Raw genomic sequence first — 45,678 nt, 5'->3', positions numbered from 1 at the left:
GGCAGCCGCTGCCGCTGAAGTACGACGGCTATGGCTCCTGCCCGCTGACGGTTGAGAAAGGCAAGGTGATCCTTGCCGAGTTCGGGTACGCGGGCAAGTTACTGCCGACCTTTCCCCTTGACCCGACGACCCCGCGCCGCTCGGCGTGGTGGCTGAAGGCGACACTGCTACCGTGGTTCTACTGGAACGGCATGCTCAAGGGCCGCGAGTGGCTGACACGTGTGACCAAGGTCGACTGAGAACTCCCTATGTTGCTGGCAAGTCTGTTTGGTGTAGTGATGGGGTTGGTGCTCGGCTTGACTGGCGCTGGCGGCGGTATCCTTGCGGTCCCGGCCCTGGTGTTGGGGTTGGGCTGGAGCATGACCCAGGCCGCTCCGGTGGCGTTGTTTGCGGTGGGCAGTGCGGCGGCGGTCGGTGCCATCGACGGATTGCGCCACGGCCTGGTGCGTTATCGCGCGGCGTTGCTGATCGCCGCGCTGGGCGCGGTGTTTTCGCCGCTGGGCATCTACTTTGCCCACCGGTTGCCGGAAAAAATCCTGATGATCCTGTTCAGCCTGCTGATGGTCGTGGTGGCCGGGCGGATGTTGCGCCGTGAGCGCAAGGACGAGGGTCCCAGCGATCATGGTCAGGCCAACTGGGGCCAGAAGAACTGCATGCTCGATCAACAGACCGGGCGCTTTTCCTGGACCGCCAAATGCACCGCGACCCTCGCCGCGCTCGGGGCAGTGACCGGCGTGGTCTCGGGATTGCTGGGGGTGGGCGGCGGCTTTCTGATTGTCCCGGCCTTCAAGCAACTGACCGACGTGCAGATGCGCGGAATCATCGCGACCTCGCTGATGGTGATCAGCCTGATTTCGGCCATCGGCGTGATCGGCGCGTTCAATGCCGGGGTGCGCATCGACGGTTTGGGCATTGCCTTCATCGTCTCCAGCATCGTCGGCATGATCATCGGCCGCAAGCTCTGCGCACGGGTGCCGGCGCGGGCGTTGCAGCTTGGGTTCGCCAGTGTCTGTCTGGTCGTCGCCGTTTACATGCTGGTGCGTGCCTGAGTCTTGCAGCGCTCGATGGAGATGGGGTTGTCAGCTGGAAATCATCGGCGGCAGGGTGCCCAGCAATGAAACCGCCGCCACTGCGCCAAGCCCCAGCATCCACTCCAGCATTACGCTGGCGCGCAATGCTTGCACACGCAGCTCACAATCATTGATGCGCAGCCGATGGAACAACGCCAGGCCCAGCATCGCCATCACCAGCGCGGCCTTGATCAACAGGATCAAGGCGAACCCGCTGAACAGCGGCGTCGGCCAGAACGCCCCGGTGAGCACCCGCACATTGATCAGCCCGGTGATCAGCAGCCCGGCGACCAGGCCGTAACCGACGCCGCTGAAGCGCTGCAGCATCACGCGGATCGAATGCCCATCGGGTTGACGCAAGATCATCACCAGCAGCATCAAGCCGCCGAGCCAGGCACCCACGCAGATCAAGTGAATGAGTTGATTGAGGATCAGCAACCGCCCTGCGGCGCCATCGAGCATGGCGCCGTGGCCGACCGGGGCCAGGGTGGCCAGCAGCAGGCCGCTGAGGATCAGGCGCAGCGCAAGGCTGGCGCGCAGTGGGGTCAGCAACAACGCCAGCAACAGCAGGTTGATCAGCAAATGCCAGCGCCAGACCTGGCCGAAAAAGGTATTGCCCAGAACCAGGTGCAGGGTCGACGGATCGAAGGCCGCGTCCCAGGCGCCGGCCATGCTCGCGGTAATCAGCAACAACCAGCAGACCCCGCTGGCCAGTGCCACCACGGCCAGCCAACGGGAGGTTCGTGTCAGCCGATGATCCAGTGCGGTTTCGCCATTTGCCAGCAAGGGCCTGAACACCCAGCCCCCGAACAGCATCAGCACCACGATGAAATGCAGGAAGCGGCACAGCACCAGCGCACTCGCCATGAATTACTGGCCGACCTTGAAGGCGTAGGCACCTTCGCTTTTATGGGTGTCGACGGACACGGCGTGCCATTCGACTTTGTAGGCGCCAGCAGTCAACGGCGCGGCCGGGGTGACGATCAGGGTCTTTTTATCGCTGCCTTCGGTGGTCAGCGCTTTGACCGCCACCGGTGCGCCATCCCGCGTCAACGTGACTTTGGTGAAACTGGCCTCGATACCTTCGGAGAACTCCAGGCGCAATTGCGCCGGCGCGGCCACGGTGCTGTCGGCGGCCGGTGTCTGGCTTTTCAGGTGGGCGTGGGCCAACACCGAAGAAGCGGCGAGCAGCGAGCCGAGCAGGGCCGTGATGGTCAGGGTTTTCTTGAGCAGCATCGTGGAGGGACCTCAGGCAGTTTCCAAGTGCGCAGAGTTTAGCTTCACGACAGCGGCTGTACGAAGTTTCGTTTTCCCCTGTCGCCGCATTCCAGAGCGGATGCTAGTCTTGCTCAACGTTGTTGTCGGGGATCCGCATGGGCAATCACAAGATCGAGATTCGTCGCAGTAACGTCGAAAAAATCCTGCTGGGGGCGGAAAAAGTCTTCGCTGAAAAGGGCTTTGGCAGCACCGCCATGGCCGACATCGCCGCTGAAGTGCAACTGCCGCGCTCCAACCTGCACTATTACTTCAGCACCAAGACCGAGCTGTACAGCGCCGTGCTCTTCGACTTGCTGGAAGTCTGGAAGCAGGACGCGCTGTGCTTCGAGATGTTCGATGACCCGCGCGTGGTACTCAGCAGCTACATCCGCGCCAAGATGAACCACTCCCGCAGCCGGCCGTATGGCTCGAAAGTCTGGGCCAACGAAATCATCCATGGCGCGCCGACCCTCGGCGAAGCGCTGGATGCGAGCCTGTACGACTGGGCCAAGATGAAGGAAGCGAAAATCCGCCAGTGGGTGGACGACAAACGCATCCTGCCGGTGGAGCCGTCGAGCCTGCTGTACATGATCTGGGCGTCGACCCAGCACTACGCCGACTTCGATCACCAGGTGAATATTCTCAATGATCATCAGCCGTTGTCGGACATGCAGTTCGAGAAAGCGGTGCAGACGGTGACCAGTGTGATTTTGCGGGGGATCGGGTTGGAGCCCTGAGGTTGGGTGGGGTGGCTGCTGGCCTCTTCGCGGGCAAGCCCGCTCCCACAGGTATCTCTGGTGTACACAACATTTGCGTACGACATAAACCACTGTGGGAGCGGGCTTGCCCGCGATGGCGTCAGTTCAGACACTGACGTGATACGGATTCCTCGGATCATGATTCCAGTCCAGGAACGGCTTGCCGGTCTCCACCGGCACCATCTCGATGCAGTCCTGCACCGGGCAGGTGATCTGGCACAGGTTGCAGCCCACGCACTCCTCATCGATTACTTGATACTTGTGAGTGCCATCCGCTTGCTTGAGGCTGGCCACGGCCTGGTGCGAGGTGTCCTCACACGCGATATGGCAACGACCACAACCGATGCAGGCCTCCTGATCAATCTTCGCGATCACCTGGTAGTTGATGTCCAGGTACTTCCAGTCCGTGGTGTTGCCCACCGCGCGCCCGGAAAATTCCGAAACGCTGGCGTAGCCCTGACTGTCCATCCAGCGTGACAAACCGTCCTTCATGTCTTCGACAATCCGGAAGCCATGCAGCATCGCCGCCGTGCACACCTGCACCGCGCCGCTGCCCAGGGCGATGAATTCCGCGGCGTCGCGCCAGTTGCCGATGCCGCCGATGCCGCTGATCGGCAGGCCCTGGGTCTGCGGGTCGCGGGCGATTTCGGCGACCATGTTCAAGGCAATCGGCTTGACCGCCGAGCCGCAGTAACCGCCGTGGGTGCTTTGGCTGCCAACCATGGGGTTGGCGACCATGCGTTCGAGGTTGACGCTGGTGATCGAGTTGATGGTGTTGATCAACGACACCGCATCGGCACCGCCCCGGTGGGCGGCGCGGGCGGCGACGCGGATGTCGGTGATGTTCGGCGTGAGCTTGACGATCACCGGCAACGAGCAATACGTCTTGCACCAGCGGGTGACCTGTTCCACGTATTCCGGCACCTGGCCGACCGCTGCGCCCATGCCCCGTTCCGGCATGCCGTGGGGGCAGCCGAAGTTCAGTTCGATGCCGTCGGCGCCGGTGGCTTCCACCAGCGGCAGGATGTTTTTCCAGGATTCTTCGACGCAGGGCACCATCAAGGACACGATCAGCGCACGGTCCGGCCAGTCCTTTTTGACCTGGGTGATTTCCCGCAGGTTGATCTCCAGCGAGCGGTCGGTGATCAGTTCGATGTTGTTGAAACCGAGTACCTCCCGGTTAGCCCCGAAGTGTGCCGAGTAGCGCGACGACACGTTCACCGCCGCCGGGTCTTCTCCCAGGGTTTTCCAGACCACGCCGCCCCAGCCTGCCTCGAAGGCGCGGACCACGTTGTAGGCCTTGTCGGTCGGCGGCGCGGAGGCCAGCCAGAATGGATTGGGTGCTTTGATGCCGGCGAAGACAATCGACAGATCGGCCATTTACGCAGCCTCCACGTTGAGCATCAGTTGAGCATTGATTGCCTCGGCGGCGCGCTTGCCGTGCTGCACGGCTTGCACGGTGAGGTCTTGATCGAGGCTGGTGCAGTCGCCGCCGGCATACACGCCGGGGATGCTGGTGCGCAGGTTTTCATCGACTTCGATGCGCTCACCCTGACGCTTGAGTTCGCGCGCGAGCGGATCGGCGAGGGCGTCATTGTCAAAGGCCTGGCCGATGGCCTTGAAGATCGCATCGGCGGCCAGTTCGAAGGTTTCACCGGTGGTTTGCAGGCGGCCTTCCACCAGACGGGTGCGGGCGAAACGCATGCCGCACACGCGGCCTTGGTCATCGAGCAGCACTTCTTCGGGTTGTGCCCAGGTCATCAGTCGCACCTGATTGGCCTTGGCTATCTCCTGTTCGTGATGGGTGGCGCCTATGTCCTCGATGCCACGGCGGTACACCAGATTCACATCGTGGGCGCCGAGGCGGGCCATTTGCACCGCCATGTCGATGGCGGTGTTGCCCGCGCCGAGGACGATGCAATGATCGGCCAGGGGCAGTTGCGTCAGGTCATCGGCCTGGCGCAGTTCGCGGATGTAGTCGGTGGCGGCGAGCAGGCCGGGCGCGTCTTCGTGGGCCAGGCCCAGCTGTTTGCTGGCGTTGAGCCCGAGGCCGAGGAACACCGCATCGAACTGTTGGTGCAGTTCGCCGAGGGTCAGGTTCTCCCCGAGTTTGTGCCCATGGCGGATTTCGATGCCGCCGATTTCCAGCAGGAACTCGAGCTCTTTTTGTGCGTAGTCATCCACCAGTTTGTATTTGGCGATCCCGTATTCGTTGAGGCCGCCAGCCTTTGCCCGCGCCTCGAAGATCACCACGTCATGCCCGTGCATGGCACTGCGGTGGGCGCAGGACAAACCGGCTGGACCGGCGCCAACCACGGCGATGCGCTTGCCGGTGGCCGCTTCACGCTGGAACGGGTGAGCGCTGAAGTGGGCGTTGTCCACGGCGTAGCGTTGCAACAGGCCGATCATGACCGGCGCACATTCGTGAGCGTTGTTGCGCACGCAGGCTTGCTGGCAAAGAATTTCCGTCGGGCACACCCGGGCGCAACTGCCGCCGAGGATGTTGGCCGAGAGGATTTTCTGCGCGGCGCCTTGCACGTTGTCCTGCGCAATGTTGCGGATGAACGAAGGAATGTCGATCTCGCTCGGACAGGCATTCACGCAGGGCGCGTCGTAGCAATACAGGCAGCGCGAGGCTTCCAGTTGCGCCTGGCGCTCGTTGAGCGGCGGTGCCAGATCGGTGAAATGGCCGGCGAGGGCGGCCGCATTCTCGATGGGATGCGGGAGGTGGTCCAGGGTCTTGATCACGATTTTGGCCTCACGGTGATGGAGGTGCTGCCTCTGAATGGGCATTGTTTTTTGTGTTGTCTGTGCGGGCCTCATCGCGGGCAAGCCCGCTCCCACAGGTTTTGTGGACACCCGAGATCTTTGTGGGAGCGGGCTTGCCCGCGATAGGCCGAAGGCCGCTCTCAGCGCTTCACGGCTACCGGCTGATTCAACTCGGCCCGCTTGCTCAGCAAATCAAACACCGCCGGGTACGCCGGCCGTTCGATATACCGCCCGGCCCCGCGTTCGGCCCGCAGGTCGCCGTCGGCCCAGACCACGCGGCCCTGGCTGATGGTGTGGCTGGGCACGCCGCTCACGGTCTTGCCTTCGAAGATGTTGAAGTCCACCTGCTGATGGTGGGTCTTGGCGGAAATGGTCCGTGTGCCTTGCGGGTCCCACAGCACCAGGTCGGCATCGGCACCCACGCGTATCGCGCCTTTGCGCGGGTAGAGGTTGAAGATCTTCGCCGTGTTGGTGGACGTCAGCGCGACGAATTGCTGCATCGAAAAGCGTCCGCTGTTCACGCCTTCATCCCACAACACTGCCATGCGGTCTTCGATGCCGGCGGTGCCGTTGGGGATTTTGCTGAAGTCATCCTTACCGGCGGCTTTTTGCTCGGCGCAGAAACAGCAGTGGTCGGTGGCGGTGGTGTGCAGGTTGCCCGATTGCAGGCCATGCCAGAGCGCCTCTTGATGGCCGCGAGGACGGAACGGCGGGCTCATCACATAACCGGCGGCGGTTTGCCAGTCCGGATGGCGGTAGACGCTGTCGTCCAGCAGCAGGTGCCCGGCCAGTACTTCGCCGTAGACCGGCTGGCCCTTGCCCCGAGCGTAGGTGATTTCGTCCAGCGCTTCCTTGGTCGAGACGTGGACCAGATACAGCGGCGTGCCGAGGGTTTCGGCGATGCGGATCGCCCGGCTCGCGGCCTCGCCCTCAACCTGCGAAGGACGCGACAGCGGATGCGCTTCCGGCCCGGTGATGCCTTGGGCCATCAGCTTGCGTTGCAGGTGATACACCAGTTCACCGTTTTCCGCGTGAACGGTCGGCACCGCGCCCAGTTCCAGGCAGCGTTCGAAACTCGCCACCAGGGTGTCATCGGCGGCCATGATCGCGTTTTTGTAGGCCATGAAATGCTTGAAGCTGTTGACGCCGTGCTGGCTGACCAGCTCGGCCATTTCCTCGCGGACCTGGTCGCTCCACCAAGTGATGGCTACGTGAAAACCGTAGTCCGACGCCGACTTCTCGGCCCAGCCGCGCCACTGATGGAAGGCTTCGAGCAAGGATTGCTGCGGATTGGGAATCACGAAGTCGATGATCGAGGTGGTGCCCCCGGCCAGTCCCGCCGCCGTGCCGCTGTAGAAGTCTTCGCTGGCCACGGTGCCCATGAAGGGCAGTTGCATGTGGGTGTGCGGGTCGATGCCGCCGGGCATCAGGTATTGGCCGCTGCCGTCGAGCACTTCGGCGCCTGCAGGAACATCGAGTTTTTCACCGATGGCCTTGATCACGCCGTCTGCGCAATACACATCGGCGCGATAACTTTCATCATGGGTAACAACGGTGGCGCCACGGATCAACAGAGACATTCCGAGTTCCTCGCAGGCAATGACCGGCTTGTGCCGGCTCTAGATGTTCTATATGAAAACAGTCAAGGCAGGTTTATTCCTGTCAACGCTGTCAGGATTAAACGCTAGCTGCAGTTATACGAATCGGCAAGAATATTTTTTATAAGCTTATTCGTTTATTAACTAATTGATATTTAACGATTAAATATAAGAATCACCAAAATGGTGAGGCCGTTCACCATTTTGACGCACTTGACAGGATCAAAAAATAGTCAAGATTTCCTATGTGAAATCAGCTGTTTGAGTATGGTCTATGGTTGATGCGCAGCCATTGAAAAAAGATCGACGCACCAGTTTGAGTCCTGACTGTTTCGACAACTTGCCAGGCATTCGGCCTGAGTGGCCTGACAAATAGACGAGTCAGCGAATAAAACTGATAAACATCAGTTGGTTGCAATGTGTTTATGGAACTGCCCGATGCGTAATCGGGGTACCCGGCACGTTTATTGATGCCGCCAGCCCCCGATGAGCAAAAAATAATTCAAAGAACAGTGGAGCGGCCATGCAACAGATCAGATCGCAAGTGACCGAGCGCGACGGCTTGTTCGAGTTGGAAGCCGGCAGCGATGTCCTCGACAGTCCCCGTTACAACCACGACATTGCACCGACCAAGGTGCGCGAACGCACCTGGAACAAATGGCACATCACCGCGCTGTGGGTGGGCATGGCGATCTGCGTGCCGACCTACACCCTCGGTGGCGTGCTGACCGCGTACTTCGGCCTGACCGTCGGTGAAGCGCTGCTGGCGATTCTGTTTGCCAACATCATCGTGCTGATTCCCCTGACGCTTAACGCCTTTCCCGGCACCAAGTACGGCATTCCCTTTCCGGTGTTGCTGCGCTCGTCCTTCGGCGTGCTCGGCTCCAACATTCCGTGCCTGATCCGCGCCCTGGTGGCGTGTGGCTGGTTCGGAATCCAGACCATGTTCGGCGGGCTGGCGATACATCTGTTTCTCGGCTCGGTGTTCGAGGGCTGGAAGTCTTTGGGCGGCACCGGCGAGGTCATCGGCTTCATGGTGTTCTGGGCGCTGAATCTGTGGGTGGTGATTCGCGGCGCCGAGTCGATCAAATGGCTGGAAACCCTGTCGGCGCCGCTGTTGGTGCTGGTGGGCGTAGGTCTGCTGGTCTGGGCCATGCCCAACGTGTCGATGAGCGAATTGCTGGCAATTCCGGCCAAGCGTCCCGAAGGCGCCGGCGTGGCCAGCTACTTCGCGGCGGGGCTGACGGCGATGGTCGGCTTCTGGGCCACGCTGTCACTGAACATTCCGGACTTCAGTCGCTACGCAAAAAGCCAGAAGGACCAGATTGTCGGGCAGATCATCGGCCTGCCGCTGACCATGTTCCTGTTCGCGTCCCTCGGCGTTGTGATGACCGCGGCGTCGGTGAAACTGGTGGGGGTGACGGTGTCCGATCCGGTGACCTTGATCGGCCATATCCAGAGCCCGGTTTGGGTTGCACTGGCGATGGCGCTGATCATCATCGCCACGCTGTCGACCAATACCGCAGCCAACATCGTGTCACCGACCAATGACTTCCAGAACATCGCGCCCAAGGCGATCAACCGCACCAAGGCAGTATTGCTCACCGGGTTTGTCGGGTTGGCATTGATGGCCCATGAGCTGCTGAAAAAACTTGGTCTGATTGTCTCGGACGTCAGTCTCGAAACCGTCTATTCCAACTGGTTGCTTGGCTATTCCAGCCTGCTGGGGCCGATCGCCGGGATCATGGTGGTGGACTATTTCCTGATCAAGAAACAGCAACTGGACCTTGCCGGCCTTTACCGCGATGACGTGTACCCGGCGTGGAACTGGAGCGGGTTCATCGCGTTTGGCGTGCCGGTGGTGCTGACGTTGTTGTCCCTGGGCAGCGATGCGTTCAGCTGGTTCTACAGCTATGGCTGGTTTACCGGCTCGATCCTGGGAGGGGTGATTTATTACGGGTTGAGTGTGATGCGGCCCAGCCCGTCTGTCGCGAAATCTGCGGTGTAAGTGAGGGCCTCATCGCGGGCAAGCCCGCTCCCACAGGGACTGAAGTCGTACACTAATACGGTGTACACCCGATCAACTGTGGGAGCGGGCTTGCCCGCGATGGCGGCCTCAAGTTCACCAACGAATTGCCTGAAGAAACACACAAGAACAGCCAGAGGAGATCATCATGAACGCGGCCGTAGACGTTCTGCAGTCCAGCCATCAGCACATCAACCGCGACCGCCTGTGGCAATCGCTCATGGAACTGGCCAGGCTCGGCGCCACGGTCAAGGGCGGTGTGTGTCGCCTGGCCCTGACCGATCTTGACCGCCAGGCCCGGGACATCTTCGTCAAGTGGTGTATCGATGCCGGCTGCACCGTCAGCATCGACGCTGTCGGCAATATTTTCGCCCGCCGTCCCGGGCGCAATCCGGACCTGCCACCGGTGATGACCGGCAGCCACATCGACACCCAGCCCACCGGCGGCAAGTTTGATGGCTGCTTCGGCGTGCTGGCGGGCGTCGAGGTGCTGCGCACCCTCAATGACCTCAACATCGAGACTGAAGCGCCGCTGGAAGTGGTGGTCTGGACCAACGAGGAAGGCTCGCGTTTTGCTCCTTGCATGATGGGTTCCGGCGTGTTCGCGGAAAAATTCACCCTCGAGGAAACCCTGGCCAAGGTCGATGCCGAGGGCGTGACGGTCGGTCAAGCACTCAATGCCATTGGCTATGCCGGCCCACGCAAAGTCAGCGGCCACAAAGTCGGCGCCTACTTTGAAGCCCACATCGAGCAAGGCCCGATCCTGGAAGACGAACGCAAGACCATAGGCGTGGTCATGGGCGCCCTCGGGCAGAAATGGTTTGACCTCAAGCTGCGCGGCGTCGAAGCCCACGCCGGCCCGACCCCGATGCACTTGCGCAAGGACGCCTTGGTCGGCGCCGCAGTGATCGTCGGTGCGCTCAACCGCGCCGCTCTCAGCCATCAACCCCATGCCTGCGGCACCGTCGGTTGTCTGCAAGCCTATCCCGGCTCGCGCAACGTCATTCCCGGCGAAGTGCGCATGACCCTGGACTTCCGGCACCTGGAACCGGCGCGCCTGGATTCGATGATCGCCGAAGTGCGCGAAGTCATCGAAACCACCTGCGACGAACACGGCCTGACCTACGAGCTCACGCCAACGGCAGACTTCCCGCCGCTGTACTTCGACAAAGGCTGCGTCGAAGCCGTGCGCGGTGCCGCCCAAGGCCTGGGCCTGTCACACATGGACATCGTCAGCGGCGCAGGCCACGACGCGATCTTCCTGGCCGAACTCGGCCCGGCCGGGATGATCTTCGTGCCCTGTGAAGGCGGCATCAGCCACAACGAAATCGAAAACGCCGCGCCGGATGACCTGGCGGCCGGCTGTGCGGTGCTGTTGCGGGCGATGCTGGCGGCTTCGGCGGCGGTGGCGAAGGGCGAGCTGGCGGCCTGAACCGAGTGACGTGCGCTGAAATTTTCAGCGCACGTCACAACGCGCAATCCTCAATCGTCATCCTGTTGAATCCCTCAATCAGTGGAGCAATACGATGTCGTCCAACACCCAAGCGGTCAACCTGCTGCAAGCGATCCCACAGGTTTTCGAAAGCCTGACCCAGGTCCATGTCGTGCTCGATCAGCATGATCTCGATCCTTCCCTCAAGCACTTGATCCACCTTCGCGCCTCGCAGATCAACCAGTGCGGTTTCTGCGTGAAGATGCACAGCCGTGAGGCCCGGGAAGCCAATGAAACCAATGAACGCCTGGATCGCCTGATCGTCTGGCGTCATGTCAGTGATTTCAGCCCTTCGGAGCGCGCCGCGCTGGCGTGGACCGAAGCCTTGACGGTACTGGATGCAAAAACCGATTACGCCAGCCTTCGCATTGAACTGAGGGCGCATTTCAATGACGAACAGATCGGCGCCTTGACGGCCGAGATCGGGATGATCAACCTGTGGAACCGCTTGCAGGTGTCGAGGCACTGATTGATGAACTGCACTGAAAACACCGCTACTGTGTTCGAGCAGCGCCGGCCCTTTTTGCTTGGTCTGGCCTATCGCATTCTCGGTTCGCGCGCCGAAGCCGAGGATGCGGTGCAAGAGTTGTTCATCAAGTGGCTGGAGGCCGACCGGGCCTCCATCGCCACGCCGGCTGCCTGGCTGACCACAGCCTGCACCCGGCACTGCATCGATGTGCTGCGCTCGGCGCACACATCCCGGGTCGACTACATCGGCACCTGGCTGCCGGAGCCGATTCACACCACCCACCAGGACTCACCCGAACACAGGCTTGAACTGGCCTCGTCATTGTCCACCGCGTTCATGTTGCTGTTGGAGCGCCTGACACCCAAGGAGCGCGCGGCGTACCTGCTCCACGAAATCTTCGACATGGATTACCCGCAGGTCGCCGATGCGGTCGGGGTGCAGGAAGCCGCTTGCCGCAAGCTGGTGTCTCGGGCCAAGGCGAGTCTTGGCGGCGGACACGCCCGTTACCAGCCCGAACCCCTGCGTCAAACCCAATTGCTGGGTGCGTTTCACGGCGCTATCGCCAGCGGTTCGACCGCTTCCCTGAGCGCCATGCTCAGCGAAGACGTTGAACTCTGCGCCGACAGCGGCGGCAAGGCTGCGGCCATCCGCGAAACCCTGTCGGGTATCACGCGTGTACTGGAGTTCATCGGTCAGTCGCTGCACACCTATTGGCAGGCGTGCGAATGGTTGCCCACTGAAATCAATGGTGCACAAGGCGTCATCATCAAGGCCGACGGCAACATCACGGCGGCGATGACCTTTGGCTTTGATGAGGCGGGGCGGGTGAATCGGGTTTTCATCATGCGTAATCCGGACAAATTGGCGGGGCTTGATGGAGATCCCAGTGGGAGCGGGCTTGCTCGCGAAAGCGGTAGACCAGTCAACATGTATGTCACCTGACACACCGCTTTCGCGAGCAAGCCCGCTCCCACAAGTTTCATTGCACTAACCAAAATTCCGGCGGTCGTATTCTTCACAGGGTCACAATACATGTGGAGACGTAATGAGCCATGACGTCCTGACCACGGAAACCGATCGCCGGCAATTGCGGCAAATCATCGCCGGCCTGTCCGACGGAGTGATTCTGCTGGACCCCAACCAGAGCATCCTGTGGGCCAATGATGCCGCGCTGGCCATGCACGGCGCAGCGCACATCAGCGATCTGGGCAGCAACGCCAAAGCCTATGTCAAACGCTTCGTCCTTCGTTATCGCAACAATCACCTCGTGCCGGCCGACAGCTACCCGATCAATCGGGTGGCCCGTGGCGAGACGTTCAGCGATGTGCTGGTGGAGGTGACATCGGCGGGGAGCGAAGCGTGCACCTGGGTCCATCGCGTGCGCAGCCTGGTATTGGCTGACAGCCGTGGCAAGCCGCAATCGCTGGTGTTGATCATGGACGATGTCACTGACCGGGCCAGCACCGGGCAACTGACCGCCCGTGAGCGCGATGTGCTGGGCCTGATCTGCGAAGGCCTGGCCGACAAGGACATCGCCGCGCGCCTGAAACTGGCGCCGAACACAGTGCGCAACCATGTGGCTACGGTGTATTCCAAGCTCGATGTGCACAGTCGCAGCGGGGCGATTGTCTGGGCTCGGGAGCGGGGACTGTTCTCTGGTGAATCCCGGTCGAAGGGGCAGGGTTAAGGTACAAACGCACGATCGGTCACCACATTGATCGAAGTTCTGCGTTACGAACTGCAAAGCAACTCCCTGTAACCCCCGCATCCGGTGATGTAAGAACTGTCAGCTTTTACGGGTGTTGGCCACGGATTGAGCTATAAATGATTCGCGGATATTTATTTTTTTGACAGGTGCATGGATTTTGCACGCCGGTTTTGTTGTCACAAAAAATGTGTCTATCACTTATCGCGGGTCAACCTATGAAAACTCTTGGGAAACGCGTTATCTCACCTTTGTCGCTGGCATTGTGCGTGGCGATCCTCGGCGGCTGTGCCAGTCCGCCACCCCCTCCAGCGGTCACGCCACCCCCTCCTGAACGCACCTGCCAGGCCATGGATAAGACCGATGTCCTGGGCGATGTGCGGGCTGAAGACGGGCAGGTGACCCGAGTCACCACTACGACTCGTTGCGTCACGCAGTAAATCGGGGTTCACTTTGTGGGAGCGAGCAAGCTCGCTCCCACAGGGGGTTGTGGAACTCAGGCCATCAGGACAGGAAACCGCCATCCACATTCAGCGAAACGCCGGTGGTATAGCTGGAAGCATCGCTGGCCAGGTACAACACTGCGCCGGCCATTTCGCTCGGGTCGGCTACGCGCTTGAGCGGGATCTGTTGCAGCGCGGTGTTCAGGATGGCTTCGTTTTTCACCAGTGCCGAGGCGAACTTGGTGTCGGTCAGGCCTGGCAGCAAGGCATTGCAGCGAATCCCGAACTGCGCGCATTCCTTGGCGAAGACCTTGGTCATGTTGATCACCGCCGCCTTGGTCACCGAGTAGATGCCCTGGAAGATGCCCGGCGAAACACCGTTGATCGAGGCCACGTTGATGATGCTGCCGCCGCCGTTTTCACGCATCAGCTTGCCGGCTTCGACCGACATGAAGAAGTAGCCGCGGATGTTCACGTCGACGGTTTTCTGGAAGGCGCTGAGGTCGGTGTCCAGTACGTTGCAGAACTGCGGGTTGGTCGCGGCGTTGTTGACCAGGATGTCCAGGCGTCCGAACTGTTCCTTGATGCCGGCGAAGACCTGGCTGATCTGTTCCATTTCGCCGATGTGGCAGGCAACGGCGGTGGCCTTGCCGCCAGCGGCGATGATGGCGTCGGCGACGTGCTGGCAGCCTTCGAGCTTGCGGCTCGACACGATCACGTGGGCGCCTTGCTGGGCCAGCAGTTTGGCGATGGCTTCACCGATGCCACGGCTGGCGCCGGAGACGAAAGCGATCTTGCCGTCGAGGTCGAACAACTGAGTCTTGGACATGGGATTCCCTTGTTATGAAGCCTTGTGATGACGCTGATCAGAGGCTGGATTTCGAAATGACCTGCAGGCTCATCTGCTCCAGCAGCTTGTTCATGTGAATGAACTGCGCGAAGCGTTTGTCCTGGGTCTGGCCATGGTAGAAGCGGTAGTAGATCTGCTGCACGATGCCGGCCAGGCGGAACAGGCCGTAGGTGTAGTAGAAGTCGAAATTTTCGATGCGAATGCCCGAGCGTTCGGCGTAGTAGTCGACGAACTCGCGGCGGGTCAGCATGCCCGGCGCGTGGCTCGGCTGGCGGCGCATCATCTGCACCGGCGCCGGATCATCGGCTTCGATCCAGTAGGCGAGGGTGTTGCCCAGGTCCATCAGCGGGTCGCCGAGGGTGGTCAGTTCCCAATCGAGCACGCCGATGATCTGCATCGGGTTGTTCGGGTCAAGGATCACGTTGTCGAAGCGGTAGTCGTTGTGCACGATGCTGGAGGTCGGATGGTCGGCCGGCATCTTGTCGTTGAGCCAGGCCTTGACCACGTCCCATTGCGGCGCATCGGGGGTCAGGGCCTTTTCGTAGCGATCGCTCCAGCCTTTGATTTGCCGCGCGACGTAGCCTTCGGGCTTGCCCAGGTCACCCAGGCCGTAGGCGTTGTAGTCGACGCGGTGCAGTTCCACGAACTTGTCGATGAAGCTCTTGCACAGGGCTTCGGTTTTCGCCGAATCCAGGCCCAGTTCCGGTGGCAGGTCCGAGCGCAGGATGATGCCGTTGACCCGTTCCATGACATAGAACTCGGCACCGATCACCGATTCGTCGGTGCAGTGCACGTAGGCTTTCGGGCAGTACGGGAAACCGTCGCGCAGCTGATTGAGGATGCGGAATTCACGGCCCATGTCGTGGGCCGACTTGGCCTTGTGGCCGAAGGGCGGGCGACGCAGGACGAATTCCTGTTCCGGGTATTCCAGCAAGTAAGTGAGGTTTGAAGCGCCGCCCGGAAACTGGCTGATCTTCGGCAAGCCGCTGAGCCCCGGAATATGGGCCTTGAGGTACGGATCGATCAGGCTGGCATCGAGCTCTTCGCCGGTGCGGATACGGGTGGACTGGTCGTTAAGCGCCATGCTTATCCCTTCTGCTTATTCTGGAGGCCTTAAACTATTGGCTAATCTAATGGTGAGACGTGAGTGCCACAAGCGTGGCACGGTCTTATAGGTTAGCGTGTTGCAGGATAATCAGCGTTCCTGATGTGCGAGAACACGCCCGGCGGACTATGGTTCAGGGGGCAGGATGCTGCCAGGAAGGAGGTTTGAAATGGGTTGTCCGCAAGTCTGTGCCACCGCTACCCTGCAATGCAGTTTTGGCGCGGCACCGGCCGTGCTCAACGTGCTGCCGGTCAATCGCACACTGACCGCCGGCCTGCCGGCGGCGAACATCATGGATCACATCCCGCTGGTCAACATCATGCCCTTCGGTGTGTGCACGAGCCTGGCCAACCCGACGGTCGCGGCCGCCACCGCCGCGGCGCTGGGTGTGCTGACACCGATGCCCTGCATCCCGGCCACCGCCACGCCGTGGATACCGGGCGGGGCGCCTACGGTGCTGCTGGGCGGCATGCCGGCCATCGATGCCAACAGCACCTTGATGTGCAACTGGGCCGGGGTGATCAAGATTGTGATGCCCGGGCAGATGCAGATGCTCATTCCCTGACTCACACGATCGAACTGTGGGAGCGGGCTTGCTCGCGAAAGCGGGGTGTCAGGCAACATCGATATTGAATGTGCCGGCCTCTTCGTCGGAACGCCGCCCGGAGCAAGCCCGCTCCCACAGGGGATCTTCTGTGAATTCAGAATTTGTGAACTTGCCCGCGATCCCTCAGGCCTCGGCAGGATCACTCCAGCGCCTGAACCACCAGCGGACCCTCGAGATCGGCTTGCCCCCTGCGTCCAGCGGTCGCCCATCGGCGGCGAAACCCTGTTCCGGTTCCAGCAACTGACCATTGAGATATCTCGCCTCGACGGCGGTTTTACCGTTGTGGTGAAAGCGCTGATACCGCCCCTCGCGCACGCCATCGCGGTAGAACTCGGCCTCGGCCAGTTGCCCGTCGGGAAAGTAATTGAACGCCTCGCCATGCAGCAGCCCTCGGTGGTAAGTCGCCTTGCGTTGCAGCCAGCCTTGCGGCGCATGGAAACTGGCGATCCCCTGCAGCTTGTCACGGACAAACGGCAGATGCGCCGAGACCTTGCCATTGGGGTGATACAGCAGGGTAGTGCCTTGCAATTCGCCCTGGCTGTAGTGCAAATCGGCTTGTGCGCGCCCGTCATCCTTGATGTGCAACGCACCGTCGAGCTGACCATCGAGCAAGCGACCTTTGAGCTGTTTATCGTTCTGCTGCAAGTCCAGCGGTGTGATGGCCATGGGTTCTCCTTGTCAGTTGACCTGCACCAGGCCGCCCTTGATGGTCAGCATGCCGCCGCCATCCACGGTCTGCGAAGCGGCTCCCTTGTTGGTCAGGCTGATCCCGGCATCGTTGGTCATTGTCGTGCCGGCCTTGTTCTCCAGCGAGGTGCCGGCCTGGTTGCTCAAGGAAGTGCCGGCCTTCTGACTGATCGAGGTGTTGGCCTCGGCGGCAAGGTCTGCGCCGCTCTTGATCGCAAAGCTGCCACCGCTTTGCAGGGTCAGGGTGCCGGTCACCTTGATGGTCAGGTTGCCGTCCACGGTCAGGCTGTAGTTGCCGGTGACCGTGTGGTCGTAGTTTCCGCCCGTGCTGTGAGTCTGGTCGGCGCCGACTTTCACCGTGCGGCTGTCCTTCACGTCAAGGCTGTCGCTGCCGGTCTGGATGGTCACGCTGCGTTTGCCTTTCTCCAGGGTCACGGTCTCGTCGCCTTCCTTCACCGTGCGCGTGCGCGCGTTCTGCACCGTCAGGGTCTCGTCGTGGCCAACGGTGGCAGTGGTGTCATTGAGTACGTTGATCTTCAGATCCTTCTGCGCTTGCAGAAACACCTCTTCGGCGTCCTTCTTGTCCTCAAAGCGCAACTCGTTGAAACCGCCGCCGCCCTTGGACGACTGGGTCTTGATCCCGGACTGGGTCTGATTGGCCGGCAGCGCGTAGGGCAGGGCGTTGTCACCGTTGTAGACGCAACCGGTCACCAGCGGCCGATCGGGATCGCCGTCGATAAAGGTCACGATCACTTCCTGGCCGATGCGCGGGACGAACTGCATGCCGAAACCCTTGCCGCTCCAGGGCAGCACCACCCGTACCCAGCACGAACTGGTTTCGTCGTTCTGGCCGTCGCGGTCCCAGGGGAATTGCAATTTGATGCGGCCGTATTCGTCGGTCCAGATTTCTTCGCCCGACTTGCCGACCACAATCGCCGTTTGCGTGTGCATGCGCGGCTTGGGCGTGATTCGGGCCGGGCGGTAAGGCGTGGCTTTGGGAATCGCTTCGAAGCGGTTGCGGTAGTTATCGTGGTTGACTTCGTGAGTCACCGTCGTCACCACCCAATCGATATTCAGGCTCGCATCATCATGACCGGCGAGGGTGAACCAGTGTCCCGGCACCAGCCAGCGGCAGTCGCTTTCGCCGATAAAACGCTTCTCCTGACTGCGCAAGCCATCGGCGCGCTGCTTGGTCAGCGTATCGCCGCGGGCCTTGGCGTTGTAGCTGCCCGGATGCTCGTACATCGACCGGGGCCCGGCGACTGCTTCGGCCTGGCTGTAGAGCGAAGTGGTCGGCGTGGTGAACTCGTAATCCGTCGCCCGATAAACCCCGGCTACGGCTTGCATGCACACCTGGCCGGAGCGAATGCCATGCAGTTCGCGCTCGCCCAACTGCTGGCCGAGATAGTTTACCTTCGGCCCGTTCGGGATTTGTGGGAAGGCATCGTTACTGTCCCCCAACACCAACGTGTGTTTGCCGTCTTCGTGGGTAAAAAACCAGAAAATCCCTTCCTCTTCCAACAGGCGCGATACGAAGGCGAAATCGGTTTCGCTGTATTGCACGCAGTACTCGCGCGGGGTGTAGCTGCCAGTGAGTTTCAGCGTGAAATCGGTGAAGCCGTGTGCCTTGAAAATCGTGGTGACGATGTCTGATGTGGATAGGTTCTGGAACACCCGGTTGTTGCTGGCCAGGGTCAGCCACCAGAGCCAGGGGCGTAGCACGAGTTGATAGCGCTCGGCGGTGGCGTCGGCGGGGAGTTGGCGGATTTCGGCAACCAGTGCGTCGAAGGGCCGGGTTGTCGCGTCGTTGTGCAGGGTCGTGGTGACGTGGGTGGCGACGGCGCTGGTCAGGGCGAGGGCGGCGTCGTCGTTGAGGCCGTTGAGAGTTTGCGAACCCAGCGCGTTGAGCGCTTCTTCACCGGACAGCGACTCAGGGTAAAGCGCCGACAGCGAGGCGGCGGTGAGAGAGAGGCTGGTGTTGCTGTCGGTGGTACGGGGCATGAAGTAGCCTCGGTGGAACTATGGATCAGCTTACAGCGGCAGTTGAAACTTCCGCCGTTGGCCATCAACCGGTGACATCGAAAAGAATAGGCCGATGATCGGGGCCGGACATATCAAACACATGCCCAAGCCCAGTGAGGTCAACGACAGTAACCGTCACATCCACCGACGCCAGAACCCAGTCGAGAATGCCTCCTTTACTTTGAGTCTGTTGGCCTCCCCAGCATTCATAGGCAAGCCCCGCTGTGTCGAGTTGTCCGACGTTCTGATAGTCCAGGTTCAGATCGCCCGTCGCGACCCATCTTCCACCCAGGGCAGTGCAAGACTTGAGCTGGCTTCTGGTCAGTCCATTCTGTCCGGATTTGAAATGCGCGAGGAAAACATAACCGGTGTAACCTCCCACGCCGTGGGCCTCCACGGCAATCAGATCCCTGTTCAAGCCAAGCAGGCTGCCCTGGCTGCACACTTGAAGGGCCTCAAAACTTTTGACCATGACAATGTAGGCGTTCGAATAGCCACCGGTGAAGGAGTACACGCTGTAGTTCTGATAGATGGCCGCAAGGTTCGAACGATAGTTGTCGATTTGCGCTGAATGTATTTCGCACAAGAAAACAATGTCTGCGTTCCAGTAATTGCTGGAACAGCAGTTGTGGATAAAGAAATCGACTTGCGTCTGCTTGTCCAGTGTTGAGGACTTGCCGTTCTTTTCAACGTTGAAGCTTGCGATTCTCATGCGTTCACCTATGAGCTACTTCTTCTGCCGGTAAAACACCAAACCGGTGGGCGAAAACAGGAACACAGTGTCTTTGGGGGCGTTGTCGTATCCCGTATCGCTGGAGATGACGATGGTCCGCATGCCGTTCTGGGCGAGTTTCTTGTAACCCGCCCGACAGCGTTTGCAGGGGGCCATGCCTTGATGGATGATGATGTTGCCCTGGATACCATTGATTTGCGCGATCAGCGTGTCGTCGTATAGCGCGTTTTCAAAACACACCGCCGAGCCGCGCTTCTCGCCGACGAACTTGCTCTTGATCGTCAGCGCCTTGCCGTCCGGTACGTATTGCGCGATGTGGAACGCAATACCATCGGCCAACCCGTAGCGTGTCGTTTTGGGCGTGGCTTCCAGGTCAAGGTTGTCGGCTTTGTTCATCATGTCGACCAGAACATTACCGGCGGGCATGCCGGTTTTACCTCGCTTGTTGTGATCGACGTGCAATATGGTGTTCATGTCGATCGCCTTTCCGTCTTCAGTGTTGATCCCGCACAAGTCATCCCAGTTCATGGGTTTTCTCCTGACTATCTTCATTCACCGAATGTGGCCGAGTGCGGCACTGCCGATGTCTCACTCCAACACCCACTCCGCCAACTTCCCCGTCACCTGCGTCATCAAAACGTTCTCGACATCCCGGGCCCCGGCAGCACTGCACTTGGCCAATACCGCTTGGACAATCCCGGCATCAAACTCAAATTGCTTCCCGGTGGCGGCCTTATACCTCCCGCGCAATTTCTCCAGTTTCGCCAACACAATCCCTTCCAGCGTCGCTTCATCCAGCGGTCGATATGCGACCACCGTCATGCGCGCCAGAAACGCCGGGCGGAAGGCTTGCAGCAGCACCTTGTGCAAGGCTTCGTTAAAGGCGTCGGTGCCCAGTTGCGCGACCGGTGTGTCGAGCAACAGTTCGGCGCCCACGTTGCTGGTGGCGAGCATCACGGTGTTCTTGAAATCCACCACCAATCCGGTGCCGTCTTCCATCACGCCTTTGTCGAACACGTTGTAGAAGGCTTCGAGCACGTCCGGATGGGCCTTCTCGATTTCATCGAGCAACACCACCGAATAGGGTTTGCGCCGTACTGCTTCAGTCAGTACGCCGCCGCTGCCATAACCGACGTAACCGGGTGGGGCGCCCTTGAGTTGGCTGACGGTGTGGGCTTCCTGGTATTCCGAGAGGTTGATGCTGATCAGGTTGCGTTCGCCGCCGTACAACGCATCGGCTAACGCATAAGCGGTTTCGGTCTTTCCCACGCCAGTCGGTCCGACCAGCAGGAACACCCCGACCGGTTTTTGCGGATCGGTGAGGCCGGCGCGGTAAGCCTGCAGGCGCTGGGCGATAGTGCCCAGCGCGATGCTCTGGCCCATGACGCGCAACCCCATGCGTTGGCCGAGGGTGCGCACGGCGTGGGCTTCGTCGGCGAGCATTTTGCCCACCGGGATGCCGGTCCAGCCGGCGATGACGGCGGCGACGGTTTTGCCGTCGACCTGTTCCGGTACCAGCGGATCGTCCTGGCGAATGGCGTCGAGCCCGGCTTCCAGGCGCACCAGTTCGGCGGCCAGATGATCGATGCGGCTGTCGATGGCTTCGTCCGGTTTGTCGCTGTCGGCGCGTTCGCTCAAGGTCAGCAGTTCGCTGCGGGTTTCCAGCAGTTCGCGAACCGCAACCCGCTCTTCATTCCAGCGCACTTCCAGTTCGCGAATCGCTTGCACATTGGCCACGGATTCGGCTTCAAGCAGGGTGATGCGCTCGCGGTGATCGAGCCCGGTGGCTTGTTCGCGGCGCAGGCGTTCGACTTCGTCCCTGAGGCTATTCTGCCGGTGACGCAGGCTTTCCAGGGGGGGCGGCACGTCGTGCTGGCCGAGGGCGACCCGGGCGCAGGCGGTGTCGAGCACGCTGATGGCTTTGTCCGGTAACTGGCGCCCGGAGATGTAGCGATGGGACAGTTTCACCGCTTCGTGAATCGCCGCGTCGAGCACCTGCACGCCGTGGTGCTGTTCGAGTTTTGCAGCGACACCACGGAGCATTTCCACTGCGGTGGCTTCGTCCGGTTCCTCCACCTGCACCAGTTGAAAACGACGGGCGAGGGCCGGGTCTTTCTCGAAGTATTTTTTGTATTCAAGCCATGTGGTGGCGGCCAGGGTGCGCAACTCGCCACGGGCCAGGGCTGGTTTGAGCAGGTTGGCCGCGTCGCTACCGCCTTCCGCGCCACCGGCACCGATCAGGGTGTGGGCTTCGTCGATGAACAAGATGATCGGTTTTTCCGCGCTGCGCACTGCATCGATCACCCCTTTGAGGCGTTGTTCGAACTCGCCCTTGACCCCGGCGCCGGCCTGCAACAGGCCGAGATCGAGCACACGCAAGCTGACTTCCTGCAAGGACGGCGGCACATCACCGGCAGCGATGCGTAAGGCCAGGCCCTCGACGACGGCAGTCTTGCCCACGCCCGGTGCGCCAACCAGGATCGGGTTGTTCTGCCGACGGCGCAGCAGGATGTCGATGCATTGGCGAATTTCGCCGTCGCGACCGACGATGGGGTCGATGCGCCCGGCGTGGGCGTCGGCGGTCAGGTCCTGGGTGAACTGGTCCAGCACCGAGTCCTGTTTCGGTGTCGGGGTGCCGGCACTCACCGCACGTTTACCGCCGACGTGCTCGCGAGAATTTTCGGTCCATTCCAGCAGGTTGCTACGCAAAGCTTCCCGGGGAATCTTCAACAGTGATGAAGCACTGTTGAGCAACAGGCTGCGGCGCTCGTCGCGGTCGATCAAGGCAAGTAGCAGCAAGCCTGAGCGAATGCTCTCCAGCCCCAGCACGCTGGCCTGTACCACCGCGTCTTCGAGCAGCCCGGTGGTGTGCGACGACAATGCCGGGGTGCGCGTGCTGCCGGACTTGAACAGCTCCAGCGCTTTGTTGATTTCCGCCGTCAAGGCGTCGCGCTCCAGGCCGAAGCGCGGCAGCAGATAAGCGAAGTCTCCGCCCTCGATGTCCAGCAGTTCCAGCAGCAGGTGTTCGATTTCGACGTAGTGGTGGCCTCGCTGCAGACAGCGTTGCGCGGCCTTCTCCAGGGCGCGGCGGTTGTCCGGGTTGAGGCGTCCGATCAGGCTGGCCAGTTCCATGTTCAGGTGATCTCCAGCTGACGAAGACGGGTTTCGATGCGTTGCACCGCCAGGCTGGTCTGGCGTTGCAGGCCGCCGTTCCAGCTGAGCAGTGGCGGCGCCTGGCGACCGAGTTTGATTGGGCCGGCACCGCGTACCAACAGCACCAGGGTGCAGTCCAGGTCCGGGCCAAAATACAGTGCGCTGAGGCTGGCCAGTGCCGGGTGCGACTCGCCATCGGGCAGGAACCGCGCCGCCTGGGCAGAGGTCAGCGGGCCAAGGGTCAGGCGGATGCCGGCGTGTTCATCCCAGACTCGGGTGCCGGCCACTGCCGTACGCCCCAGTTGCAGGTTGCGGCCACCGGGGATCATGCGGCTGCGACTGGCGGGCGGGATCTCGCGCCAGGCACCTTCATAGGCACCGAGTTCAACCGGCAGTTCGAAATGCTCACGTACGATGGCTGCAAAACCGGCGAGGGAGCGGCGCCCATCGGCGAACAAGGCGCTGCATGCCAGCACGGCACAATCGGGTACGGCCTGACGCTCGCGCAAGGCTTTGGGCAGTAGCCCGGTCAGGGCCCGCAACTGCGCCTGGACCGCCGAAGCACCGGGGACGGTGAACCCCACGGCAATCCGGTGCTTGCGCATTACTTTGTACAGCAGGCTCAGCAGCCGGTGCTGGAACAGATCGAGAAATTCAGCGGGCGCGTAATCCTTGGCCCGCGCGCGTTGCTGCAACCATTCCTGATAGGCGTAGGGCAGCGGGCCGTCGGGACCGCCGAGGCCAAACACCGGGGTACTGAGGACCGCTTGCTGGCCGGGTTCCTGGGTCAGGCTTTCGATTTCGCTGGCGGCAAACAGCGGCGTCAACGGGCCGCGCAAGCGCAGTGCTTCCGCTTGCGGGGCGGTGCCGCTGCCCAGGGATTCGGCTTGTGGGTGTTCGCGCTCCAGCAGCAACAATGCCTGCAACAGTTCGAACCCCTGGGGATCCCGGCGCAGTCGTTGGCTCAGGCTCAGAGGGACAGTGGCATGCCGGCTTGGGGTTGCCATGTCTTCACCTCCCTGTCCGATTGCACCAGCGCCGTGCGCACGAAACGGTTAGCGGTGGCATAGAGGGAAAAGAACTGCGCAAGCACCGCTGAAAACAACACTGCGCTGCTACCGACGAAATGCTGCGGGTCCAGTTGCAGGCGCACCTCCAGCCCATTGCGCCAGCCGCGCCAGGCGTCTTCGCCGACATGGGCGATGACGCGTTCACAACCGAGGCTGAGCAGACCTTCGATTTGCCGCCAGGCGCTGGCCTCGTCCCGCAGGTTGTGCAGCTGGAGGATTTCCTTGAGTGCGTCAAGCGCCTGTGGCCCTTCGACCAGCGACAAATGATTGAGGGTCAGTTGCGAGACCAGCCGCCAGCGCGACTCGCCGTCCAGTCGCGGCACACTTTGCGGGCTGGGCGGGTTGCGCAGGCGCGCCCAGGCCACGGGGCCCGGGCGTTCAAAACCTAACGGTGTGCCGGCCGGCAGGCTCTGCGCCATGTGCCGATTGGTGCAAAGCAGTTCAGCGGTGAGGCTGTATTCAATGGCTTCTGACAGCGGGTCGAATCGGGTGTCCACCAGGCTTACCAAAAGGTCAGTGCCGAGGCGATTGGGGGTCATGCCGCTGACGCGTCGGGCATGCCAGTAGCACTGTTTATCGGCACCGCCATGCTGGCTGCCGTAATAGGCCGGCACTCGCTGAACCCCGCGACTGGATGTGGCACGCACCGCGCGGATGCTATGGATCTCGACGCTGTTTTCCCGGTGGCTGTCGGCGACCAGGCGGTATTCGCTGCGAGTACCGTCCGGGCGCAGGGGCTCCGAGGTTCGCGGAAACAGATTGATCACCGGCGTGCAGCCCAGTGCAAGGTCGCTGGCCTGTAGGTGCAGGCGGTTGGTCGGGGCGCGGTCGAAGACGATGTATAGGTAGAGCGCTTGACTGTTGCTGGTGGCGCCCGCCAGGGGCAGGTCGAAGAAGTTGAATTTGTCCGCGAAGGCAAAGTACTCGGCGAGCAGGCGCATGCCGGGGTGCACGCCGTCCTCGTCCGGCAGCAAACCTTCATCGCCGGCAAAACCGACGATCTGCGGCAGCCCGACAAGGGCTTTCGGCACGCTGCCAACGGGGCCGGCCAGGACCTGCACGGCATGGGCGCCGAGCAGATCGTAGAGGCAGGCGTTGACCACCGGGGACGCACTCAGGTGGATGCGTAACTGTTCGATGCCCAGCGTTGACCACTGGCTGTCACCGAGGCAGCGCAGGCCCAGTCTCAATGCCGACCGCGCCTGGACAACGCCGGTCAGGGCCTGGGCTTCATCGCTGCCCAGCAGCAACGCTTCGGTGATTTCCACCGGCCACAGACGCACGGGTGCACTGGTGCGAAAGTGGATGCTTTCGCCTTTGCCGGTGGTGACGAACAGCGGCGTGTCGCGAGGCAACGGGTAGCCGCCGTCGAGATTGCCTTTGCTCGGGTCCGGCTGGAACTGCACGATTGCGCAGGACGGCAGCGGGCGCATCGCCAATGGATAGAGTTGCTCCAGCAGGGCATCGCTGAATTCGGCGTAGTCGTCATCGAGCCGGCGTTGCAGGCGGGCGGCCAGCAGCGCGAATCCCTCAAGTAGCCGTTCGACGTGGGGGTCGGGGCATTCGTCGGGGGACAACTCCAGCCGCCTGGCGACCTTGGGGTAGCGCTCGGCGAAAATGCTGCCGGCATGGCGCAGCCAGGTCAGTTCTCGTTGGTAGTAATCGAGCAGTTGCGGGTCAATCGAGTCGCTCATGACGCACCTCAAGGCCATCGCTTGCCTTCTCGATGACAAATGCCACGGGCCAGTGCTGCTGGCCGCCGCGCAACTCGCCGAGCAGGCGGATGCTCAGTTGCTGCGGATGGTCGGGGACTGGATTGACCTGAACCTCGCCCAGTTTCAGGCGCGGTTCGAAATGGTTGATGGCCTCGCGCACTTCCCGCGCCAACTGCCGTCGGTCATCGCTACGCTGCTGTTGCAGGGCGGTCCAGTCAGCGAGGCCGTAGTCGAGAATGCTCGGTGGCGAGGTCAGGGCACGAGGGCCACGTCGGGTGTTGAACAGGCGCAGCAATTCGGTGCGGACCGAGTCGAGCAGGTCCTGGAGGTCGAACGCATGCAGCGTGTCGACCTCGCTTGCGGCCAGTCGCTCGAACAGCGGTGGGAGTAGGGAGCCTGCCATGGCCGACGCGCCCGATTACTTGACGAGTTTGTTGGCGGCCATGTCCCAGGTCGAGGCGGCCGTGCCTTCCTTGGTGCCATCGTCTTTCTGCGCGGTCAGCTCCCATTTGATTTTGGTGAAGTTCAGCGACAGGGTTTCCACGGGTTTGCCACCCGTACCGCCGCTGACGCTGACGTTGGACAGCACCACGTTGGTCAGGGTGTAAATGATGAACGGCATCAGTTGACCACTGCCTTCAGCGGCGTTGCGGCCGATGATGACCTTGGCTTCCGGGATCGGTTTGCCGGCACAGCAGTATTCATTGAGGGAAGGTGTGGAACTGTCGACGAATTTGGTCAGCGTGAACTCGCCGATGTGCGGCTTGCCGGAGGTCCGCTCCGAGTTGCTGACGTCGTTGGTCACCTGCATGGCCACGTTGTGGCTGTAGGACATGACTTCGATCTTGTCCTTGTAGCCCTCGAGCAGGCTGTCGCCTTTGATGTCGCCGCCGAGGTCGAGAATAATTGCATCCATCGCATGAAACTCCTGAAGGTTATTGCGCTAGATAAGCAGGGAACTCCCGCCGGGCTGGCCGACGGGAGCGGGGCAGGTCAGGCGGCGACCGGTGGCGGCAGGGTGGCCACCAGGCGGATCGAGGCGGTCAGCTCTTCAAGCTGGAAGTGTGGCCGCAGGAATACCGTGGCCTTGTAGGCACCCGGCTTGCCTGCGACTTCCGTCACATCGACCCGGGCTTCACGCAACGGGTACTGCGCCTTGATCTCTTGCGGCGCGTTGTCGTTGATCAGCACGTAGTCGGCGATCCAGTTGTTGAGGTAGGTCTGCACGTTGTCGCGGGTCATGAAACTGCCGACCTTGTCGCGCATGATCACCTTCAGGTAATGCGCGAAACGCGAGGCCGCGAGCACGTACGGCAACATCGCCGAAATCCGCGCGTTGGCGTTGGCCTCGTTGGTGTTGTAGAGCTTGGACTTGTTGGTGGTCTGGCCGCCGAAGAACACTGCCACGTCGCTGTTTTTCTTGTGGCACAGGGCGATGAACCCCAGGTCGTTGAGCTCTTTTTCCCGGCGGTCGGTGATGGCCACTTCGGTCGGGCACTTGAGCGACAGGTCGCCGGAGGTGGTGCGGAAGGTGTGGGCCGGCAAGCCTTCGACCGCGCCGCCGCCTTCAGCTCCGCGAATCGCCGCGCACCAGCCGTATTTGGCGAAGGCTTCGGTGATGCGCTGGGACAAGGCCCAGGCAGCGTTGCCCCACAGGTATTTGCCGTGGTCGCTGCCGTTGACGTCCTCGACGTAGTTGATGCCCTCCACCGGCGAGGTGTCCGGGCCGTAAGGCAACCGCAAGAGGAAATGCGGCAGCACCAGCGATACGTAGCGCGAGTCTTCGCTTTCGCGGAAGGCGCGCCACTTGATCAGTTCCTGGCTCTCGAACACTTTCGACAGGTCGCGGGGCACGGCCAGTTCGGTGAAGCTGTTCATGTCGAACAACCGGGGGCTGGCGGCGGCAATGAACGGGGCGTGGGCGGCGGCAGCGACGTTCGACAGTTTTTCCAGCAGGCCGATGTCCTGCGGGTGCCGGCCGAAGGTGTAGTCGCCGACGAGCAGGCTGAAGGGGTGGCCACCGAAGGTGCCGTATTCCTCTTCGTAGATCTTTTTGAACAGCGCGCTCTGGTCGAACTCGACGGCTTTTTCCAGATCGTTCTGCAACTCTTTCTGGGTGACGTTGAGCAGGCGCAATTTTAACCGGGAACTGGTTTCGGTGTTTTGCACCAACAGGTGCAGGCCGCGCCAGGAGGCTTCGATTTTCTGTAGTTCGGGGTGGTGCAGCACCTCGTTGAGTTGCGCGCTGATCAACTGGTCGATCTGGCTGATGCGGTCGTTGATCATCGCCACGGTGTCCTTGTCGATGGCCATGCCTTCGTCGAGGACCTGAGTGGCGAACTCCGCGAGCATGTCGCGGGCATAGTCCTGCTGGCTATCGTCGTGGGCCATGCGGCCTTCGGCGATGATGCGGTCAAGCAGGGACAGGCTTTGGGTGGTGCTTTCACTGGTGTTGGCGCTGGCTGAAGCGGGCATGGCGACGTCTCCCTAAGTGAATGAGTGATCAGGCTTGCGGTTCGGCCGGTGCTTCGCTGTCGCCTGCGGGGGCGGCGGTGTCCGGACGGGCAGACTTGATCTCTTGCAAGCCTTCGGTATTGGCGATGACGTCGCGCAGCAGTTTGTCCAGGTCATCGTTGCCGTCGAGCTTGGTCAGCAGGTCGCGCAGACGCTGACGCGCTTCGAACAGGCGCCGTAGCGGGGTCACTTGTTCGACGACCTTCACCGGGTCGAAGTCGTCGATGTGTTTGAAGTTGAGTTCGATGTTGAGCTTGCTGTCATCGCCAGTGAGGGTGTTGGTGACTTGCAAGGTGGCGCGGGGGGCAATCGAGGCGAGCACTTCGTTGAAGTTGTCGCGGTCGATCTCGGTGAAGCGTCGTTCATTGAGCTTGGGAAGGGGCTCGAGCGGCTTGCCGGAAAGGTCGGCCAGAATGCCGACGACCAGCGGCAATTCTTTTTTCTCGATGGCGTTGCCGATTTCGACGTCGTAGGTGATTTGCACCCGGGGTGGGCGGACCCTGTCGAGCTTGTGCTGAGTACTTTCGGCCATGTTGGCTGACTCCGATGCATGAGCGGGCGCAATGCATCGGGAGGCCCGCTCATCGCTTTCCCTTGCTGGACCGTAGGTTAGAAAGGGTGGCAGATGGACCTGTCGTTCCTTTGACAAACCTTCCACATTCGGCATGGGGGACCGAACTATCCAAGACGCTAGAACAGGTCTATAAAAATGCAAGCGAAAACAATTTTGGACCGACCCGAGAAAAGGAAAATTCATTTTGTGTGCACGTTTTTTTGCATTCGCCCTGTTCCTGACCCTCGCCGGGTGCTCGTTTTTCGGGCCTCGGGTGGACCTCGATAACCTGACCCTGGACGTCGCGCCGAAGGCCAACGACGACACGCCGATTGCCGTGGATTTCATCGCCGTCAATGATCCGGATCTGCTCAAGCAGTTGTCGGGCATCACGGCGCGGCAGTGGTTCGCCGAGCGCGATCAATACCAGCGCGACTACCGGCAACTGATGACGGTTTGGGGGCTGGAGCTGGTGCCCGGCCAGTTCATCGACAAACAACCCTTCCCGCTGGGGGGCAAGCGGGCAACTGGACTTTTGGTCTTCGCCAGCTATAACACTCCCGGAGCACACCGGTTACGGCTCGATGACCAGAGCGATGCCTGGCTCAAGTTCGACAGTCGCGAGATGACGCTGGTCAGCAATACTCCGCAGTGAACACATTGCCAGGCCGCTGGTTTGCGCGGCGGCGTAGAGGTCGAAGGGAGTCGTATGAGCCTGTTACCTGACGCGGTTTGCTGGCACGAGGGCATGCAATTGCTGCCCCAGCATTTTCAGTTGCAAGGGCTGCGAGCCGAGGCGTTGGTGGCGCATTTTGCCCAGGCCTGCAATCCATGGTTCTGGGGCGTGAACCGGGTCGAATTCGACCCCGGCGCATTGAGTGCCGGGCTGGTGCGGGTGCTCGACCTGCAAGCGACGCTGCCGGACGGTTTGCCGATCAATCTGCAAGTGGGTGTCGGGCCGGCGCTGGAACTCGATGTCAGCGAAGCGGTCAACGCGTCGGAAAACGCCACGGTCACGGTGTACCTGGCCGTCAGCCCCTTGTGGCGTGCCGGTCAATTGCTGCCGCTCAAGGGCCGGCTGCAATCGGTGATCGGCGATGCGCTGCCGGATTTGACCAGCGGTGAGTACCCCGAGTCGATCACGGTGTGGCGTCCGAATCCGCGGTTGTGCACGCAACTGAACAAGGCCGATTCCATCTGTTTGCCACTGCTGAAAATCCGCAAGGAGGGCGGCGGCTTCCTTTCGCTGCCCTACACACCGCCCACGCCGTGCCTGCTGCCCGAGTCGGTGTTGGGTCGCCGGGTGGCCGGGCTGTGTGCCAGAGCGCGGGAGAAATGCATGTTCCTGGCCGGCCGCCTGCGCCAGGCGCAACAGGCCGGCAATCAAGACGATGCACTGGAAATCCGTCGACAACTGACGGCGCTCTGGGCGCGCCTGCCGGAGGTCGAGGGGACGCTGAACAGCCGATTGGCCACCCCGCAGGCATTGCACGGTTTGCTGCTCGGGCTGGCCGGTGCCTGGTCCGCGCTGGACCCTTTGGCCGGGGTTCCACCGTTCGCCCCCCTGGATTTTCTGGAGCTGCATCGCGGCTATGAACCGGTCCTGGACTGGCTCGAAACAACCCTCGAGTTGATCCGCGCCGGCTATCGCAGCCTGCCGTTCGAACGCAGCGAACAGAGCTTCTCGATTCAACTGCCGGACGATCAGCCGAGCCAGCGCCTGGTCATCGGTTTGCGCATGCCCAACGGCAGCAGCGAACAGGCGGCCGGCGAATGGCTGAGCGGCGCGATCATCGCCTCGGCGCCCCATGTGTCCTTGCTCAGTCGCCAGCGCATGAGCGGTTTGCCCCATGAGGCGATGAGCCGTAACGAGCAAGTGGCCTACAGCGTCGGCGACGACACGCGGTTGTTTGTGGTGACGGCCGAGGGTCAATGGTTCGACGGGCAATTGCCGTTGCTGATTGTCGCGCCGGCCGCCAAGCCGGCGAGCAGTCCATGGCAAGTGGTGTTGTTTGTGGCACAGGCCAGTGACAGTGCCTGATCAGGGAAGGGGCGTCGTATGTTCGAGGGGCATGCCGGGGCGGGTACACGGGGCTTGCGCGAAGCACCGTTGAGCAGCGCATTTCGCGAAGCCTGGTTGCAATGGTCACGGGAGTGGAATCAGCTGCCCAGGGACGGCGACGACGATGCGCTGGTGGAGGCGGTGGCCGACCTGTCGACGCAAATTTCCCAGCGTCTGTGGCGCACGGCTTTCGCCCGGGTTGGCGAAGCGGCGACCGATCAGGTCAAGGCGCTGGTCTATGCCTTTGTCGCCTTGATCGATGAAACGCTGGTGTTCACGCCGTGGCCGGGCCAGACCGCCTGGCAAGAAAAACCCCTGGAGTCGCGGATGTACACCAGCCGTCAGGCCGGTGAAAAACTGCCGGCGGCGATCAAGACGTTGCTGGACGAGCAGGTTCCCGCCACCCGCGACCTGGCCAATGTCTATTTGCAATGCCTGGTGTTGGGGTTTGAAGGACGGCTGCGGGGCGAGCAGAGTCAGGCCCGGCATGAAAAATTGCGCCTGGCACTGTTCACGTTTGCCTGGCAGCACGACGCGGAGTATGCCGATGTCATCGTCCGGCTCGAGCAGCCTTCGGCAGTACCCGCGGTGCAGTTGCCGGTGCGGCAGTCGTTGCCCGATGGCTTTCGCCTTGGACTGGTCATTCTCGCCATGGTCATGATTCTGACCGGGCTGGGGCAGTTCTTCTGGCGTGACATTCGCCAGGAACTCGACCCGGTGTTGCAGATGACCGACCCGGTGGCCACCTCGGAGCAAGACGCATGAGCACGCTGGAGATCGTGGGGCTGGTCATCGTCCTGTTGGTGGCGCTGGCGGTCATCGCGGTGGCGGTCTGGTGGTTGCGCACCCAGAGCGGGGCGGCGATCCGCAGTTTTTATAACGCGGTGCGTCATATGGAACAGGAGCAGGGCGCTCAGGACCGTTACCAGATTCCATGGCTGCTGATGCTCGGTGATGAAACCCAGGGCACCCAGTTGTGCAGCCAGTGGCGCTTGCAACCGACGGATAAACCGGCCTGGTTCGGGCGCTGGTGGTCGGACCCCGAAGGCGCGGTGCTGGTGGTGCCACAGGCGCTGTTTTTGCCCGATGAAGGCATGAGTCTGCAGCGCGGCGGCTGGTGGCGCCTGTTGGGGTTGATCCTGCGCCTGCGCAGCAAACGGCCACTGGACGGGGTGGTCTGGACCGTGCCGGTCAGCCGCCTGGGTAATGCCGAGCAGGCCGCGAACCTCGGTCTGGCGGCGCGCCGGCGCTTCATCGATCTGTTGCAGCGGTTTGGCCTGAGCCTGCCGGTGTACGTGGTGATCACCGGCATGGAAGAGCTGCCGGGTTTTCAGGAACTGATCTCGGCGCTCCCCGCCGATGCCCGCGAACGCACTTTGGGCTGGTCTTCACCCTTTGGTCCCGAGGCGGTCTGGCAGGCGCAATGGAGTGATCAGGCGCTGGACCAGGTGAATCGGGCCCTGTCGGAATCGATCATTGAAATCGGTGCGTTGTCCGGCCATCTCAAGGGCGAACTGTTCGGGTTGCCGGAACAATTCGAGGCCTTGAGGCATCATCTGCAAACCGTGCTCGAACCGGTATTCCAGGGCAATGCCCAAGGCGAGGCGCCACGTTTTCGTGGGGTGTACTTCACCGCCAACCAGCCCTCGCAAGAGGCTGCCGACGGGTTCTCAGCCCATGACAACGGGTTGCAACAGAGTGCTTTTGCCCGGCAATTGTGGCAGCGCCGGGTGGTTGCCGAACGCGGTCTGGCTCAGGTGGTGCCGCGCTTGCTGCGCCTGCGTCAGCGTTGGCAGCGACTGACCGGTGTGGTGACCCTGGTGATCGGCGTGGTCTGGGCCGCCAGCATGCTCTGGGTCTGGCAGGACTCGGTCAAGGATGCCCATGAGCTGTCGCGTCTGCTGCAAGGCGCGCAGAAGAATTACGTTGCAGTCACCGATGAGTCCCATAGGCTGGAGTCGACCCGGCGCAACGTCCAGGGGTTCTGGCGGGTCCTGGAAAAGGCTCCGCGCTGGAGCTTCACCTCGGTGGTGTTTCCCACCTCCTGGTTCTCGTCGCTGGACAGGCAACTGGAGGATCAACTGCGCCTGACTGCCCTGAGCCATATGTTGGAACCGCTACATGACTTGCTGAAGGCCGAACTGGTGCAACTCAAGGCCATTCGCAACACCGAGCGACGTGGCAACGTCGAAAACGAAGACCCGGCCCAATGGCAAAATTACGTCAAGGCCAAGGACCTGGTGGAGCGCGCGGTACGTCTCGAGCAACAGAATCAATGGTTCAGTCAGGCGCTGAACAACCCCAAGGCGCCGCTCGAAGATCTGGCGTTGCTGAGTAATAACGCGCTGTCGCTGAACCTCAATGCCGGTACGTTGCACCGTGCGGGTTTTTACAACCGGGTATTGCTCGATGCCAATGGCGGTGACTTCAAACCCCTGGACCTGGCCATGGAGCGCGCGGTCATCGAGGAGAACTTTTCCGGGCTCATGGAGCGTTGGCTTGACCAGTATTTTCTGGCCGACAACTTCGTCCGGCAGGCCGGTTATCTCAAGCTGCACCTTGAACGGCTGGAGGCCGGCAGCGGCAATTCCCTGGCGGAACTCGAAGACTTGCGCGCGCTGATCGACGACCTGCAAGCATTGGTCGGGCTGACCAATTCGGCCTGGAGTCGCGGCAAGGGGCAGGACCTGGTGCCGGGTTATCGCGAGATGATGGACAAGGTGCGCCAGAGCAGCCTGCTCGGCCCGCAGATCGAGCAACAGCTGGACCAGCAAGCGTCCAGGTTGCAGCAAAGCTTTCGTGATCAATGGATCGCCCAGGCGGGGGCGCGGGGTAACTTGCTGGTTCAGCAAGGCAGCGGGCAGCTGAGCTTGCAAGTGCATGTCAACCAGCTGAACAACGCGGTACAGGCCCTGTTCAAACGGGATTTCGTGGCCATCGCCTTGCGCGCGGATCAGGCTGCCGCTGCCGTTCAGGGGCAGAACGTCGATGGCGATGACCTCGGTACGGCGCTGAATTATTTTGCCAGCTACAAGAGTTATGCCGCCGAAGAACTTCCACGCATTCCCCCGGCGTATCGCGATGCGGTGCTTCAGGCGGCAGAGGGGGCGGCGGCCAAGGCCATGTGGTTGAGTCTCAAGGACCAGAACGACCAACCCCGTGGCGACGATGTATTCAACGTGCTGGCGCCACAGGCCGTGGCCTTGCAAAAAGCCTTCGCCGAGGTCCATCGCAACGATCTGGCCATGCGTGTGCAAAACGCGCTGAACCGTCGCGCCATGGCCCAGGTGGTCAGCGGTCTGGACGAGATTACCGCGCAACCGTTGTTCAGCGGGCGCAGTGAGATCAGTCAGTGGGACGGCTCGAAAAACCTCGGCCTGCAACTGTTTGGCGCCCTTGATGTGCAGGATTTGAAACTGAGCCTCAAGCAGCAATTCAACACCATGCTCGGCATCACCGAACGGCGCACTTCGGCGCTGGAGTGGCTCAAGACCCAGCAACAGGGTCTCTCGGCGCTGGATTACGAGCGTGTCATGCAATTCAGCGCGCTCAACGATGAACTGCTCAAGTACAAGGATCAGAATCCCGCCAGCTCACCGGCCCAGATCGAGCAGTTGGTGAGCCGCGACTTCATTGAAATGGACGCCACGTCCTGCGGCCGGATTCTGCAGACAGCCAGCTTGTCCGGCGGGCGCGGGACGCTGGCCCTGCGTGCCCTGGATCTGCAACAGAGCGCGATGCAACGCTGTCAGTTCTTGCAGCAGCAACAAGCAGCGGCGGCCTGGAACGACCTGGCCAACTATTTCAATCAATACCTGGCCGAGCGTTTCCCGTTTGCCAATGGCGTGCAGGCCACCGACGCCGATCCGGCCAGGGTTCAGCACTTCCTCGACTTGATCGACAAACGACTGCCCGTGGCGCAGGCCGGGTTGCAGCTGAGCCAGACGCCGGAGCGCCTGGCTGCCGAGGATTTCCTCAACCGCTTGAAGTTGGCCAGCACCTGGCTGGGTCCGCTGTTCGTGCGGGACAAGAGCGGCATCCTCGGCGTTGAAATGGACGTGCGCTGGCGCACCGATCGTGAGGAGGAGCGTGGCGCCGATCAAGTGATCGCCTGGGGCTTGAATGCCGGTAATCAACAAATCAGTTACCCCGGCGAGCCACAGCCCAACCTGCGCTGGATGGTCGGCCAACCGGTCCGGCTGACCTTGCGTTGGGCCAGGAACGGCTCGCAACGTCCGGCCAATGATCCGTTGCAGCCCAACCTGATGGTGCGTGATTTCGAAGCCGGTTGGGAGTACGGCGGCCCATGGTCGTTGCTGCGCCTGATCCGTTCACACCAGTCGGTGCAGCGCCAGCCGAATATGGACTTCACCGATTTTCCGCTGACATTGCGCCTGCCGGTCACCGCACAGGCCAGCACGGCCGAGCAGACGCTGATGTTTGTGCGTGTGTCGTTAATGAGCCAGGGCTCGAAATTTCCGCTGTCCATTCCACCGCTGCCCACCCGGGCCCCGCGTTCACCGTTCATGCAAACCAGGGCGACTGTGTCTGCGACGGTCATGACTGAGGAGGAGGGCTTGTGAACCTGACTTCACCACCGTTGCCGGAGCTGATTGCCCGACTGCTCGAACCGATCAGCGAAGAGGCACCCTGCGGCGAGGATTTGCGTTACGAGCGTGAGTTCGACCTGGCCCGCGAACTGCGCCGGGAGGACGACACCAGCCTGCCAACGGGAGTCTGGCAATCGTCGATCAAACGGGCGCAATGGCCCGAGCTGGAAAAACTGACCACCACGCTGCTGCTTGAACGCAGCAAGGATTTGATGGTGTGCGCCTGGCTCGGCGAGGCCTGGTTGCATCGGTCCGGCCTGGACGGGTTGCCCGGCAGCCTCGCGCTGGTTGCGGGCTTGTGCGAGCGCTACCCCGATCAGCTTCATCCCCGGGCCGAAGACGGTGACCAGTCATGGCGGGTCATTCCCCTGGAGTGGCTGGTGCGGCGCTACAGCGAAGTGTTGCTGACACGGGTGGCGCTGATCGATCCGCGTCACGGGGAATTCGACGGTTACTGTCTGGACGCGTGGCGGCGATTACAGCTGCAACAGGTACTGGTCAATGACAGCAAGGCTGCAAAAACCGCGGCGGAAACAGCACGGGGCGAACAGCAAAAACTCACCGAACTGATCCGGTCGACACCTCTGTCCCACTGGCTACGCCGCCAGGACAACCTGCTGGCGAGCCTGCAACATCTGCAACGGCTGCAAGCCTGGAGCGATGCTTACCTCGGCGCCCAGGCACCGGGCTTCAGGGGCTTGCTGGAAGTGATCGAGGCATTATTGACACGGGTACAGGAGTTCATCGCCATGCAGCCACGACTGTTGACCGAAGTGCCGGTGGAGTCGCCATCCCTGGCGGCGTCGGAATCGGCCGGGCTGGCGTCGGCGCCATCCACACCTCAGGTGTTTCGCGAGCCGGCGAGCCGCGACGAGGCCTATCGGCAATTACTGTTGATTGCCGAGTACCTGACACGCACCGAACCCCACAGCCCCGTCCCTTACTTGATTCGCAGGGGGGTGGAGTGGGGCAATAAACCGCTGAGTGAACTGTTGGGTGAACTGATCTCGGCCGATGCCGAATCCCGTCGCCTGTGGACGCTGTTGGGTGTTCTTTAATCGGTGACCGGGTACGGCGTGATCGGCGCGGGCAAGGCAATCGGCGTGAGCACCGGTTGGCCGGAGAAAAACGCCACGAGGTTCTTGCCCACCAGTTCGACGGTGCCCTGGGTGGCTTCCGGGGATAGCCCGGCGACATGGGGGGTGAGGATCACGTTGCTCAGGGTCTTGAGTGCATCCGGCACTTTCGGTTCGGCGTCGAACACATCCAGCGCGGCGCCGGCGATCCGGCGTTGCTCAAGGGCGCTGATCAGGTCGGCAGTGGCAATCACGCTGGCCCGGGCAATGTTGACGATAAACCCGTTGGGGCCCAACGCGTCGAGCACCGGGCGATTGATCAGTTGCCGGGTGCCCACGCCGCCGGGCGTGGCGACGATCAGGAAGTCCGAGGCCCGCGCCAGTTCGGTCGGGGTCGAGCAGAAGGTGTAGGACACATCGCTGCGATGCTGGCGATTGTGGTAGCAAATCTCCATGTCGAAACCGGCGCCGGCGCGTTTGGCGATGGCCATGCCGACCGCGCCGAGGCCGAGGATGCCCAGGCGTTTGCCGGCGAGGGAAGGGCGCATGATCTTCGGCCACTCGCCGCGCCGTACGGCGGCATCACAGCGGGGGATGTCGCGCACCAGCGACAGCAGCAGCGCCATGGCATGGTCGGCGACGGACGAGGCGTTGACCCCGGCGCCATTGGTGACGGTGATGCCCCGGTTGGCGGCGGCCTGCAGGTCGACGTGTTCATAGCCGGCACCGATCACGCAGATGATCTTGAGATTGGGCAGCGCGGCGATTTCTTCGGCATACAGCCCCAACGGGCCACGGGTGAGGACGGCGTCGATCTGCCCGGTGTGGCGGGCGATGGCTTCGGCGCGCTCGGCGGGCGTCGGGGCCAGGATCAGGTGAAAGCCCTGATGTTCAAGGATAGGCAGGTAATCATTGATGGTTTCAACCAGTACCAGAACGGTTACAGGCATGCTTGGCTCCCTGTGGGCATCGAAAAATCGGCTGGAACGCCACTTGAGATTGCTGACTTCAGGCCGGCTTGGCAACCACCAGCGATCGCAGCCCGTGGCAGCTCCTGGGCCCTGGCGGGCACCGGGCTGAGTGCCGGAGTTGGCAAAGCCTGCGATCTTTTTATTGCGCGGGGTGAGGTCGCTTTACTTCGGCGGCATGAGGACGGCCCGGGCAGCTTCGAGAATTTCATCCGACAGCGGATCGCCCCGGGTGGCCCGGGACAGCATCAGCGCACCGAACATCAGCGAATACTGCACCAGCGCCTGCTGCCGCTTGCCTGCTTCGTCCTCTGCGTCCAGCAGCGAGCCGAGGGAATCGAGCAGGTTGTTCAGGCCCAGCAGATAGGTTTGGCGCAAGCCGCTCTCGGCGGCCTCATGGCACATGTCCCCGGCAAAGGCGACCACCGGGCAGCTGTCGCCCGGATTGTCCCGGCTTTCGCTGGACAGGTAGGTTTCGACCACGGCGCGGTGGGACGCGTCCTTGCTGTCATGCTCGGCCACCCGTCCCAGCCAGCGTTGCGCGGCCTGTTCGAAAGCCCGGCCGCTGGCCTCTTGCGCCAGGGCCTCCCTGGATTCGAAGTGCCCGTAGAAACCGCCGTGGGTCAGGCCCGCGGCAGCCATCACATCGACCACACTGATCCCGTGCAGGCCGCGCTCGCGAAACAGCCGGGTGGCGGCATCGACGATAGTTTCGCGGTTGAGGTCGGCTTGTTTACGGGAAACTCGGGGCATGGGTCATTCTCGGTTTGCAGGTTGAATATCAGAGGGCGTATTGGGCAATCCCGTTGCCGAACGACCAGTTCTCTTTTTTCACTTCCACCAGATTGATGAAAACGTCCTCCAGTCGCACGGCCAGCTCTGCGTTAAGGCTTTCGGCGATGGTCTTGTAGAGGTTTTTTTTCTGCTCCAGGGTTCGCCCTTCGTTGAGGGTGATCTGGATGACGACCAGGTTATCGGTGCGGTTGATGCCCAGATACTCGGGATCAAAGATGAAATGCTGCTCGTCGTGTTCAGTCAGGATCTGGAAGTTGTCGTGCTCCGGTACGCCAATGGTCTGGCGCATGGCGGCATAGATCAGTTGCCCGATGCGTTTGGCGTGGGTGGGGTCCCGGTGTTTTTTGATGTCGACGCGAACCAGTGGCATGGGCAGACTCCGGAAGGAATGCGGGTCGGTTAAAAATACATGATGGTAGACCTTTATCAAGTGGCAAACGCCATCTTGCGATGAAGCACAGGATCTGAAAACCGCACAAATCCCTGTGGGAGCGGCGGTGCGGCGATCCGACTTGCCCGCGAAAGCGGTGTGTCAGTCACCTCAACGCTGAATGTGCCGCCTTCGCGGGCAAGCCCGCTCCCACAGGTTGTGTGTCGTTCATTTTCGCTCGATTGGTACCACCGTTCCTCACCTAAGTCTTTGCTTCTGCTCACTAATCCCCCAGAATGCCGCCCCTGTTTCGGCCGGACGCCGCCTGTCGGGTATTCCGACGCGTCCTGGCCGGGTGGCAAGTGACCGGAATGTGGAGATCCCACCGGATGAATGATCAGGCCAATAGCGTTAACGAACGCTATGTAGAAGCGACACCTGCGACGCTGTCGAGCTGGAATCGCCAGGACACCACCTGGATGCTGGGCCTGTTTGGCACGGCGATTGGTGCCGGAACCCTGTTTTTGCCGATCAACGCAGGCCTGGGCGGTTTCTGGCCGCTGCTGATCCTGGCGTTGCTGGCGTTCCCGATGACGTTCTACGCACACCGCGGGCTGACCCGTTTCGTGCTGTCCGGTCGCGAAGGCGCCGACATCACTGAAGTGGTGGAAGAGCATTTCGGCATCAAGGCCGGCGCGCTGATCACCTTGCTGTACTTCTTCGCCATTTTCCCGATCCTGCTGATCTACAGCGTGGCCCTGACCAACACGGTCGGCAGCTTCATGGAGCATCAACTGCACATCACGCCGCCACCGCGCGCCGTGCTGTCGCTGGTGCTGATCCTCGGCCTGCTGGCGGTGGTGCGATGCGGTGAGCAATTGATCGTCAAGGCCATGAGCCTGATGGTCTACCCGTTCATCGTTGCGCTGCTGTTCCTGGCGGTGTACCTGGTTCCCCACTGGAACGGTGGCATCCTCACCACCGCGAGCAGCGTGCCGGCGCCATCGGCGCTGCTGCATACCCTGTGGCTGGCGATTCCGGTGATGGTGTTCTCGTTCAACCACTCGCCGATCATTTCGGCCTTCGCCGTGGACCAGAAGCGTCGCTACGGTGAGCACGCCGAGCAGCGCAGCTCGCAGATCCTGTCCCGCGCCCACCTGCTGATGGTGGTGATGGTGCTGTTCTTCGTCTTCAGTTGCGTGCTGACCCTGTCGCCAGCGCAACTGGCCGAAGCCAAGGCGCAGAACCTGTCGATCCTGTCGTACCTGGCCAACCACTTCAGCAACCCGACCATCGCCTTTGCGGCGCCGTTGATTGCCTTCGTGGCCATTTCCAAGTCGTTCCTGGGGCACTACATCGGTGCCAGCGAAGGCCTCAAGGGCCTGATCGTCAAGAGCGGCAAGCGTCCGTCCGCCAAGGCCCTGGACCGTATGACCGCCGCGTTCATGCTGGTGGTGTGCTGGATCGTCGCCACGCTGAACCCGAGCATCCTCGGCATGATCGAAACCCTCGGTGGCCCGGTGATCGCGGCGATCCTGTTCCTGATGCCGATGTACGCCATCCGCAAGGTGCCGGCGATGGCACGCTATCGCGCACAGGCATCCAACGTCTTCGTGACGGCGGTGGGCCTGGTGGCGATCACGGCGTTGATCTACTCGCTGACCGCGTGATCCACCGGCCTGCTCGCGCAGTGCCGGGTTGACAGCTACAGTGGCCGCTGCACGTGATACGTGCAGCGGTTTTTTTTCGCCTGGAGGCACTGGATTGTCGAGCGAACCAAAGGCTGATCCCACCGAGCAACCCAACCGTTGGCAGGACCTGTTGGCAGGGCTGTCGATTGCCGGTCTGTTGCTGCCCGAAGCGGTCGCCTACTCAAGCATCGCCGCACTGGCGCCCCAGGCCGGGGTGATCTCCCTGTTCGCCGGGTTGCTGTGTTATGGCCTGTTCGGCACCAGCCGCTTTGCGATTGTCTCGGCCACTTCATCCTCCGCCGCCGTGCTGGCCGCCGCGACTGCCACCCTGGCCAATGGCGACCCCGGGCTTCGCGCGACCCTGGCCTTCTGCCTGGTGCTGGTGACCGGGGCGTTTTTCTTGCTGGCGGGGCTGTTCAAGCTCGGCAGCGTGACCTCGTTCATCGCCAAGCCGGTGCTGCGCGGCTTTGCCTTTGGCCTGGCGCTGACCATCATCCTCAAGCAGGTCGCCAGCGTGGTCGGCGTGCATTTGACCGATGCCAACCTGGTGCGCTTGCTGCCGCAACTGCTGGAGCAACTGCCGCAATGGAACTGGGTGGCAGCTGGCGTCGGCGCCGTGGCATTGGCCTTGTTATGGCTGTTTGCGCGGTTTCGGCGCTTGCCCGGAGGTTTGTTGGTGGTGGTGATCGGCATTGCGGCGGGGCAGTGGCTGGACCTGCCGGCTTATGGTGTGAAGCTGATCGGCGTGATCGACCTGAGCCTGGAGGTGCCGAAGCTGCCGGTACTGCCGTTTGCCGACTGGCTGCGTCTGGGGGAATTGGCGTTCGCCATGGTGATGATTCTGTATGCGGAGTCCTACGGCTCGATCAGTTCTTATGCGCTAAAGCATCACGACCGGGTGACCTCGAACCGCGACCTGCTGGCGCTGGGAGCTTCCAACTTGCTGTCTGGTCTGTTCCATGGCATGCCGGCGGGCGCGGGGTATTCGGCGACGTCGGCCAATGAGGCGGCGGGTGCCACTTCGCGCCTGGCCGGTATCGTGGCGGCGCTGGTGGTGCTGGTCATTGTCCTGACGGTGCTGCCTTACATCGCCCTGACCCCGGAACCGATCCTCGCCGCCATCGTCATCCATGCCCTGGGGCGCGGCTTGAGCCTGCAGCCGCTGGGACGCTATTTCATCTGGCGCCGAGACCGCTTGCTGGTGATCTGCGCCGTGGGGGCGGTGTTGGTGCTGGGGGTGCTGGACGGCTTGCTGGTGGCGGTGGCGATCAGTGTGTTGCTGATGCTCAAGCAGATGTCGGCGGCGGATATCCAGATTCTGGGGCGCATCGATGGCGGTCACGACTTTGTCGACCTGCAACGCCACCCAACGGCGCAAGCAGTGCCTGATGTGCTGATTGTGCGGCCGGGGGAAGCGTTGTTCTTTGCCAACGTCGAGCGGATTCTTGGGGGTGCCTTGCGTCTGATCCGGCATTCGCAAACGCCGATTCATACGGTGATTCTAAGTCTTGAGGAATCGCCAGATCTGGATGGCACCAGCATCGAGGCGTTGCAGGAGTTTTTCGTACGGGTGCGTCAGGAAGGTAAGTGTTTGATTCTGGCTCGTCTCAAGGACGACGCACAAACGGCGTTGGTGGCATTGTCGCAGGTGCAATCAAGCGGTGTGATTCTGAGTGGTTTGAGTGTGGATGGGGCGGTGCAGCAGGCGCTCAAGCCGTACGCATAACCTGTGGGAGCGAGCTTGCTCGCGATAGCGGCGGGTCAGTCGACATGGATGTAACAGACAGACCGCTATCGCGAGCAAGCTCGCTCCCACAGGGGTAGGGGGCTGAGGCAGAAGGCATAAAAAAACGCCGCTCATCTCACGATGGGCGGCGTTTTTCATTGCGTTGCAACGTTAGGCTTGAACGACCGGGATGTTGGCGTTCGCAGCAGCTTCACGGAACTCGGCGATCTGGTCGAAGGACAGGTAGCGGTAGACATCGGCCGCCATGCTGTCGATCTTGCCAGCGTATTCCATGTACTCCTCGACGGTCGGCAGGCGACCCAGGATGGAAGCCACGGACGCCAGCTCAGCCGAAGCCAGGTAGACGTTCGCGCCGTCACCCAGACGGTTCGGGAAGTTACGGGTCGAAGTCGACACGACAGTCGAGTTCGGCTCGACACGTGCCTGGTTACCCATGCACAGCGAGCAGCCTGGCATTTCCATGCGCGCGCCGGCCTTGCCGTAGATGCCGTAGTAACCTTCTTCGGTCAGTTGGTGAGCGTCCATCTTGGTCGGCGGCGACAGCCACAGACGGGTTGGCAGCTGACCCTTGACCTGTTCCAGCAGCTTGCCGGCAGCGCGGAAGTGACCGATGTTGGTCATGCACGAACCGATGAACACTTCGTCGATCTTCTCGCCAGCAACGCTGGAGAGCAGGCGAGCGTCGTCCGGGTCGTTCGGAGCGCACAGTACAGGCTCCTTGATGTCGGCCAGGTCGATCTCGATGACTTCGGCGTACTCGGCGTCCTTGTCCGCTTCCATCAGCTCAGGGTTGGCCAGCCAGGCTTCCATCGCCTGGGCACGACGCTCCAGGGTACGGGCATCGCCGTAGCCTTCGCCGATCATCCAGCGCAGCAGGGTGATGTTGGACTGCAGGTATTCGGCAATCGACTCTTTGGACAGCTGGATGGTGCAACCGGCAGCCGAACGTTCAGCCGAGGCGTCGGACAGTTCGAACGCTTGCTCGACGGTCAGCTTAGGCAGGCCTTCGATCTCCAGGATGCGACCGGAGAAGGCGTTCTTCTTGCCTTTCTTCTCTACGGTCAGCAGGCCAGCCTGGATCGCGTAGTAAGGAATGGCGTGAACCAGGTCACGCAGGGTGACGCCTGGCTGCAGTTCGCCCTTGAAGCGAACCAGGACCGACTCAGGCATGTCCAGCGGCATGACGCCGGTGGCAGCGGCGAACGCAACCAGACCGGAACCGGCCGGGAACGAGATGCCGATCGGGAAACGGGTGTGGGAGTCACCACCGGTACCGACGGTATCCGGCAGCAGCATGCGGTTGAGCCACGAGTGGATGATGCCGTCGCCCGGACGCAGGGAAACACCGCCGCGGGTCATGATGAAGTCAGGCAAGGTGTGGTGGGTGGTCACGTCGATCGGCTTTGGATAAGCCGCGGTGTGGCAGAAGGACTGCATCACCAGGTCGGTCGAGAAGCCCAGGCACGCCAGGTCTTTCAGTTCGTCACGGGTCATTGGACCGGTGGTGTCCTGGGAACCCACGGTGGTCATTTTCGGTTCGCAGTAGGTGCCCGGGCGAACGCCGGTCACGCCGCAAGCCTTGCCAACCATTTTCTGCGCCAGGGTGAAACCCTTGGTGCTTTCAGCCGGAGCTTCAGGCTTCTTGAACAGGGTCGAAGGTGGCAGACCCAGCTCGGTGCGAGCCTTCTCGGTCAGGCCACGGCCGATGATCAGCGGAATACGGCCGCCAGCACGAACTTCGTCCAACAGCACCGGGGTCTTCATTTCGAAGGTGGTCAGGACTTCGTCGGTGCCGTGCTTGCAGACTTTGCCAGCATGCGGGTACAGGTCGATCACGTCGCCCATGTGCATGTTGGAAACATCGAATTCGATTGGCAGTGCGCCGGCATCTTCCATGGTGTTGTAGAAGATCGGAGCGATCTTGCTGCCGAAGCAGAAACCGCCGGCACGCTTGTTCGGCACGTAAGGAACGTCGTCGCCGAAGAACCACAGTACGGAGTTGGTTGCCGATTTACGCGAAGAACCGGTACCGACCACGTCACCGACGTAGGCGATAGGGAAGCCGGCGTTGCGCATTTCTTCGATCTGCTTCATCGGACCGGTGACGCCTTGTGCGTCAGGCACGATGCCGTCGCGAGCCATTTTCAGCATGGCCAGGGCGTGCAGCGGGATGTCCGGGCGGGACCAGGCGTCAGGCGCAGGGGACAGGTCGTCGGTGTTGGTTTCGCCGGTGACCTTGAACACGCGCAGGCTGATCTTGTCGGCCAGGGTCGGGCGCTTCACGAACCACTCGCCGTCAGCCCAGGATTGCAGCACGCCTTGGGCGTGAACGTTACCGTTCTTGGCTTTTTCAGCGACGTCGTGGAAGGCGTCGAACATCAGCAGGGTGTGCTTGAGTTCTTCGGCAGCTACTGGAGCCAGTTCGGCGTCGTCCAGCAGGTTAACCAGAGTCACGATGTTGTAGCCGCCCTGCATGGTGCCGAGCAGTTCAACAGCGCGCTTCTTGTCGATCAGGGGGGATTTGGCTTCGCCTTTGGCGATGGCGGACAGGAAGCCGGCCTTTACATAGGCTGCTTCGTCCACTCCAGGCGGAACGCGATTGGTGATCAGGTCAACGAGGAATGCTTCTTCGCCAGCCGGGGGATTTTTCAGCAGCTCGACCAGGCCTGCAGTTTGTTCGGCGTTTAGCGGCTGGGGAACGATACCCAGTGCTGCGCGCTCTTCGATATGTTTGCGGTAGGCTTCAAGCACAGTTATTACCCTCATCAGTGGTCCCAAATGGGTGTCCGGGACGCTCATCCCGAAATTGCCGTACTCATGCGCTGCATGGCGTTGTGAGCCACTTAGCCAGAATTACCGACAATTCCTTACAGAAGCTGCTTTCAAAGTTTTACGCCTGCAGAACGGGAGCTGATGAGGGTTGGCGTTGGGCTTTTCCCCGCTGGAAAAACCCCTCGCCAACACCGCTCTGAAGGAACGACTGTGCTCGTGACGCTTTGAAAACAGCTTCTAACGGACATTGGCGCCTAAAAAGGCAGGCTGATTCTACGGCAAAAAAAAATTTAAGGTAAGTCAGTGTTTATTGGACTTTGGTGGCGGTGCTCAGCAGAGCCCGATTCTCCATGGGCCCTGAACTTTGAGGGGTGATCAATGGCCGACAAAGGGCTAACATGCGGGCCTGTTCTGCCTTCTCGCGTTTTTGCCTATCTATGCCCAATCAGACCATCAAGACACCCTGCGTCGGCCTCTGCTCCACTGTTTACGGTGACCTGGTGTGCCGTGGCTGCAAGCGTTTCCACCACGAAGTGATCCACTGGAACGGTTACAACGAGGAAGAAAAGCGCGCGGTATGGCTGCGTCTTGAGCAGTTGCTGTCCCAGGTGATGGCCGCCAAGGTGGAAATTTTCGACCCGGCACTGCTGAGAATGCAGCTGGAGCAGCGCAAGATCCGCTTCGTGCCCCATCAGTCGGAATATTGCTGGGCCTACCAGTTGATCGCGCGCGGTGCGCGGGTGATCAACAACCTGGAAGCCTACGGGATGGTGCTGCTGCCGGAGTTTCGCGAGTGGAACCTGCCGGAATTGCGCGACGCCATTGATCGGGAGTTTTTCCTGCTCTCCGAAGCCCATTACCAGCGCTACATTGCGCCGGGGTTCCTCAAGGACGCGTTTGAAGGCTGAGTTTTAAAAGCTTCGCGAGCAAGCCCGCTCCCACAGGGGATTTGCGTCGTTCACAAATCCTCTAATGAAATGGCTACCCCCTT

At 61.6% G+C, this 45,678-nt stretch carries 39 protein-coding genes and 1 pseudogene; 18 read left to right on the top strand and 22 right to left on the bottom strand.

All coding sequences use genetic code 11. The features are described 5' to 3' along the window. A pseudogene (locus PMI34_RS23570) lies at positions 1 to 239 on the top strand (pyridine nucleotide-disulfide oxidoreductase); the annotation flags it as partial. A 9-nt stretch (positions 240 to 248) separates the two neighbouring features. Beyond that, positions 249 to 1,049, top strand: coding sequence for a sulfite exporter TauE/SafE family protein (locus PMI34_RS23575; protein ID WP_008046720.1), 801 nt, complete (start codon positions 249 to 251; stop codon positions 1,047 to 1,049). Between the two features lie 30 nt (positions 1,050 to 1,079). Here PMI34_RS23575 and copD read toward each other — a convergent pair whose 3' ends face one another. Continuing rightward, a complete protein-coding gene (copD, locus tag PMI34_RS23580) occupies positions 1,080 to 1,937 on the bottom strand; it encodes a copper homeostasis membrane protein CopD (RefSeq protein WP_008046719.1) in 858 nt (285 codons plus the stop codon). Between the two features lie 3 nt (positions 1,938 to 1,940). Further along, positions 1,941 to 2,306 (bottom strand): copper homeostasis periplasmic binding protein CopC, encoded by a 366-nt coding sequence (gene copC, locus PMI34_RS23585; protein ID WP_008046718.1) that lies wholly within the window; start codon positions 2,304 to 2,306, stop codon positions 1,941 to 1,943. Between the two features lie 137 nt (positions 2,307 to 2,443). On the opposite strand from copC, the gene PMI34_RS23590 reads away from it, so the two are divergent. Further along, positions 2,444 to 3,064: a TetR/AcrR family transcriptional regulator gene (locus PMI34_RS23590; protein ID WP_008046717.1), complete on the top strand. Its 621-nt coding sequence runs from the start codon at positions 2,444 to 2,446 to the stop codon at positions 3,062 to 3,064. A gap of 126 nt (positions 3,065 to 3,190) precedes the next feature. Here the strand turns inward: PMI34_RS23590 and preA are convergent, their stop codons facing one another. The 3 genes from preA to hydA all read right to left on the bottom strand — a co-directional run bounded on the left by preA (position 3,191) and on the right by hydA (position 7,434). Beyond that, positions 3,191 to 4,465 (bottom strand): NAD-dependent dihydropyrimidine dehydrogenase subunit PreA, encoded by a 1,275-nt coding sequence (gene preA / locus PMI34_RS23595; RefSeq protein ID WP_008046713.1) that lies wholly within the window; start codon positions 4,463 to 4,465, stop codon positions 3,191 to 3,193. After that, on the bottom strand, positions 4,466 to 5,833 hold the full coding sequence (locus PMI34_RS23600) for an NAD(P)-dependent oxidoreductase (protein ID WP_008046710.1): 1,368 nt from the start codon (positions 5,831 to 5,833) through the stop codon (positions 4,466 to 4,468). A 161-nt stretch (positions 5,834 to 5,994) separates the two neighbouring features. Continuing rightward, the gene (hydA, locus tag PMI34_RS23605; RefSeq protein WP_008046707.1) at positions 5,995 to 7,434 is read right to left on the bottom strand and encodes a dihydropyrimidinase; all 1,440 of its coding nucleotides are present in this window, start codon (positions 7,432 to 7,434) and stop codon (positions 5,995 to 5,997) included. Between the two features lie 541 nt (positions 7,435 to 7,975). Between hydA and PMI34_RS23610 the strand changes: the two genes are divergently transcribed. The 6 genes from PMI34_RS23610 (at position 7,976) to PMI34_RS28700 (ending at position 13,584) form a co-directional block, all read left to right on the top strand. Next, positions 7,976 to 9,460: an NCS1 family nucleobase:cation symporter-1 gene (locus tag PMI34_RS23610; RefSeq protein WP_008046705.1), complete on the top strand. Its 1,485-nt coding sequence runs from the start codon at positions 7,976 to 7,978 to the stop codon at positions 9,458 to 9,460. A 166-nt stretch (positions 9,461 to 9,626) separates the two neighbouring features. After that, a complete protein-coding gene (locus tag PMI34_RS23615; RefSeq protein WP_008046704.1) occupies positions 9,627 to 10,910 on the top strand; it encodes a Zn-dependent hydrolase in 1,284 nt (427 codons plus the stop codon). A 94-nt stretch (positions 10,911 to 11,004) separates the two neighbouring features. After that, on the top strand, positions 11,005 to 11,439 hold the full coding sequence (locus tag PMI34_RS23620) for a carboxymuconolactone decarboxylase family protein (protein WP_008046702.1): 435 nt from the start codon (positions 11,005 to 11,007) through the stop codon (positions 11,437 to 11,439). Between the two features lie 3 nt (positions 11,440 to 11,442). After that, positions 11,443 to 12,381: an RNA polymerase sigma factor SigJ gene (sigJ, locus tag PMI34_RS23625; RefSeq protein WP_008046700.1), complete on the top strand. Its 939-nt coding sequence runs from the start codon at positions 11,443 to 11,445 to the stop codon at positions 12,379 to 12,381. Between the two features lie 103 nt (positions 12,382 to 12,484). Then, entirely contained in the window at positions 12,485 to 13,126 is a 642-nt protein-coding gene (locus PMI34_RS23630; RefSeq protein ID WP_008046698.1) for a LuxR C-terminal-related transcriptional regulator, read from the top strand. A 236-nt stretch (positions 13,127 to 13,362) separates the two neighbouring features. Further along, positions 13,363 to 13,584 carry a hypothetical protein gene (locus PMI34_RS28700; protein ID WP_157222703.1) on the top strand — a complete coding sequence of 74 codons (222 nt, stop codon included), beginning with the start codon at positions 13,363 to 13,365 and terminating at the stop codon, positions 13,582 to 13,584. A gap of 64 nt (positions 13,585 to 13,648) precedes the next feature. Here PMI34_RS28700 and PMI34_RS23635 read toward each other — a convergent pair whose 3' ends face one another. Both PMI34_RS23635 and PMI34_RS23640 read right to left on the bottom strand, forming a co-directional pair. Then, complete coding sequence (locus PMI34_RS23635) at positions 13,649 to 14,416, bottom strand: SDR family oxidoreductase (RefSeq protein WP_008046696.1); 768 nt, start codon at positions 14,414 to 14,416, stop codon at positions 13,649 to 13,651. Between the two features lie 37 nt (positions 14,417 to 14,453). Further along, on the bottom strand, positions 14,454 to 15,521 hold the full coding sequence (locus tag PMI34_RS23640) for a phosphotransferase family protein (protein WP_008046693.1): 1,068 nt from the start codon (positions 15,519 to 15,521) through the stop codon (positions 14,454 to 14,456). A 190-nt stretch (positions 15,522 to 15,711) separates the two neighbouring features. Here PMI34_RS23640 and PMI34_RS23645 point away from each other — a divergent pair, with 190 nt between their 5' ends. After that, on the top strand, positions 15,712 to 16,107 hold the full coding sequence (locus PMI34_RS23645; protein ID WP_008046692.1) for a DUF4280 domain-containing protein: 396 nt from the start codon (positions 15,712 to 15,714) through the stop codon (positions 16,105 to 16,107). A 165-nt stretch (positions 16,108 to 16,272) separates the two neighbouring features. Here PMI34_RS23645 and PMI34_RS23650 read toward each other — a convergent pair whose 3' ends face one another. The 11 genes from PMI34_RS23650 to tssB form a co-directional block, all read right to left on the bottom strand. Further along, a complete protein-coding gene (locus tag PMI34_RS23650; RefSeq protein WP_008046690.1) occupies positions 16,273 to 16,815 on the bottom strand; it encodes a toxin-antitoxin system YwqK family antitoxin in 543 nt (180 codons plus the stop codon). 12 nt (positions 16,816 to 16,827) lie between these two features. After that, positions 16,828 to 18,837 (bottom strand): type VI secretion system Vgr family protein, encoded by a 2,010-nt coding sequence (tssI, locus tag PMI34_RS23655; protein WP_008046685.1) that lies wholly within the window; start codon positions 18,835 to 18,837, stop codon positions 16,828 to 16,830. Between the two features lie 64 nt (positions 18,838 to 18,901). Continuing rightward, positions 18,902 to 19,570: an endonuclease/exonuclease/phosphatase family protein gene (locus tag PMI34_RS23660; RefSeq protein ID WP_008046682.1), complete on the bottom strand. Its 669-nt coding sequence runs from the start codon at positions 19,568 to 19,570 to the stop codon at positions 18,902 to 18,904. Between the two features lie 15 nt (positions 19,571 to 19,585). After that, positions 19,586 to 20,119 carry a hypothetical protein gene (locus tag PMI34_RS23665; RefSeq protein ID WP_008046680.1) on the bottom strand — a complete coding sequence of 178 codons (534 nt, stop codon included), beginning with the start codon at positions 20,117 to 20,119 and terminating at the stop codon, positions 19,586 to 19,588. Positions 20,120 to 20,179: 60 nt separating this feature from the next. Beyond that, complete coding sequence (tssH, locus tag PMI34_RS23670; protein WP_008046679.1) at positions 20,180 to 22,723, bottom strand: type VI secretion system ATPase TssH; 2,544 nt, start codon at positions 22,721 to 22,723, stop codon at positions 20,180 to 20,182. A gap of 2 nt (positions 22,724 to 22,725) precedes the next feature. After that, positions 22,726 to 23,751 carry a type VI secretion system baseplate subunit TssG gene (gene tssG / locus PMI34_RS23675; RefSeq protein WP_008046677.1) on the bottom strand — a complete coding sequence of 342 codons (1,026 nt, stop codon included), beginning with the start codon at positions 23,749 to 23,751 and terminating at the stop codon, positions 22,726 to 22,728. After that, a complete protein-coding gene (gene tssF / locus PMI34_RS23680; protein ID WP_008046676.1) occupies positions 23,715 to 25,508 on the bottom strand; it encodes a type VI secretion system baseplate subunit TssF in 1,794 nt (597 codons plus the stop codon). Before tssF ends, tssG begins: the two co-directional genes overlap by 37 nt. After that, positions 25,492 to 25,932, bottom strand: a complete 441-nt coding sequence (gene tssE / locus PMI34_RS23685; RefSeq protein ID WP_008046675.1) for a type VI secretion system baseplate subunit TssE — start codon at positions 25,930 to 25,932, stop codon at positions 25,492 to 25,494. Before tssE ends, tssF begins: the two co-directional genes overlap by 17 nt. 15 nt (positions 25,933 to 25,947) lie before the next feature. Then, positions 25,948 to 26,445: an Hcp family type VI secretion system effector gene (locus PMI34_RS23690; RefSeq protein WP_008046674.1), complete on the bottom strand. Its 498-nt coding sequence runs from the start codon at positions 26,443 to 26,445 to the stop codon at positions 25,948 to 25,950. Between the two features lie 77 nt (positions 26,446 to 26,522). Next, positions 26,523 to 28,004: a type VI secretion system contractile sheath large subunit gene (gene tssC / locus PMI34_RS23695; RefSeq protein WP_008017523.1), complete on the bottom strand. Its 1,482-nt coding sequence runs from the start codon at positions 28,002 to 28,004 to the stop codon at positions 26,523 to 26,525. Positions 28,005 to 28,032: 28 nt separating this feature from the next. Beyond that, entirely contained in the window at positions 28,033 to 28,575 is a 543-nt protein-coding gene (gene tssB, locus PMI34_RS23700; protein ID WP_008046673.1) for a type VI secretion system contractile sheath small subunit, read from the bottom strand. Positions 28,576 to 28,801: 226 nt separating this feature from the next. Here tssB and PMI34_RS23705 point away from each other — a divergent pair, with 226 nt between their 5' ends. From PMI34_RS23705 to tssA, 5 genes are read left to right on the top strand one after another with little or no spacing between them, the layout of a single operon-like run. Beyond that, positions 28,802 to 29,251, top strand: coding sequence for a hypothetical protein (locus PMI34_RS23705; RefSeq protein ID WP_008046672.1), 450 nt, complete (start codon positions 28,802 to 28,804; stop codon positions 29,249 to 29,251). A 54-nt stretch (positions 29,252 to 29,305) separates the two neighbouring features. Then, positions 29,306 to 30,637: a type VI secretion system baseplate subunit TssK gene (gene tssK / locus PMI34_RS23710; RefSeq protein ID WP_008046671.1), complete on the top strand. Its 1,332-nt coding sequence runs from the start codon at positions 29,306 to 29,308 to the stop codon at positions 30,635 to 30,637. A gap of 18 nt (positions 30,638 to 30,655) precedes the next feature. After that, positions 30,656 to 31,423, top strand: a complete 768-nt coding sequence (locus PMI34_RS23715) for a DotU family type IV/VI secretion system protein (RefSeq protein WP_008046670.1) — start codon at positions 30,656 to 30,658, stop codon at positions 31,421 to 31,423. Next, positions 31,420 to 35,241, top strand: coding sequence for a type VI secretion system protein (locus PMI34_RS23720; protein ID WP_008046668.1), 3,822 nt, complete (start codon positions 31,420 to 31,422; stop codon positions 35,239 to 35,241). Before PMI34_RS23715 ends, PMI34_RS23720 begins: the two co-directional genes overlap by 4 nt. Then, complete coding sequence (tssA, locus tag PMI34_RS23725) at positions 35,238 to 36,326, top strand: type VI secretion system protein TssA (RefSeq protein ID WP_008046664.1); 1,089 nt, start codon at positions 35,238 to 35,240, stop codon at positions 36,324 to 36,326. Before PMI34_RS23720 ends, tssA begins: the two co-directional genes overlap by 4 nt. Here tssA and PMI34_RS23730 read toward each other — a convergent pair. The 3 genes from PMI34_RS23730 to PMI34_RS23740 all read right to left on the bottom strand — a co-directional run bounded on the left by PMI34_RS23730 (position 36,323) and on the right by PMI34_RS23740 (position 38,477). After that, positions 36,323 to 37,294 carry a 2-hydroxyacid dehydrogenase gene (locus PMI34_RS23730; protein WP_008046662.1) on the bottom strand — a complete coding sequence of 324 codons (972 nt, stop codon included), beginning with the start codon at positions 37,292 to 37,294 and terminating at the stop codon, positions 36,323 to 36,325. The two genes, tssA and PMI34_RS23730, sit on opposite strands and share 4 nt — an antisense overlap. 183 nt (positions 37,295 to 37,477) lie before the next feature. Next, on the bottom strand, positions 37,478 to 38,065 hold the full coding sequence (locus PMI34_RS23735; protein ID WP_008046660.1) for a TetR/AcrR family transcriptional regulator: 588 nt from the start codon (positions 38,063 to 38,065) through the stop codon (positions 37,478 to 37,480). A gap of 28 nt (positions 38,066 to 38,093) precedes the next feature. Further along, the gene (locus tag PMI34_RS23740; RefSeq protein WP_008046658.1) at positions 38,094 to 38,477 is read right to left on the bottom strand and encodes a tautomerase family protein; all 384 of its coding nucleotides are present in this window, start codon (positions 38,475 to 38,477) and stop codon (positions 38,094 to 38,096) included. A 389-nt stretch (positions 38,478 to 38,866) separates the two neighbouring features. Between PMI34_RS23740 and PMI34_RS23745 the strand changes: the two genes are divergently transcribed. Both PMI34_RS23745 and PMI34_RS23750 read left to right on the top strand, forming a co-directional pair. Further along, positions 38,867 to 40,147 (top strand): serine/threonine transporter, encoded by a 1,281-nt coding sequence (locus PMI34_RS23745; RefSeq protein WP_008046650.1) that lies wholly within the window; start codon positions 38,867 to 38,869, stop codon positions 40,145 to 40,147. A 94-nt stretch (positions 40,148 to 40,241) separates the two neighbouring features. After that, complete coding sequence (locus PMI34_RS23750) at positions 40,242 to 41,894, top strand: SulP family inorganic anion transporter (RefSeq protein ID WP_008046641.1); 1,653 nt, start codon at positions 40,242 to 40,244, stop codon at positions 41,892 to 41,894. Between the two features lie 171 nt (positions 41,895 to 42,065). Here the strand turns inward: PMI34_RS23750 and acnB are convergent, their stop codons facing one another. After that, complete coding sequence (acnB, locus tag PMI34_RS23755; protein ID WP_032829376.1) at positions 42,066 to 44,666, bottom strand: bifunctional aconitate hydratase 2/2-methylisocitrate dehydratase; 2,601 nt, start codon at positions 44,664 to 44,666, stop codon at positions 42,066 to 42,068. A gap of 458 nt (positions 44,667 to 45,124) precedes the next feature. Here acnB and PMI34_RS23760 point away from each other — a divergent pair, with 458 nt between their 5' ends. Continuing rightward, on the top strand, positions 45,125 to 45,595 hold the full coding sequence (locus tag PMI34_RS23760) for a DUF1289 domain-containing protein (protein ID WP_032829374.1): 471 nt from the start codon (positions 45,125 to 45,127) through the stop codon (positions 45,593 to 45,595). The last annotated feature ends 83 nt before the right edge of the window (positions 45,596 to 45,678 follow it).

The organism is Pseudomonas sp. GM74 (genome assembly GCF_000282455.1).
In the GTDB taxonomy this organism is placed as follows: domain Bacteria; phylum Pseudomonadota; class Gammaproteobacteria; order Pseudomonadales; family Pseudomonadaceae; genus Aquipseudomonas.
This window is presented reverse-complemented; position numbering and strand designations above follow the sequence as displayed.

Coding starts and splice junctions, on each gene's coding strand:
- PMI34_RS23590 (WP_008046717.1), top strand. CDS start 2,444: ATGGGCAATCACAAGATCGAGATTCGTCGCAGTAACGTCGAAAAAATC.
- hydA (WP_008046707.1), bottom strand. CDS start 7,434: ATGTCTCTGTTGATCCGTGGCGCCACCGTTGTTACCCATGATGAAAGT.
- tssH (WP_008046679.1), bottom strand. CDS start 22,723: ATGGAACTGGCCAGCCTGATCGGACGCCTCAACCCGGACAACCGCCGC.
- tssC (WP_008017523.1), bottom strand. CDS start 28,004: ATGCCCGCTTCAGCCAGCGCCAACACCAGTGAAAGCACCACCCAAAGC.
- tssG (WP_008046677.1), bottom strand. CDS start 23,751: ATGGCAACCCCAAGCCGGCATGCCACTGTCCCTCTGAGCCTGAGCCAA.
- tssI (WP_008046685.1), bottom strand. CDS start 18,837: ATGCCCCGTACCACCGACAGCAACACCAGCCTCTCTCTCACCGCCGCC.
- PMI34_RS23635 (WP_008046696.1), bottom strand. CDS start 14,416: ATGTCCAAGACTCAGTTGTTCGACCTCGACGGCAAGATCGCTTTCGTC.
- copC (WP_008046718.1), bottom strand. CDS start 2,306: ATGCTGCTCAAGAAAACCCTGACCATCACGGCCCTGCTCGGCTCGCTG.
- PMI34_RS23610 (WP_008046705.1), top strand. CDS start 7,976: ATGCAACAGATCAGATCGCAAGTGACCGAGCGCGACGGCTTGTTCGAG.
- PMI34_RS23740 (WP_008046658.1), bottom strand. CDS start 38,477: ATGCCACTGGTTCGCGTCGACATCAAAAAACACCGGGACCCCACCCAC.
- PMI34_RS23715 (WP_008046670.1), top strand. CDS start 30,656: ATGTTCGAGGGGCATGCCGGGGCGGGTACACGGGGCTTGCGCGAAGCA.
- PMI34_RS23575 (WP_008046720.1), top strand. CDS start 249: ATGTTGCTGGCAAGTCTGTTTGGTGTAGTGATGGGGTTGGTGCTCGGC.
- PMI34_RS23630 (WP_008046698.1), top strand. CDS start 12,485: ATGAGCCATGACGTCCTGACCACGGAAACCGATCGCCGGCAATTGCGG.
- PMI34_RS23640 (WP_008046693.1), bottom strand. CDS start 15,521: ATGGCGCTTAACGACCAGTCCACCCGTATCCGCACCGGCGAAGAGCTC.
- sigJ (WP_008046700.1), top strand. CDS start 11,443: ATGAACTGCACTGAAAACACCGCTACTGTGTTCGAGCAGCGCCGGCCC.
- preA (WP_008046713.1), bottom strand. CDS start 4,465: ATGGCCGATCTGTCGATTGTCTTCGCCGGCATCAAAGCACCCAATCCA.
- copD (WP_008046719.1), bottom strand. CDS start 1,937: ATGGCGAGTGCGCTGGTGCTGTGCCGCTTCCTGCATTTCATCGTGGTG.
- PMI34_RS23730 (WP_008046662.1), bottom strand. CDS start 37,294: ATGCCTGTAACCGTTCTGGTACTGGTTGAAACCATCAATGATTACCTG.
- PMI34_RS23645 (WP_008046692.1), top strand. CDS start 15,712: ATGGGTTGTCCGCAAGTCTGTGCCACCGCTACCCTGCAATGCAGTTTT.
- PMI34_RS23665 (WP_008046680.1), bottom strand. CDS start 20,119: ATGAACTGGGATGACTTGTGCGGGATCAACACTGAAGACGGAAAGGCG.
- PMI34_RS28700 (WP_157222703.1), top strand. CDS start 13,363: ATGAAAACTCTTGGGAAACGCGTTATCTCACCTTTGTCGCTGGCATTG.
- PMI34_RS23650 (WP_008046690.1), bottom strand. CDS start 16,815: ATGGCCATCACACCGCTGGACTTGCAGCAGAACGATAAACAGCTCAAA.
- PMI34_RS23660 (WP_008046682.1), bottom strand. CDS start 19,570: ATGAGAATCGCAAGCTTCAACGTTGAAAAGAACGGCAAGTCCTCAACA.
- tssK (WP_008046671.1), top strand. CDS start 29,306: ATGAGCCTGTTACCTGACGCGGTTTGCTGGCACGAGGGCATGCAATTG.
- PMI34_RS23620 (WP_008046702.1), top strand. CDS start 11,005: ATGTCGTCCAACACCCAAGCGGTCAACCTGCTGCAAGCGATCCCACAG.
- PMI34_RS23720 (WP_008046668.1), top strand. CDS start 31,420: ATGAGCACGCTGGAGATCGTGGGGCTGGTCATCGTCCTGTTGGTGGCG.
- tssF (WP_008046676.1), bottom strand. CDS start 25,508: ATGAGCGACTCGATTGACCCGCAACTGCTCGATTACTACCAACGAGAA.
- PMI34_RS23615 (WP_008046704.1), top strand. CDS start 9,627: ATGAACGCGGCCGTAGACGTTCTGCAGTCCAGCCATCAGCACATCAAC.
- PMI34_RS23735 (WP_008046660.1), bottom strand. CDS start 38,065: ATGCCCCGAGTTTCCCGTAAACAAGCCGACCTCAACCGCGAAACTATC.
- PMI34_RS23745 (WP_008046650.1), top strand. CDS start 38,867: ATGAATGATCAGGCCAATAGCGTTAACGAACGCTATGTAGAAGCGACA.
- PMI34_RS23690 (WP_008046674.1), bottom strand. CDS start 26,445: ATGGATGCAATTATTCTCGACCTCGGCGGCGACATCAAAGGCGACAGC.
- tssB (WP_008046673.1), bottom strand. CDS start 28,575: ATGGCCGAAAGTACTCAGCACAAGCTCGACAGGGTCCGCCCACCCCGG.
- PMI34_RS23760 (WP_032829374.1), top strand. CDS start 45,125: ATGCCCAATCAGACCATCAAGACACCCTGCGTCGGCCTCTGCTCCACT.
- tssE (WP_008046675.1), bottom strand. CDS start 25,932: ATGGCAGGCTCCCTACTCCCACCGCTGTTCGAGCGACTGGCCGCAAGC.